We start from the raw sequence: 41,344 nt of genomic DNA on the forward strand, positions 1-41,344 counted from the left end.
GGTTTGGCAAGGTAGTCACTGGCTCCCGCCTCAAGACATTTTTGCTTATCTTCACTCATCGCCTTTGCCGTTAGTGCAATAATTGGCAGATTTTGTGAAATGTCTGCTCGAATATGTTTCATGGCTTCGAACCCATCCATCACGGGCATCATGATGTCCATCAGCACCAGGTCAAACAGCTCATTCTGCTGAAGCTTTTCAAGCGCCAGCTGACCGTTATCGGCCATAGTGACGGCAAGCCCTTGCTCCTTCAGCAACTTGGATAAGGCATAGGTATTGCGCAAATCATCATCAACCAAAAGCACATGAAAGCCAGACAGGTCAACGGGTTGACTACTCATATCATCACGTTTGGAAGCGACTACGCTAGGTGGTAAGCGCTGCTCCACCGAATGTAAAAAGAGCTCCACTTCATCCTGCAAACGCACCGGTGCATGGTCGGTTTTCAGTACAATTTTATCGGTAAAACGCAGCAATTGGTGATATTCATCCCGGCTTAGCTCCTGCGCGGTATAAACAATGATCGGCGGTAACGCCAGGCTCGCCTCTGCGTCCATTCTCTCAAGCAATTCAAAGCCCGATATGTCCGGCAGATTCAAATCAACAATACAGCAGTCTATCTGATGTTGTTTCAGAAGCCCCATGGCTGCGGCGCCATCGTTGGCAATATGCAACACTAATCCCTTTTGCTGTAAAACCTGTTTAATCACTTTACAGGCGTGGGTGTCATCTTCTACCAATAGCAAATGCTTAATGTGCTTTTGCAGCAAGACCTCAAACTTAGCGAAAACCTGCTCCATCTGCTCCAAGGACACGGGCTTAGTTAAAAAGTCGATAGCCCCTTTTTGTAGTGCTTTCGGGTCTTTGTTTTTTCCCGACACAATATGAACCGGGATCTGGCGTGTTTTAGGCTCCGACTTCAAGGTGTCCAGCAGTGTCATGCCGTCCATATCCGGCAGCCCTATATCCAGTATCACAGCACTGGGCTGCGCTTGCTGTATCATGTTTAATGCCTGCTCGGCCCGAGAGCACACCAGCGGGTCAAACTGATGTTTGCGGGCAATATCAGATAATATGCTGGCAAACTGGCTGTCGTCCTCCACAATCAGAACCGTACTATTTTGCTCGGTAGCCAAGTCTGATGACGCGTCTGTGGTAACCATTGCACTGCTGAGTGTTGTATCGGCTGGTTGCCGCTCGGCCAGTAAGGCATCGTCATGCACTTTGACAAAGTCGCTTTGCTGAATCGCCTGGTTTGTTGTGGGTACGTCTGGTTGTGGTTGCGGCTCGTCCTGCTGCTCGTTTTCCGGCTGTTTATCACGCGGAATATGCAAAGCAAAGGCACTGCCTTTATCCAGCTCACTGGTCAGCTGAATTTCTCCGCCCAACAAGTGGCTAAACTTTCGCGATATGGTCAACCCAAGGCCAGTCCCACCAAAAGCCCGACTGGTTGACCCGTCGGCTTGCTGGAAGGCTTCAAAAATCGCCTGCTGTTTATCTTGCGCTATACCAATGCCTGTATCTTTCACCACAAAGCTTAAACAACTCTCTGCGTTCAGCGCCGGGTTGTTAAACTTAACGCTCCCGTCAACCGGCTCGATACATAATTCTACGTAGCCCTGCTCAGTAAACTTAAAAGCATTGGAGAGTAGATTACGCAGCACTTGCTCCAGCCTGAGCTCGTCTGTTTCTATATCCTGAGGTGCTAATGGAGAAATCGTGATTTTAAACTCAAGGTTTTTTTCTTTTGCGATCGGATCAAACTGTTTCTTCAGCCGCGCTACAAAGCCGTGTAAATTTACCCGATCTGAGATCAGCTTAAGTTTGCCAGCCTCAACTTTCGACAAATCCAGAATTTCATTAATAAGCGTGAGTAAGGACTGGCCGCCATTGTAAATAACCTCAATATCTTCAAGCTGATCTTCCGTTAAATTGCCGTCAGCGTTGCGAGCCAAAGACTGCGACAATAACAGCAAGCTATTAAGCGGCGTTCTTAACTCGTGCGACATGTTGGCCAAAAACTCTGACTTATACTTGCTCGATACCGCCAATTGTTCAGCGCGATGTTGCAGCTCAATACGAGCATTTTCAATCTCGACTTTTTGCTTTTGTAACGTATCTGTGCGCTCAGTGAGCTGAGTATTGGTTTGAGTAAGCTGGCTTCTTTGCTCTCTTAACTCTTCCTCCGATCGTTTAAGCTCCTGCGTTTGCTGCTCCAGCTCTTCGTTAGCCGCTTTTAAATCCTGTTGCTGAGACTCAAGCTCCTCAGCCTGCTGTTGCGACTCATCCAGCAGCTCCTGTAACCTGCCCCGTGACAGCGCTGATGCCAGAGCCTGGGCAATACTATCAGCAGACAGCTCAAGCAGCTCCAAGCTGATGTCTGGGAACGTTTTAACACTCGCGATAACCAGTACCGCTAACACCGCTTCATTTTGCCGTTTGTCTTTAATCGGGACCGCGACCACATGCCTCGCGACAGATTGCCCCAAACCAGAATTCACCGACATCGACACATGCTCTTCTGACAAACCACTAAAGTACAATAGTTTACCTTCTAATGCTGCCTGACCAACCAGACCTTCACCTTGCTTAAACTCGGTATTTTCTGAGCTACGATACTTATAGGCATAGCTGGCTTTCAGCTTATAAAGATCCCCCTCCAACGCATATAAAGCACCGACCTCAGCCTCCAGATAGCTACTACAGAAATCACAGGAAATTTTATAGATTTGCTCGACAGACTGAGTCCCCGTCAAACGCTCTGCAATGTCCGCTTGCCCGGCTTTTAGCCAAGTCTGATGCTGTGAAAGCTGATGGGTATTTCGCAAGTTTTTTGTCATGGCATTCAACGCCATGCCTAACAAGTCTTGCTCACCTTTTGGCGTAAAGTCTTGTGTATAATCCCCTTTTTCTATCTCTTTGGCATGCTGAGTAATCGCCCGTAAAGTCTCTGTCATTTTCGCCAGCGACTGAGATAACTGCTTAATTTCTTTACTGCCCTGAAGCCGCACATTAGCACTAAAGTCACCATCCGCAACCTTATCAGTCACCGAAATAGCCTGTGATAACGACTGACCGACTTGCCGGTTAATTAAATAGGCGATACACCCCGTGAGCAATGCGGCGACGAGTATGGCGAGTGATGCCAGACGGGTTAAATCTGCAAGACTGCTCTGACTGGTTGTCAGGCTTTGGTCCGCAAGTTGTTGTTGCGCCAGTTCGATTTCTATTAGCTGGTTCTTAAGAGCCCTGGTTAGCGGCCCCAATAGCTCACGCCAGGTATTCTCAGCTTTATTCCAGCCATTACTTCTTCTGAGTTCAAAAATTTGTGGCAGAAGCTGCCAAAACTCCTGTCTTAATCGAGTCACTTTCTGGATCTGAATGGCTTGCTGAGCACTCAGTAATGCCTGCTGCTGTTGTATATTCAGCCAGGCATCTTCATGCCAAGAGCGATGACGTTCAAACTCCAGGAAGTAGGTTTCCTGATTACTGAGCAAAAATGCCTGAACCGATGCCAACGCACTGGTAAAGCCGCCACGAAAATCGGCCAGGTTTTTTAGTAGTTCTTTGCGTGACGGATCGGCCGCCAGTTCGTTCTCCCACTCTATGGTGAGCGTTACCGCATTGATAATTTGCTTCGCACGGGGCATGGCCTGATTAAAAAACACCTGCAAACCCGGAAAGTTTGCCTCCGACTGAGCGATTTCTTCAATTTGCTGCTGTATTAGCCTGGCTTCGTTGAGTTTATTTTCAAACATTGATAGCTGTGTCTGACTCAACGCAGACTGGGTCAATCGCTTAATTTTAAAGAGTGACTCGTCAATGCCTTGCCAGGCCTCACGTCGGCCTTGCAAGTGTTGCTGACCGCCCCCAGCCATCCAGGATTTCAGCTCGAGTTTGGAGTCCTCGAAGTTAGATCTCAGTGCCTGCATATGCTTAACACTGGCCAATTCATTGGTACTAAACTGAGTGCTACTTTGCTCCAGCTCAGCTAACTGAAAAAGCGCCGTAATGACAATTGCAGCGGGGATCAAAAAAGCCAGTACAAACCCTGCGCTGATGCGCGTGCTTAACGTATTTAACTCCATTATTCCTTCACTATGATAAAAAGCCAGTCCATTTATTCCGGAAATAATCACTCAGAGTATAGTCACGTCACATCAATGTGGGTAAAAAACTGGCTAAAAATCCACCTCCGCTGGCGATGTTGCAAATTCAGTTTTAAGCCACTCGAATAAAGCCATGAACTCAGCTCTTAGCCAATACTGCTCGGACGCAACCAGGTAATATGAAAAAGCCAGTTTGATAGGATCTGCACCAAATAACACCAACTCCGTTAAAACACAGGTGCTGGATCAACCGCAGTGATTATGAAAGTGAATGGTTTGTATAAATAGCGGGCCAGCATTACGCTGCTCCCGCCAGCCAAAACACGCACACACGCGCTCAATGATCCGGGTGCCTAATCCCTGACCATAGTGCACTTGCTTACCACACACACGATTGGTGAAGGTCATTTCTTTATCGCTCAACGTGACAGTAAGTGCTCCCTCACCATGTTGCAGCGCGTTTTTGGCCAGCTGCTCCAGAAGCAGTATTAGCAGGCGCAACTGCACTGGTTGGTTGACCGGCTGTGCAGGTAAGTTCAACTCAATAACCAAGCACTGCTGCTGCCAAGCCTGTTGCCAGCTTGTCAGACACACCCGCAGATCAGCCACATTCAGACGCGCCTGATCGGCTCGGCACAATAACAAAATAGCCTCGCTCAACGACCTAAGATCCTGACCCGATTGCTCCAGTTGCGCCAGCAGGGGGAGTGCATCCAGCGGCAGCTCATCCAGCTGCTCAAAGCGGGCAAGCGTACTTTGGATTTGTGCCAGCGGGGTATTGAGCTCATGACTTAAAAAAGCGGAATACAAGCGTTCTTGCTGCTGCGTATAATGTTGCGCATACGCATCAGTCGCAGCCAGGATAGACTGAGAAGAAAACTCTTCAAACTCTGCGCCTGACGAGTTTTCTGGGGCCCCTAACCTGGCTGTCAGGCGCTCGGACTCTCGCACAATACGCCGGTGAGCAGGCCACCAGCTCAGTGCTCCGAGCACAAACAAAGCCAGGGTCAAGGCAATAAACACCGCCAGCAGGCTGGGGGAATCTTGCTGTGCAATACGATGCACAATATAAAGTGGCTCAAAAGGTGCCTCTGCATAGCGCAAGATGTACACATAATCACCGCCCAGCATCAGCAACTGAGTAACTTCACGGGCTTGCTCGTCTGGCCCAAGCCCGTTGTGGTTAAAAACACGCTGATAGTCTGCGGGCAGGTCTTGCCAGTTGCCCATCAGCTTAGTGCTATCCTGATAAGGCGAGCTCAGCTGGCCCGACAGCGCCACCTCAAGGTCCTGATAAAGGTAATAGTCTGATGTCCCATCCCAGGCGTAGTGATACACCTGGCTGGCCACCCAGATCCAGATCAGAGAAAACACCCCAAACAACAAAAATAGCCGCCTGGCTAAATACCCTCTGAGCGTTTTTTGTCTCATCAACTGGATTCTCGCAATGCCACGCCCTGCCCCTTAAGTGTTTGTATCACAGAGGGCTCATTATCGCGGCTCAGATTATGCCGAAGCCTGGTTAACAAAGACTTATACATGTTGTTGTTCACCTCACTGTCGGGCCAGATGTGACGCAGGATCTGAGCCTTACTAACCGGCGCCGGTGCCTGCTCAGCCAACAGGGTAAGCAGCTGCCATTGCTGAGGGGATAACACGATAGTGCGGTTACCCCGTCTGACAATTTTTGCCGAAAAATCCACATGCAGACTACCCAGTTCAAACACCTGGTTGCACTTAGACACTTTACCCGCCAACAGCTTGACCCGTACGGCCAGCTCAGGCAGCGCAAAGGGCTTAGTGATATAATCCAGGGCACCGGCCGCAAAGGCGGCAAGTTTATCGTCAAGATCCGTTGTTGCAGTACAAAACAGCACAGGGGCATCAAACCCGGCCAGCGATTGCTGCAACAAGCTAAGCGCGTTGCCATCGGGCAAGCTCATATCCAAAATGATCGCATCATACTTGTCAAAGCTGGCGGTTTGTGCCGCAATCTCTCTAGCACGACCCAAAGTTGCGGCATAATCGACTTCAATGCCCTCTGCATTGAGAAAGTCTATCGTCTGGGCGGCCAACACCGCGTCGTCTTCAACCAATAAGATCAGCATTTAACCTCTATACTGTTACCTTGTGGTTACCATGCTACTGATAGTGTATCGGCATCAACGAGGAGTCAACAATGCGAGCAACAAAGATGATCACCAGCAGTTTTCTGATAGCCGGTTTAGCCCTCAGTGGCTGTAACTCTGACAATCAAACCAGCAGCCAAAGTACCAATCCAACCACTCCGGCATCCAGTATGCAGCAGCCCAGTGCAGCGCAAAGTGCCACTATGGTATTTACTCACGGCCGCATTTATACGGTAAACGCTGAGCAACCCTGGGCTCAAGCCGTGGTAGTTAAAGACAATAAGATTATTCTGGTCGGTAGCAATGAAGAAGCCCAGGACTATATTGGCGAAACAACCCAGCACATTAACCTGCAAGGTAAGATGATGCTGCCCGGGTTTCACGATGTACACATGCACCCGCTTGAATCTGCCTCCGAGGCCACCCAGTTTAGTGTGCCAGCCTTGGCTACTGCGGGAGAATACATAGACGAAGTGGCTTATGCTGCCAGCCAACACCCCACAGCCACCTGGCTCATTGGCTACGGCCATGAAATATCTACACTGCTGGAGATGGCAGACTCACCACTGGCGGTGCTGGATGAGGCAGTACCAGACAGGCCAGTGATCATCATGGAGCAAACCTCTCATTCGATGTGGGTCAATAGCAAAGCACTCGCATTAGCGGGTTTGTCGGCCAACAGTATCGATTCGATCGGCGGTGTGCTGGGTCGCGATGAGCAAGGTAAGCTCAATGGCATTTTGTACGACAATGTCGGAAATCAGGTGATGGAACTGGCGATGCAGTCTCTGCCCGACGCCGCTCAGAGCGATTACCTTGGCCTGATTGAATATACTATGCCCGAGTTGAACAAAGCCGGGATCACCTCCATCAGTGACGCCCGTACTTACTGGCAACGAGGCCACCTGGAAACCTGGCAACGGGTTGCAAATGAAGACAAACTGACATTGCGAGTTAGTCTGGGCCTGTGGGCTTATCCCCACATGAACGACAATACCCAGCTGGCTAAGCTCAAGTCTTTGTATCAAAACAACCCTGCCGAGCTATTACAGGTGAACCAGGTCAAGTTTTATATGGATGGTATTTTGGTCAATACCACCGCTGCGATGCATGAACCCTACCTGGAAAACTGGTTGGAGCTGGATGGCAACCGCGGGCTAAATTACTTTACCCAGGCACGGCTCGAGAAGTACCTTAAGGCGCTTGAACCAACGGGCTTTGACTTTAATATCCATGGCATTGGCGACCGTGGTATTCACGAAGCCCTGAATGCCATTGAAAATGCCTCCAATGGCCAGGCCCGTCACCGTATCACTCACCTGGAGGTTGTTGACCCGTTCGATCTGCCACGCTTTGCCAAACTGGGGGTTATTGCCGACGCTCAGGTCGCCGGAGACTTCACCGCTCCGAGCCACTGGCCGGAAACCATCCCCCTGATTGGTAGTGAACGTGCCCAAGATCTGGTCCCTATTCGTAGCCTGACGGATAACAAGGCCACGCTCACGCTCTCAAGTGACTGGAATGTCAGCCCGTTTAATCCGTTTATCGGATTAAGTAACGCGGTGTCGCGCCAACCACAGGCCATTTCGCTGGCACAAGCCATTGAGGCCTATACCCTCAACAGCGCCTATGCGATGCGCCAGGAACAGCGTGTTGGCAGTATTGAAGTAGGTAAACTGGCGGATCTGGTAGTGATTGACCGCGACTTATTTGAAGCCAGCGCCAGTGAGATCCGCGGCGCCCAGGTGGTGATGACACTGCTTGATGGCGAGATTGTTTACCAGCGTTAAATCAGGCAGAGGGCCGACTTGGCCCCCTGAGTTATCGGGTAAATTACTGGCTATCCTGCTCAACAGGGGCCGGTATAGGCAAAGCCCGCCCGGCACGTGTGTTATCCGGTAACACAGCGCGCACCGCATCCACCGAGTCAAAATCCAGCTTGGGATGATAACTAACCCAACGCCCGTTGATGTGTGCTTCTAATTCAAATCCGGGGATCTCACTAAACAACTTCAGTGTGCCATCCTCGCGACGGCTTGCGGCCACAGTCGGGATACGAAAAAAGCGCCCCTGACGGGTTAATTTGGGTAGCTCACGGTAGCCCAGCAAGGCGACAAATCGTTGCCAGTCCTGCTCACGCAGCTGCTGACTTTGAGCACTGAAGTAGCCGCTTTTATCATTGTAAATCCTGCCAGCCTGATACGGTACGGCCCAGTCTGGCTTATGCCAGGCGCGTTCTGCCAGTGCCAGCAAACGCGGATACAACATGTATTCGGCCTGCACGTCATCGGGGATCATTTCGCTCCACAGGTGCCCCTGCATACCGGTATAACCAACGCCCGGCTTAAGGCCGGAGTCTTTATCATCGGCACTGTAGTTGTGATGCAGCACGTCGCGCCAGAACTCCGCATGGACTGGCAAATTATCGGGCATAAACTCAAACACTTTGCGAGTGTCTAACGCCCGGCTGGCCCAGTGATTACCGCGCTCCTGTGGATGAGACTGATACGGAAAATCAAAGTAAGTCACATCCGGCAATGACAATACCACTTCCCAGCCCAGGTTAGCCTGCTGGTGCGCCACTTTGTGCCCTTGTTCACTGAGCGTACTCCAGACATTGGTTTGCACCTGTTTGGGCATTTTCTTCGGGTCTACATCGTTCAGGCCATCACTCCAGCCGGCCACCGTGATGCCTTTTTCTGCCACCATGGCCGCTATTTGCTCGATAAAATAACCGTTCATCGACGCAATGGTTTGCTTCTTATTCAGCGCCTGACAGGCAGGAGAATCCAGCCAGGCACCAGCGGTTTCGTCAGCCCCTATGTGATACGTTTTTAATGGTACACCTGCACGTTCATGCATACGTTGTAGCTCATTCAGCACCTTACCAACAAAACGATAGGTAGCGGGCAGACAGACATTTAAGGTGTTGTCATGGTAGTGCTGGATAGAGGAATAGCGGGTTTTGTCCGCTTCTTCTACCAAGCGATATTCATTGGCCGCCTCTTTTTTACCTTTCGCCATTAATGCCCGGTAACGCGCCTCCATAGCAACGATGGCCGCACGGGAGTGTCCCGGCATATCCAGTGACGGGATCACTTCGATATGGTGCGCTTTGGCAAAACGCAAAATGTCACTGTAATCCTGCTGTGAATAGTGCCCGTTGCGTGGTGCCCCAGTGCCCGTCCCAGCACCCAGTTGCGGCAACACACAGCTCGTTTCACTGAGGTCCAGACAACGCAGCCCACCAATTTTAGTCAGCTCTGGCAGACCTGCGATGGCAAGACGCCAGCCTTCATCATCGGCCAGGTGCAGATGCAGTTTATTCAATTTATATGCGCCCATTTGCGCAATGGTATCCAGTATAAACTGCTTGGAGCGGAAGTTACGGGCACTGTCGATATGCAGCCCTCGGAAGGTATAACGGGGCGCATCCGCCATGGCGACACTAGGAATACTGCGGGTTTTAAGGTCCATCAAACCCGCCAGTGTTTGTACGCCGTAGAAGGCACCGGCAGCATCCGACGCCTGAATAGCAATACGATTGGTGGAACTGTTAAACTGATATCCCTGCGCTTCAATCGGCAATGAAGGGTCCACCGTAACGCTAACTGGCAATCCCTTTTGGGTTTGTTGTACTCCCAGTTGTGCAAGGCGCTTGGCAGCCATTTCAATGTCGGCCAGATTGAGGCCCGTTAGCTCAAAATGCACGCCTTTATCCAGGTTGATCCGCCCCTGAGACACCACTTTGAATGATCTAGGTGTTGGGATCACGCCTTCAGGGGCATGGCTGAATACCGGCTCTGACTGATGCTGGGCCAGATAAGCCGTTCCCATCCAGGGAGTGTGGTCTTTATCGCTGACGCGTAACTGATGGTATGACTCGAATGGGGCCAGATAAGGCTGTTGCTCAAGTTGTGTTTGCTCATCGCGCACCGTGCGTGTACTGGCAATGACTCTGGGGAGCAGGCGCTGCGCCTGATCGGCCAGTATATAGTTAGGCATAAACTCTGAACGCGTGATCTGTGAGTTTTTGGTATAAAAACGAATGATATATTCATCATCGGCAGAAAAGCCACCAAACTGCTCTGTTGGGGTCAGTCGGTGCAAATCGCCATTAAGGTGCTCTATTTTGAAAAGCTCACCATCGACCTGATAAATTGGCATCAGCTGGCTGAAATAAATGGCCCAGTCAGCACCGTCATAAGGCACCGGGGAGCGCAAACGCAGTTCAGACAAATAGCACTGCTTAGCAGGTGGCGGACACGACTTTGGCATGGAGTCAATCAGGTGATAGCGTATCTCCAGGTTATCGGCCACCTCATTTAACTCGCCCTGTGTTAACGCGTGCGCCGTCTGAGCACCCACTAGTGCCAAAAACCCGCAAATAAACTTCTTCATATTCCCTCCGAAAACTGTTGCCGGAACAACTGATAAGCGCCTCGCAGCGCAGCATATTCCAGCTTACCTACTTCTATTTCAAGCCGCTTAAACAATGCCGGATGAGTTTGCCCTGCAAGAGTTTTCCACATCGTCCGCTTGAACAAGTCGTAGGACTTACTGACCGATCCCCCTAGCACAATTTTATCGGGGTCAAAGGCCAACAGAGTTTGTGCCAGGGCATACCCCAGATGACAGCCAAACTCATCAAACAGGGATTGCGCATAACTGTCTCCGCGTAATGCCAGCGCTGCCTGCTCGGCCCCGTTGGTGCCTCGATCCAAAAAAAACTGCCCACTGGTGTAGCGCTCCAAAATACCATCACGATAAGGAAAGCTGCCGAACTCACCCGCTGCACAGTGCCTGCCGCTGTACAGGCGCCCCTCAAAAATCAGCCCGGCGCCTAATCCGGTCCCCAGGCAGACCCCCAGCAGGTTAGACACAGGTTCGTAATGCGGTGCGCCTGGCAGGTAATGCTGACCATAACAATATTCACCCATAGTAAAACAGTTAACATCGTTGTTAACAACTACAGGCAAAGAAAAATAGCCATTTAATTGTGCAGCCAGAGGGACATCCTGCCAGGCCGGAATATTGACCGTCTCCAGCACAGTGCCGCTGCGCAGATCCACCATACCGGGCACGCCGATGGCAATACCACGACAGCTTGCACTCAGCTGCTGCGCAATGATGCCCCGGATAAACTCATCAACCTGGGTCTTGGTCGCCGAAGCTGGTACGCTGTAACGACGCGCGTCGTAGACCCCTTGTTCATCAACACGGGCAACCTGTGCTTTGGTACCACCCAGATCAACACACACTATTGTACTCATCGTCCTGCTGCTTCCTGTGTTTCTTCGCGTTGAACTTGCTTTTGCCAAAACGGACGTATGGTATGATTGCGCACCAGCGGTTGCGCCCACCAGGCTATCCAGGCGATGTAGCCAAGTGGTAAAAGCAGCGCCAGACAGGCCAGCTGCAATGAGCCGGTCAACTGCGTGAGAAGGCCTATTGCAGGAGAGGCCAATGCGCCACCAACAATACCGGTACATAGCACCCCGGATATTGCACCATGGCCGCTGGGCACAGAGTTAAGTGCCAACGAAAATAACACTGACCACATTACAGATAAGAAAAACCCTGCTAAGGGGAAAGCCAGCAAGGCAATGTCAGTACTGCCAATCAGCGCCGCAATCAGGCTCAGCGCGGCCCCCAGGCAAAACACCATCAGCACCTGTTTGGCGTCGAACAATTTAAGTAATAGCAGGCCCAGCAAACATCCCAGCGTGAGCATCATCCAGAATTGGCTAATAACCTGGGCACTATGCTGTGGTTCAATTTGATGATAATTTTGCAAAAACACCGCGATAGAATTGGCAATGCCCTGCTCCAGTGCCACATAGGCGACGATGGCAAAAAAGAAGCGGATCACCGTGGGATGGCGAAAGTAGCCCACACAGGCTTGCCAGCTTAGTGTTTCTTCCTCCTGTCGCTGTACAGTGGCGAACTTGCTCAGGCCGATCCAGAAAAGCATGAGTACACTCAAAAGTGCAAACAGCCAGTACATACTCAACCAGGGCATATTGGCAGGGATCCAGCTAAATTCAGCGGGCTGCGCCTGTACCAGGCCAGCCAGCTTTACATAGACCCAGGGCGACAAACTGGCTGCCGCACCAAACAATAACTGAGCAAGCACGGAGAACACAGCAAAGTGAGCGCTGCCACCGCTGCGCCGCAGTAACGGGTTAATGGCAACCTGTAACATGGCCATGGCCGTTCCAATCAAAAACAGCGCCAGCATGGCCACTATAAATACCGGCGCCAGAGCAAAAAGTAACGCCCCCAGCCCCGCAAGCGTAAACGCCCCAAGCATCACCCGTTTTTCACCAAAGCGCTGCACTAGCAGCCCGGCGGGGATCGACATCACCCCATAGGCGATGAAAAAAGCAAAAGGAAACAAGCCCGCCAGAGTCAGACCAATATCAAAACTAGTGATCAGCTCAGGAAACAATGGACCGAGGATATTGGTGAAAAAGGACACCATAAAGAAGGTTACCAGCACCAGGGCAACCAGGAGGTAGTTAGGTTTCATGTGTCTTACCTTGTTATCGACTGAGAGATAAAAAGGCGGTGGCGTAATTGGAGCCAGTTTGTGGGCAGACAAACTCAATGATCCAAGGGGATCCTGTTAGGGATAGCCACCGCCTTAACTCGTTGGTAAGACTAGTTTGCCGCCATTGTCAGCGCTTTAGCGGCACATTTCTAACAATTGCTAATACTTTTCTAGTTAGCTGAAGAAGCGTTTATCGCAGCAAAAACCGGATAACTATCAGTAAGCTTAGTCCTCTCACCCGACAATCGGTGTTCGCTTTGTATCATTGCAGATAAGACTAAAATATTATTCAACTTGCCATATGAAAAAGTTAATAAATTCGTGATTTTTGATACGCGTAGCTTGGGCTGATACACGGTTTATATAAACCCGATAAGCGAGCAATCACGCTTGTATTATCTTTATTTGCTTATTATTTATATAGCGTTAGATGTGGGTTGGAGTGAATGTTTACTTCCAGGAGCAATGCTAATTTCTAATGTCGTTAGTGCTTATCTTCTTTAAAAAGCCCTAATTGGCTTTGTTTCTTAATGAGAAAAAGTCATCGTTGCGGATAGATTGCAGGTTAACAAGAGTGGCCTGCATGGAAATACCCTCAGGCCACAATTCTAACCAGCTATGGTTCTTTATTTGGCTTGTCTAAACAGATCAACGCATCCAAAGTAGCGCCCACTTGGTTCCATTAGGCTCTCTGCCCGATTGACAAACAGCAGAGCCTGGCGATCCAGGTTTATAAGTACCTCGTGCAGCCCAGCAATAATGTCCATTTACATCTGCCTGCCATCCTATTCGGGATGTGTCATTTGCGAGACCAATATGACCATCAACAACACATCCCTCTACCCTAGTTTGCGGGTCATTCAGGCTAGTTTGACAACTAGGTACGTTTGACCAAGAAGGCATATGATCAACCCGATCTTGGTAACCCCATGAATAACGGACTAGTTCAAGCGCAGATGTTGACAAGCCCAGGCCATAGACAACCTTACCATCCGAACAGTTTTCCTTGGAGCAAGATATCTGTTCTCTGGCATCTGAGAACATTGATAACCCACCCTGATATAACCAAAGTCGAGTTGGATTATAAGGTGTTAAAGCCGGCTCAGTGCCATATTGGGAAATATACTGAACTCCGCCAGGCTTATCCTTGGGGTAACTTCCAACCAAAGTCCATCCACCACCATCGGACGTCATGTCACAATATACTTGCATCGGCAAACCTGCCTCGTCGATGACCTCATACAGTCCGTCACCAGTACTTTTACCTGCAAGCAAAATCTCTCGACAAGATTGTAATTGAGCAGGCTGACTGATTAATATCCGCCAGTCTCCACGCGCTCCCTTGTTAGCATGCCAGGTTCCACTATATGATTGACCATTAAACTGACCTGTAAAGTAAGTTAGCGTTCCATTATTTGAGTCAGACAATGTAAAGCGGATCAACTGCTCGTCACGACTCATAAAACCTGAAAGTGCCTCAGACTGATTTTGCGCTACGAAATTTTGGTTTTCACCATGAAAACTAAACTCCTTGGTTAACGTCGACACTAACTGTCCGTCCAGAACATTATCATATTCAATAATATGTAAACCGGATATCTGAACAGGCTGTGCATAGCTTATTGTGCTCAAAGCCAAAGCCGTAAGTGACGTGAAAACTCCCTTCATAAGAACTCCAAAAGCATGTGGTTATAATATTGAAGTCACATCGTACCTTTGATAGATAAACAGGCGCAAGAGTATAGAATAACAATGGTTATGCTCATTCGCGCAAACGATTGCTGTCATTGGTTGCAAAGAAGAGAAAAAGGCCTGAACCACATACTCAGGCCTGAGGGAGAATTACCAGCGGCCGCGGACACCCAGTGTCAGACGGCGCTCATAAACGTTCTGTGAAATACGATTATCTTTCCACTGTGCGTAGTTCGTTTCGTACTCTTCTGTCAGGTTACTGCCCGACATATAAACGGTGAAGTAATCCGTGACATCATAGCTGGCTGAAACATCAAGATAAGTGGTCGGTTCGGTCCAGATAGCCGTATCACCCATGCCGCCTGTGGTCGTAACCTGAGCCAGGCGCTTAGAACGGTGGTTTGCAGCCAAACGGAACTGGAAGCCATCTTTTTCATACCAAAGCACGGCGTTGGATGATTCCTTGGAGTTGTCAACCAATGGCAAGGCATCGCCATAGAAATCCACCCGACCACTTTCACTGTCTGAATAGGTGTAGTTAAATGCTGCACCAAATCCGCTCCAGAAGCCTGGCAGGAAGTCGAATGCCTGTTGATAGGTAAACTCAGCACCATTCATTGTGCCGCCCTGACCATTAACCTGACCGGTTACACTCACCTCACGGCGCACAACGCCATCGGCATCTGCCAGTGGCATTGTCCAGGTGCTGGTTTCAATGAAGGATTTCAGCTGAATGTTGAATACGCCAACACTGACCAAGGCACTGGGTGAGAAGTACCATTCCAGCGCCAGGTCGGTGTTGGTAGCACGCCATGGCTCCAGTTCAGGGTTACCCTGCATGTTAGCATTGGTGGCAATCAACAGATCCGGAGAAATACCTTCCCGGGCAGCCAGGTCGTCACCCGCACGTGAACGGCTCACCTGCAAACCACCGGCAATCGCGCCAAGATCCAGACGCGTCATGGTCTTACCCCAGGCTGAGCGGAAGATCAGGTCATCGCTCAGATTAACTGCGAGATTCAGTGAAGGCAGGAAGTCACTGAACGACTTGCTGGTATTGATGTCACCACCATCCGATGCCACTGAGCCCGGACAGTTCACACAAATAGAGTCACCAACGACATTTTGTAGTATCTCAAGATCAGTCTTGATGTACTGGAAACCGACATTTGCAGTGTACAAATCGCTGGAGAAGTCGCCACGCCAGTAAAGCGTTTGTGTTTCTTCTTCAACCTCATAAGTACTGCCCGGAACGCCGCCTTTTTTGTTGCCAGGATAAAGCTGATCCTGGAAGGCGAATGGGTCGTCAAGCTGGCGCGGGTCGATAAAGTAATAGCTCCCACCATTGACCGGGCCAAAGTCAGAAACCAGCTGGATCCAGCCTTGTGGCAGTTTATCGAACGTATAAGGGGTGTCATAGCCCATGGTCAGGTCACCGTCAGAAGCACTGGGTACACCACCACTGCCATCGGTATCAAATGCGGCCAGACCCTGATCTTTCCACATTACATCTACACTGCCCTCACCCACCGGGTTACTGAACGGTGCCAGTAAAACATACTGCTCACGCGACACATCGCGATTACCCAAACGCGCCCCAAAGCTCATCTTAGTCAGTGAGCCCATATCTTCAAACAGGTACTCTCCGTCAAGGCGCAAAATATCCAGACTGGCATCTTCATTAAAGTTGTTCTCTGAATAAGTCGACACCACAGAATAACGGTTCATGTTAGAACCAAATACTTCTCCCTGCATTTCGCTGGGCGGCAGTAACACCGGGTGGTCACCCTGGTAATTCAGCCTGACGGGTACCGTGCCCGGACCGTAGCCGCCGGGGTTTACGGCAATCGGACCATTGCCTTCATTACGGCGAAGGTTGTGTGCCAGACCACTGGTCATATAGCCCTGAGCAACGTTTTCTGTGTGCATACGTTCCGCATCAGCCGTGATCAGGCGCATCTTGCCAGAAAAATTGCCATCGCCTTTGTAGGTCAGCTCAAAGTTATAGTTGGTCGATTCACGCTCATTGGTATGGCTTTCTGAGTGCGCTACCACCCGGGGAGCGTGCAGGGTGATATCCTGAGCGGTATACAGGTTATATCCGCCAGCGGTTTTACCCCGATCGGTTGCATCATGCTGTTCCTGCCAGTCCCAGTGACCACCCCAGGCATTGTCTGCCATCAAACCACGCTGGCGATCGGCGTCATCCATTTTAGTGTAAAAAACATCAGCACTCAGTTCGAAATTATCGTTCAGCTGTGCCTGAAAGCTCAGACTTCCGCCGGTACGCTCACGCTCGGTAAATCGATTCACCATACCGTAGCTTACATAAGTGAATTCGGCATCATCAGTGTCGCCATCACCATTGATATCACCCGCAGGACAGTACCAGCATTCGCCGTCCTCTTGTGGTGCATAACCCCAGCCATGATTGGTTGAACCAAAGCGGTAGTTTGCCAGGTTCACTTCATCTTTGGTCAGCGTTGCCAGTACCGCAAAGCGCTCGGCGTTATAGCCTGCGGCAATCATCGCTTTTGGGTCAGTTTCTTTTGAATAAGAGCCACGAGATGCTTCTACCAATGCCGCCCCGCTAAACCCTTCTTCAAGATCAAAAGGTTTGCGGGTCTTCAAATCAACGGTACCCGAGATACCACCGGCCAACGTATCCGCCGTCGGCGATTTCATCACGTCCATGGCACCCACCAGGCTTGATGGAATATCGGTAAAGTCTGGCTGAACCGTGGTCAAGGAGCCTGCACTGAGAAATTGCTCGCCATTAAGTAACGTGGTTACCTGAGGCATGCCCCGTACGTTAATGGTTGAACCTTCACCGGCACTACGGCGAATTTGGATTCCCGGAACCCGCTGTAGTGAATCCGCAATCGTCACGTCCGGCAGCTTACCTATGTCTTCTGCGGTAATAGAGTCAACAACACCATCCGCAAAACGCTTGGTGTTAAGACTTTTTTCAGTCGAAGCGCGGATCCCTCGCACTTCGATGACTTCGACTGACTCTGCTTGCTCGGCCTGAGCCGGCACAACAAAGGCGGTGCTCGAGATCACGGCGGCAGTCACCGCAAATGAAATGCGAGACAATCTGAATGCTGCATTGCTGTGTTTCATCTTCTTCCTCTTATTCTGCATTATTTAAGATGGTCACCTGGCGAAATAATCATCAGGCACTTTCCCTATTTGAACAGGCTTGTAACTTATAAGTTTGCATTTTCAAACTCATATCGGTACAAACCTATCAGATAACAGCGCTGTCATTTTCAGATTCAAACTTTAATGACCAACTATGTGCAAGCATTATGCATGCTTTCCCGCCATTGATGTTAATGACTTGTACCTTTTTGTTTATATTGGATAGGATAGTATTACAAGATACGCGAAATACATCACTGTTAATAAATGAAGGCGCGAAGATAGCAAAACAGAACCAATTTGGCACAAAAAACGTGCAACAAGCCATCAGCTGACTAACGTTAAGGAGCGATCAATGAAAGCAATGTGTGAAAAAATCATTCCATCGCAAAATTGTTCATGGCGATACTGGCTTTACCAGCTCGAAGAAATTCCCTTTAACTGGCACTATCACCCTGAGTATGAAATTTGCCTGACACTCAATAGTCAGGGTATGTGTCATATTGGCGACTACATTGCTTCTTATGGTGATTACGACCTGGTACTACTTGGTCCGGAGCTCCCCCATACCTGGCAGTCTCACGATAACTCAGATGGCAGTAAGCACTTAGTGCATGTGGCACAGATCCCCGCGCAGTGGCTGCAACAACAGCTACAACAAAACCCCGAGTTACAGGGCCTTCATACCTTGTTGGAGCATGCCCGCTGTGGACTCAGCTTTAATCACAAAACAGCCAAAAAAAGCGAAAAACTATTCAAGAAGATGGAACGAGCCACACCGCTGGAGCGCTATATTTTATTGTTCCAGCTGCTCAACCTGATGGCGAACAGTCCTTACCAGACTCTTTCTTCCATGGAGTTTAGCTACGCGAAACAGTTGGACCCCGCGAAGGATAAGTTTGATCACGTGATCAATTATATCTACGACAACTACACTGAATCACTCAGCGCAGAGCTGCTCGCCAGGCAAGCTCACATGAGTACCAACCACTTTCACCGCTTCTTTAAAAAGCGTACAGAATGCACAGTCACTGAGTTTATCAACCAGCTCAGAATAGCCAAAGCCTGTAAATTGCTACTCAAAACCAAGGCCCCCATCACAGTGATAAGCGATCAGTGTGGCTTTAATAACCTGTCCAACTTTAATCGTCGGTTCCTGGCTATCAAACAGTGTACGCCCAGCCAGTTTCGCGCCCGGGTGCAACAAAAAGCCCTGATCTAAAATCTCAATTCAGGTTAGAGTAAGGGGGCGTTCATATGATAGGCACGACCTAACGATAATAACTAAGGACAAACCCATGCCACTGATGACCTCTCTTTCGTTAACCCCTTTGCTTGCTGCCAGTGTTCTTTCCACGCCCGCAACACAACCTGCCTGTCAGGATGGACAAGCCTGTACCATGGCCCTTTACAGCGAGCACACGCAACAATGGCAATTTATTAATCAGCCCAGAGCACAGCAAGCGTACACCCCATTCTCTACCTACAAAATTCCCAATACCCTGATCCTGCTGGATACCGACACCATCAAACCCGGGCAGGGTTATCAGATAGACTTGCAGACCTACCCGGCAAAAAGTTGGTGGTTTGACGCCTGGCGCGCCGACTCAATCACACCACATGCCGCATTTAAATATTCTGCTTTGCCGCTGTATCAAACCTGGACCAATCTGCTGGATAAACCCACCATGCAAAAGTACCTGGATGACTTTAACTATGGTAATCGCGATATCAGCGGACCACACGACAAATTCTGGCTAAACAGCAGCATTAAAATCAGTGCCGTTGAACAGGTAGAGTTTTTACGCCGTTTGCAGGCACAAGCTTTCAAGTTAAAACCTGCCACTTATCAGGCATTCAGCAAGATTTTCTTACAAGAACAAACGGCCAACAGCAAGCTGTATGCTAAAACGGGCACGGGCCCGGTAGCCAAAGGAAAGTACGTAGGCTGGTATGTTGGCATGGTCGAGAACCAACAAGGTCGTCATTATTTTGCTTTCAACATGGATGCCAAAAACTTTAAAGAAGTCGTTACAACCCGGGTAGAAATCGCCAAAGCAACGTTAAACAAGATGGGCATTATCTAAAGATTAAAAATATAAGCGGCTTGTGCCGGTAACAGCACAAGCCGCGATGCATCAATCGTGGTTATCAGGCTACCTTGCGCAATAATCCCTGAGTATTTTGTCGCATGGTATGGGCCACCATAAAGTAGCCGATAAAGGCCACAAACGCAGCACCCGAAGCCGGACCCAGCAGCCAGACATACGGATGTAACCGCCCGTCAACACCAAACAACTGCTGCTGGATAATAAACAGGGTGACATCGCTGACCAAAGCCGCCACAAATCCGGCCAGCGCCCCCAGCAACAAAAACTCATACAGGGTTGCCAGTTTAATCAACCTTCCCCTTGCTCCGAGAGTACGCAGGATAACCACTTCCTGCATGCGCTCTGCCAGACTCGCCTGGACCTGAGATATGAGCACCAGCGCTCCACTGATAAGTACAATGGACAGCACAAAGCCAATTGCCAAAGACACCTGAGCTATCATTGATTGCACCTGAGCAATGTTGTTCTTTATGTCTATCATACTGACAGTCGGGTACTGTAATAACTTACGGCTGATAGGGCGAACATGACTGTCTTCCAGTTTGGCTGCCGTAAAATAGGTCACTGGCAGACGCTGTGCCATCGCAGAGTTAAAGATCATCACAAAGTTAGGCTTGAGCGTGCCCCAGTCCACACTGCGAATACTGGTTACTTTCGCTTCAAAAGTCTGGGTATTGACCAAAAAGGTCAGGGTGTCGCCCAGCTCAATGCCAACCCGCTCGGCCGTGCCCTCAAACACCGACACCTGTAATTCATCCGTTTGTTCAAACCATTGCCCTTCAAGAATTTCGTTGCCATCTGGCAAAGTGTCTGTCCAGGTCAGATTGAGCTCACGGCCAACGCCACTGCGGGCATCCTCTTGTTGCTCTTCACCTTCCTGCCTGGATACCCGACGTGCAAACGCTTCTCCGTTTAAAGCATTAACTCGCCCCCGGAAGACCGGATAAAACGCCTCGTGATGGATGTTCTGCTCAGCAAAAAATTGTTTGAACTGGTCAACATCACGCTCGCCAATGTTGATCAAAAACGCATTGGGCGCATCCTCAGGTACCTGCATTTGCCAGTCAGAGATCATGTCGTTTTTAAGTACAAACAAAAACAACATCAGCTTGATGGCAAGCGCAAAGCTGATCAGCTGAACGGCATTAGCGTTGGCCCGCTTTTGCAAAGTTGCAATCGCCAGCGACCAGCTGTTGCCCGGGCTCAGACCCAGCTTACGCCCAGCGCTGAAAAACAGCCGGGATAACCCAAACAGTACGCCCATTAATGTCGCGGTACCTGCAAATAGCAGTAACGTGGTCTTAATGTCGCCACTGAATAGCCACATCAGCATAAAAATGGTACCCACCGACAGCGCCATATGCACCCGGCTTACGGCCAGCTTGTCACCCAGGCTTCTTCTGAGTACCCGCAAAGGTGGGATATCAAACAAGTCCAGCAAAGGCTTGAGTGAGAACATCAGAGCGCATACAACACCAATGGCAATCGACAGCAACCAGGGTCTTGGCCCAGCCGCGGGCAACTCATTGGCGACAAATTGGGTGAGATAATCAACGGCGACTTCCTGAAGCCCATAACCAATCGCCAGGCCAATCAACAACGAGCTGACCGTCACAAGCGACAAGTGCATCAGGAAAATGCGTTTGATGGTGCGACGACTGCCGCCCAGCGTTTTCATCATGGCGACCGGGTCGTACTGACGTTCACAATAGCGTTTTGCAGACACAGCCATAGCCACAGCAGCCAGCATAATGCCAAACAAACCGGCCAATAGTAAGAACCGCTCTGAGCGCTCCAGGTTTTCTCCCAAAGGAGACTGGCGGTCTTTGATCCCCTGCCAGCTTTGGTTTTCTCTCAGCTGAGGCTTTAGCCACACATAATAGTCTTTGAGCAGCTGCTCATCTCCTGCAAACAACAGCCGATAAAACACGTCACTGCCGGGTTGTACGGCTTGAGTCACAGGAATATCGGCAATGTTTAACAACACACGTTTGTTACCAGCCAAAGAGAAAAACGCGGCATCGGGCTCTTGCACCAGCACTTTAGTCACGCTGAACATGCCCGCACCAATTTCAACCTGATCACCAACTTTGAGGCCCAAAGTATAAAACAGTCCCTCACTAAGCCAGGCTTCCCCCTGAGCGGGCGCCGCTGCAACCTCGTATTGCTCACCCTCAAGTGCGTCTTTAAGGGTGATTTTACCGCGCAACGGATGGCTGTTGCTGACCGCTTTAATTGACCCTAAAACCAGCTCATCGCCTGCGAACAACATAGAATCGAAGTAGATGTTTTGCGCCGTTCTGAGACCAAAGTCCTGCGCCACTTTCAGGTAGTTTTCATCCAGTTCATGGTTACTGGACAGGCGGCGATCTGCCGCGATGAAGTCCGCAGACTTTTGTTCGATATTGAGTCGGATCCGCTCGGTCACTGAACTTAAACTAAATACCGTCAGTACCGCCAGTGAGATGGCTGCAAAAATGATGGTCAGCTCACCTCGACGCAGCTCGCGAAAAAATAACCTCAGCGCCAGTTTAGCCCACATGTACCGCTACTCCTTCTCCGTCACGGATCTTTGCCAGCTGACCGCCCTCAATGTGAATAATGCGGTCACACTGTTTCGCCAGGTCCTCATCATGGGTGACCAAAATGAGCGTGGTGCCATGTTGCTTGTTTAGATCAAACAACAAACTTTCAATTAAATGACCATTTTTAGAGTCCAGATTGGCCGACGGCTCATCGGCAAAGAGAATTTTTGGCGTACCAATAAATGCACGCGCAATGGCCACACGTTGCTGCTCGCCACCAGAAAGTTGTGAGGGGTAATGCCCAACCCGATGTGCCAAACCTACTTTTTCTAGCAGAGCCTGGGCCTGCTCTTTGGCATTTTTTTCACCAGCGAGTTCCGCAGGTAGCATCACATTTTCCAATGCAGTCAGGCTCTGAACCAACATAAATGACTGAAATACAAAGCCGACTTTCTCAGCTCTGAGGCGTGCGCGTTGTTCTTCATTGAGCTGATGAAGCGCTTCTCCATCGAGATAGACTTCCCCCTTGCTGGCAATGTCGAGGCCTGCCAGCAAGCTGAGTAAGGTTGATTTGCCCGAGCCAGAAGTGCCAACCACAGCCACCGACTCCCCTGACTTGACAGAAAAATTGATATCGCTAAGGATAGTGAGGTCACCCTCAAAGGTACTGACGGTTTTACCCAACTCCTTAACCTGAATAATATTTAACTGAGAAAGCACTGACATGATGCGATTTTTCCTACAACTGGTGGTATTGATCTTCGGCACACTTTTCGTATTAAAAGCAAGCGCCAACGATACCAAAATTATGATCATTGGTGATAGCTTAAGCGCCGGTTATGGTCTCAAACAAGCACCGTCCTGGGTTAATTTGTTACAAAATAAATACGAGACAGAGCAAAAAGCGATCACTCTGGTCAATACCAGTGTCTCGGGACAAACCACAGATAACGCGCTGCTGACTATCGACAAGCAACTTGAAAGCCACCAGCCCAGCCATGTACTCATAGAGCTGGGCGCCAACGATGGCCTGCGCGGGTTTCCGCCTAAGCTGATCCGCAAACATTTACGCGAGCTGGTCGAAAAAAGCCAGGCCAGTGGTGCCAAGGTCGCGCTAATGCAGATCCAGATCCCACCCAACTATGGAAAACGTTACAGCACTTTGTTTGCCGACAGCTATCCGCTGGTCGCAGAGCAGACTGAGGCTTACCTGATGGATTACTTTATGCTGCCAGTCGCGGCAGATCGCAGCCTGATGCAAAACGACAACCTGCACCCCAATGCCAAAGCGCAGCCCGTAATCCGCGACTTTATGTATGAGCGCATCGCCAGGTGGCTTGCACACACCGCACAATAATCGCTTTTTCTGCCTTGAAATTGATGAGCTTGATCTGCGTTATAGCAAAAAAGTAGGTCAAGCCTTTGTGCCATCAATGACTTTATCCAAATTACGACACTTTAAAGACAATCCAGCTTAGCAAATATTTCTTTCATTTTGCTTAATGCTCACGGCGTGACTTTGCCACTGAAATAGCAAAAACATTAACTTGGGAAGACACCTTCCACGCGCTTATTGCATACTTAAAACAAACTGTACAACAAGAACAAAACCATTTAAAAACAAGACTTTAAAACACTCAATAAAAATGACTATCATGAGCCATCGATTAAGAGCTAAAACTCTTTAATCTAAATAGTACTGTAATAGATAAGGATCATTGTATGAAATGCCTTGGCACTTTACTTGGCGCGGGTTCACTGCTGCTGAGCTGTACGCAGGCCTCAGCCACCATCGAATCACATCCGCTTCTGAATCAACAGCACCTGTGGGAGCAATTGCCAGCAACAAACTCAGTAAGCATTCAGGAAACGACAAACTCAGCGCGACATTCAAACACTGGGCTTATTTATCGACTGGAAAAAGTGGTCGGTGAACAGCCACAATACGAACACTATAGCGCCTATTTTCAGGGTAAACCGGTACTGGACAGCACTCTGGTGATTGCACGCAACGCCAAAGGCGACATCGTACAGAGCATGGGGAAATTACTGAGAGGTCATATAGAGCTGGCGAACAACGCGGCGACACTTCAGCAGGACCTTGTTGTACATATCTCAGCGCTGTATGAAGGGAAGCAACCACAAATTGAAAATTCAGCCCAGGCTTATGTCCTTAATCAAGGTAAGCTGTTGAGTGTCACTGTGTTACAGTTAAACCATGAAGGTCACCGGGAACAATTGGTGCTGGATAATGCCACTGGTGACCTAATGCAACGCCAGTCTTCTGTTTCGTTTTTCTCACCAACGCTCACGAACAATTACGTGGCAGGCGGCGCAATAGGCGGTAACGAAAAACTGGGTGCCATCTGCTACTCGCCACAGCCAGACAGCATGCAGGCATGTACTGAATATCGTTATGATGAATACGCCCCGATGGGTGCTCGGTTACATTTCTCAGACACAGATCCGAATGCTATTTTTGCTCAATTTAGCGGTTTTCCGCTTATCGTAAACAAAGATGGGAATACCTGTCGGCTGGAAAACCCCTACCTGAGCACTTTTGATGCCAGGGACCAAACCCAAACAGTTTCTTACGCTTGCGGTGCGAACAATGAAAACTTCGACTCTGCGGCGGTTACTCAAAACTTTAGCACCTGGTTTACCTACAGTCATGCCAGCGAGGCGCACTTTAATGCCGGACTGGTCATGCAATTTTTTCATCAACAGTTTGCCGAGCTGTATCCATCACAATCCTCAGCGTGTGACAGCAGTGGGTACTGCATAAAACCGCTCAAGCAAAAGGTCCATAGCAATACGATTTATGGTACCAACAGAGCATTCTGGGATGGCGAATACGTCAACTATGGCTCCGGTGATGGCTACAACTTTTATTCGCTCGCAACCCTGAGCATTGCGGCACATGAAATCGGCCATGCCATTAACAGCTGGAATGCCGGGATTGGTTCTGATGGCATTGATGGCGCGATCAATGAAGGTTTTTCAGATCTGGTGACTATCGCAGTCATGGATTATTTTGAACGCAACGCAAGCGGTGCATATACTCAAACAGAGGCCTTTATTAGGCAATTTCAGGACCAAGCCGGGCAATACAGTCAAAACCGCAAATGGTGGTTTGGCTGGGACGCCATTTATCAGGATAACGGCGCGCGTTTCTATGAGCTGCCTTCCTGGGATGGCACCAGTATTGACCATATTGCTGACTATTCACTGGCCAAAACAGAACATGCCAATGGCGGTGTGTTACGCAAAGCATTTTATGAGCTGGTAAAAACGAAACAATGGTCAATTCAAGACGCGTTTAAAGTCTTTTTACGCGCAAATACCGCAGGCTGCATGTTTCCCAACATGAGTATGGATGAATTTGGCTATTGCGTAGCCCAGCAGAGCGAACACATTGAGATCGCAGACAAGAGCGCCTCACAACGCAAAGAAGATGTCGTTGATGTCCTGCTGGGTGTCGGGATAGTCGCAGACACTAATCTATCCACCCTCGAAGCCAATACTCAGGTCAGCTATGATGAGCTAAGCTATGACATCAGCCACTTAACTGCCGATACGATTGAACAGATCAGTGCACAGTGGGGCGATGGTACAACGAGTGTTTGGCGCAACAGCGACAACCAACCTGTTTACCCTTTTTTGCAAAAGATACATAAGCTTCCCGCCGATACAATGGCCAGAGCCGCTATCAATGTCACGCTAACAGGGGGAGAAACGCGCTCGGCTTACCGCCACTTTTTCAGCCGCCCAGCCAATGTTAACTGTCCACCCTATTTGAATACACCTAAAGTACACACAAGTAGTCTGAAGATAGCTAACCATGAGATACCTTCTATATCGAACGATTACACCCCAGCCGTCGACACCCGTATTCCATTGGCCAAAAACCGCCTTTACAGCCTGACGTTCGATAAAGATTTAAGCGGAAAAAAGTTAACGGTGCTATATGATATAAATAAAAATGGCGAGTTTGCTTACACTGAACATTTACTCAACGACGTGACTATCTCTGGCAATACTGCATCTTTTGAGCTCAACAACAGCATTCCCTCCAGCATCGCGCTGATGCGGATTGCGATTGCAGATGTTGACTATTCTTTTCTCGACAGCTGTGGGGTTGTTGATGATGGCCAGGTCATTGATGTAATAATCGACGCAGACTCGCCTGACCTACCCATCGTTGCCGATTTCAGCTACCAAGTACTGGACGAAAATCGCGTGAAATTCACCAATAACAGCCCCGATCCTCAAGCCTGGCAGCCACACATCAGCGGGCACTTTAGCTTTAACAATCAACCTGGTAATGCAGAAAATCCAACGCTGCGATAACCTCCTTCTCTGACTTCGAAATGAAGAGCTTGATCTGCGCGTTGCTGCAACAGTAGATCAGGCTCTCCCCTGCGCCACTGTCTTTAACAGAATTATCGCACTATAAAGATTGCAAAATCAGGAATTTTTTATTTCAGGGTTCGCAATTCACAATTAACCACTTCTTACGCTGTAGAAACAAAAACAATGACATGGGAAGACGCTCCCCCCTGAACTATTGCACACTTCAAAACAAACCCAAAATAAACACAAATAGAACATAAAATAAACATTTGCAACAATTGATTTAATTCATATATTATCGATACTAGTATTAGAGTTTTCCTACTAATTAAGGCCATATAAGGCCATCTATTGACACTCATTAAGGACAAACTGCATGAAACATTTGGGGTACTTATTTGGTTTAGGTGTTGCTGCGCTGCCCATTTCCAGTGCACTCGCTGACATCAAATCTCAATCACTGCATAACAAGCAATTCTTGTGGGGTGACCTGAAGCAGGTTATTTCAGAAAATCACGCTGAACCACTTACAGCGTCAACACTTGAAACAGACAGGCTAACTACAGAAAACAAGGCACACAAAGTTCACTATAAATTAACAAAAAGAACAAATGCGCCCACTGTCTATGAACACTATCGAGCTTATGTCGGAGATTACCCCGTACTATCAAGTAACCTGGTGATTGTGCGCGACAACCAGGGAGAAATCCGCCAGGCGATGGGTAACCTGATCACAGGAGCGGCACTTCAGGAGCAGGCCCAATATCATACTATGACACCGAGTCAGCTAAGCCAGCGTATTGAAGCGCTGCCAACGTTAAGTGGTGTTGCCAAATATCATTTTGAAAAAGCATTTATTTTAAAAAGCGATACGTTGATTCCGGTCATTGAAGTACTGGCAACATTCAAAGATAAAAAAGAGAAAATACAGCTACACGCAAACGACCTGTCACTCATCTCTCAATCCCACAACATGTCATTTGCTTTTTCCCAGCAGTCGCTGAAAAACGCAGGTTACGTAGCAGGTGGAGGCATAGGTGGGAACGATAAGCTGGGCGCAATATGTTACTCCCCCAGTCCTGACAGTATGCAAAACTGTACCAATTACCAGTTTGATGAAATTGCGCCTAAAGGTGCCGAGCTCAGATTTGAAGAGCTAAGCCAACACGCTATTTTTTCTGAATTTAATGGCTACCCATTCATTGTTAAAAAAGAAAACAACAACTGTATTTTAGATAACCCTTATGTGGTGACGTACGATGCAGCGGTTTCTGAAACAACCCCAGTTTCTTATGTCTGTCAGACGAATAACGAAAACTTTGTTAAACGCGAGATTGACCAGACATTTGACGCCTACTACAGCTATAGCCCGGCAAACGAGGCCCACTTTAATGCCGGTCTGGTTATGCAGTACTTCCACACACAGCTAAAGGATTTATACCCACAACAAAGCCTTGACTGTGACAACAACGGTTACTGCATGAAATCACTTTCCCAGAAAGTAAACAGAAACACCATTTTTGGTACTAATTCCGCTTCCTGGGATGGTGAATTTGTTAACTATGGCTCGGGCAATGGCGGATATGAGTATTTTGCTCTGACCGGTATGAGTATAGCGGCTCATGAAATCGCCCATGCTATTACCGAGTGGAACTCAGGGCTGGGAAGAGAAGGCGTCGACAGTGCAATTAACGAAGGGCTATCCGATATCTCTGCGATTGCAATACTCGACTATTATCAGCATACCGCATCTGGCGCTTACACCCAGTCTCAGGCATTCGCCGATCAATTTACCGAGCAACCTGGGTTGTACACTAAAAACCGCAAGTGGTGGTATGGCTGGGATGTATTCCCACAAGATAGAGCGGCACGTTTCTTTGAATTACCTTCCTGGGATGGCAGAAGCATAGATCACGTCAAAGATTTTACCACCGCCAAAACCGGACATGACAACGGAGGCGTGCTGAGAAAAGCGTTTTATGAACTGGTTAAAGCGCAGGGCTGGACGATTCAACAAGCTTATCGATTATTTTTACGCGCCAACACATCTGGCTGCGTATTCTCGGGCATGTCTTTAAATGAATTCGGCTTTTGTCTGGTCGATCAGTCCGCCCACCTTCAGGTTGGCAACAAATCTCAGAACGAAATAGAGTCGGACATCTCAAACAGCCTGGCTGGAGTCGGCATTTCAACCGGCATTGGACTGTCCACCCTGGACGCCGATGTATGGCTTAACTACAACCAGGCCAGTTATGATATTAGCCATATTGACCATAACACCATCAGCAGCATATACGTAAACTGGGGAGATGGTCAGACTGACAGTTGGTACCGAGGTAGCAATAAACCTATCTACCCCTACCTAGAGCGCAGCAACCAGGTTGCTGAAGATACCTTGATCCGATTCGCCATCAAAATAGCCACCACAGAGCCAAACGGGGACATCGCAACTCAGTCGGCCTACAATCACTTCTATAGTCGCCCGGCGGCATTGCGTTGTGAGCCTTACATGAATAATGCGGTATTGCACACCAGCGCTATCTCCATCAGCAATACCACCTTCTCAGGGCTCAATGCCGGATATAAAGCTCAGCTTGACACTCCGCTTCCTATTGCCAAATCGCGTACGCACACGCTGAGCTTTGCACAAGATCTCAGTGGCAAGCTGATTTCTGTGTTCTTTGACGCCAATAAAAACGGGCTAATGGAAAGCAATGAAGCGTTGATTTCTAATCAGAACATCGCAGGTAACAGTGTTAACTTCACACTTGATCAAGCCACCAGCACCGGGCTTGGCCTGCTGCGCATTGCCATTGTCAGCAACGACACCGACTACTCTTTCCTGAATGCATGTGGTGTAGTAGACCATGGTCAGGTCGTTGACGTCATGCTGGACGTCGACTCTAAAAATCTGCCACTGCTCTCTGATTTTGAGATCCAGTATCTTGATGGCAACCGGGTCAAATTCACTAACACCTCTCAGGTCAATGACGCTAAAAGTCCGCAATTCTATTGGCAATTCGGTTTTGATAATCGTACCAGTACCGCAAAAGATCCCGGGATAATTGACTACCCCACCAACGGCGGTCAGTTTGATGTATCACTGCAAATACAGTATGCCGATCAGAGTGAGAGTGATACCAAGCAAACTCGCATCTCACTGGATCCCGTAGACGCTTGTCCAGCCAAAATCAGTGATGGCGCTAATGCCAATGCTATCTATATTGACGACATGAAACTGTTCAACTACTCAACACTGATTGCCAACGTACCTTCAGCAACAGGGTTCAACCGTGACGGTTACAGCCTGACAAAGCTCAGCAATACAGATATCAAAAGAAGAACCTATCTGAGTGCTGAAATCATGACCAACCTGATGCCACGCGCAACTGCCGAAAACTTGCTGCAAAGTGGTCACCGCGATGTGCGCTTTACCATTTGGCTGGATGCAGACGGCAACAATGAGTTTGCCCCGTCTGAGTCCGGATTAGACAACGATCCGAACTATAACTACTGGATAGACAACAGCCAGTGCACAACGGTTTCCGGTTCAGAATATTGCCGGATCAGCGCCACCAAATCACTTACCCTGCCAAATGTCAGTACCTGGGACTGGTCTAAGTGGTTTGTATTGCGTGCCAAATTAGAAGAAGGTCCAGCCAATGACTATAAGTCAGACGCTTGTAACAGATTTAATTACGGTGAAATTGAAGATCTCAAAATCAAAGTCACCCGATATTAACTAAAACCGCTCGCAGTCATGTAGGCAAAGGTCACTTTGCCTACGAGCTACCTCATAAAACCACTCAAAAAGGAAACTTTATGAAACTTGTTAGCCTAGCAGTCATCGCTGCTCTGGGAGGGGCTTCTCTTGCCAGTGTCGCGAGCCCTTTGTCCGAAAATAGCACCGCTCTACCTAAGTCTGCTTTAGAATTTCAGACATTGAGTAGTGCAGAAAAAGTACAACAACGACTGAGCAAGCATGGCCTTAATAAAAGCAATCGCCCGCATTTGTTCAACCTGCTGGAAAAACGTGAGCAGGCAAAGAAATTTGGGCTCAAAGCTGCTCAGACAGAGCAACTTAGCAGCCTGAACAATAGTATCAGCGCAAATTGTAACGCTGATAAAGTATGTTCGTTTTTCAAGCACATGGGTTTGAGAGCCGTGAAGGACGCGTCTGGCACTGAGTATGTGATGATCTCAGCCATCAACAGTGAAGTGGCATCAACCACTTATACCTTTATCGACATTGCGCTGATTGACGAAAATGGACAGGACATCACCATTCCTCGATTTGCTGAGTACTATGGCGAAGGGATTTCCAAAAAGCGTATGGACATAGCGTCGCTTGGAAAGCTCAGCGATATCATGCCAAGACTGCTCGCCGCAGAGCAAATTTTCGCTGATGCCTGGGTGACTGTGGTATATATCGATGAAAATGGCAATGAAGTTGCAGAAGACAAAAACACGGTTGTTGAATATTCTAAAGAAACGCTGTTGGCTGAATTGGGCTATCAGAGCGCGCTTTCAGCCAGCCAAAACCTAAAACACGCCACCGCATCAACGCAAGCATGGACTGAAGCACTTCCTTCGTCATCTATGCCAACGATCCAGCAAGGTGCGATCCTGGAAAGTGCCGTCACCAACCCGGTTGATTTAAAAGAGATCAACGCAGACTCAACACTGGATCGGATCAAAATCTGCCTGAACCGCAAATATGCTGACTGTGACTACGACGCCGTCTACCCTCACGGCACGCCGAATGATCAGTTAAAGGTACTTGTGCCGTTTTCTGGTTTCCGTGATGTCATGGGTAAAGTGACCAAAATCTATCGCCCTGACTGGAGCACCAAAGACGTCACTTATGACGCCAATGGTAACCCAAGCTATGCCATCAAGCCTGCTGGCACCCAACCGATGGGCCTGTACCATGGCACCGAAATTTTCATTCAGACGAAAGAAGGCGGTGGTGCGTCTAAGTTAGGCGGATACCAGGGCTCAGAGCACCTTTTCTCTGATCACATTTCACTGAAATATATGCAAAAGCAAGTCGGTGATAACGTCTACGACTACACCCGAATCTCATGGAATATCCCACGCTCAAAAGGGGTATTTGGCGATGCAACTCTCTACGGCCGTTATGCCGATGCGCACTGGATCATGAACCTGTCGGTTGAAGTTGAGCAAGAAATGCGTGGCAGAAAACGTCTGCGTAATTTTACCTACGTTGTGGGCAGCACAGACATGCCTGAAGAACAAACCTGGACTGATATTGATCACCCGCCTATGCAGATGGTTTACAGCTGCCTGGCAAAAGGCTCAATGATCATGCTGGCTAATGGCAAGCAACTGCCAATCGAGCAGTTACAGGTTGGCGACTTAGTACTTGGCGCAAGTCAATTTGCACCTAACTCACACATGCCGCTTGAAATCAAAGACGTATCAATTGGTGTTGAAGCCTTACCTATGATCAAGATCACCACAGATTCAGGCAAAGAGCTGCTGCTCACTGAATCACACCCTGTGGTCACTCAATCTGGCGTCTCGGCTTGGGCCAATAAAGTTCAACAAGGTGACCGTATTCACACCACCAATGGCCTGGAGCTGGTCACCAAAATAGAGCAAGTGAAATATGAGGACAATGTTTACAACCTCAAACTGGCCCGTACCTCGGACGATCCAAAGCACATTACCGGTGAGACTTTCTCAATGTTTGCAAATGGCCTGCAGGTGGGCGATCTGGCAATGCAAAGTGACAATGAATTTGAGGATGAAGTGGAAACAACACAAGACGTCCTGAATCGAATTCCTGAAGCTTGGCACAAAGATTACCTAAACAGCATTCAGTAAGCAGGAAACAAACCAGTGAGGCCTCTAAAGGGGGCCTCTTCACGGAGTGAACACAATGAATAAAAATCAATTCATTTGCCTTGCGCTGGCATTATCGACATCCCAGGCCTTCGCGCAGGCAACCAAAACGCCAGAGAAACTCAGCGAATTAGCCTCGCTTTCAGCAGAGGCAAAAAGCATAGATTTGGTGCCGCTTGGTACCGCACATCAAAGTAAAGGCGATGTCTTGCTGGGCATTCAGTCTGTACAAGGCATGGCCGTTGAGCATCTGGGCAATACCAATATCGACTTTCGCGTCGGCGTTGATCTCAGATATGAACAGGCGCTCAAACTTATCGACGGTAAGGTCGATGCCGGCTTTAAATTCCCGGCTGTGCGCGTTGACGCGGGCGCAAACTATGCCAAAGATATCAGCGCAGACCGTTACACAGGTACTTATACCGTGTATTCGTCAGTCAAACCTAAGTCTCGCATCTTAATGCCAAGTTCAGACCAAGGCTACCAGCCAACGCAGGCAGCCATTGAGCTGGCGCAAGCTTATCCAGGTAACAAAGCAGCAAACCTGGGTGATGGCTTTGTGCAGGGTTTTGCCTATGGCTCCAACGTCGTGATCAACATGAAAATTGATTATCGCAATGAGCAAGACAAACGGCAGATCGGTGGCTACCTCAGTGTTGACTGGATAGGTAAGGTCAAGGTTGATGGCCAGCTACAAAAGATTGATGAAGAGAAAAGACAGTCCGTTAAGATTTCCATCAGCGGCTATCAGAGCGGTGGCGATCCAAACCGGCTGTTGAACATCATCCCAAATGGCATTATGCGTTGCACGCTGCTGAACCCGGAGCCTTGCTTCAACCTGTTCGAAGCCGCTGTGAACTACTTGAAATCAGATTACATCAACCAGTTTAACTCTCTGGATGATTACAACATCACTGACAGCTATGTCACAAAATATCTGGATTCTGGCGCGGGTTTGCAACAGTTAATCCCGGACGCGGGCTATACCCAGGTCAACTACCTGACCAAGCTCGTTATTAAAGAGCTGACCTCCCGCTGGATTGAAGAGCGACTCACTTACCGCAGAGCGAAAAATCTACAGCGCTACTATGCTGCACAGTTTAACGCAGAGCAGCTGAATCAACTGCAAGAAATAGAAACATCCAGTCGCGCCAATGCCAACTTATTTGCAGATATGGTCGACTACTGTGAGCGCAATCCTGAAGGCAATTACTGCCTCGACTATGAGTCGGGTAACTTAGCTTACTATCGCGACTACAGTGCTATCAGCGACGTATTAAAGTAAGGATACCATTATGAAAAAGTTTTCTATAAGCACATCGATTGTGTCTGCCGCCCTGGCTTTACCCTTGCTGGGTGCCACAGCACAGGCACAGGATCTCAGCGATGCCCAATTGCAGGCCGCCCGTTATAGCGAGCTTGGCGACATGCTCACGGTGACAGAAGCTCAGGGCAGATTCGCCTGGATGCAAAAATGCTACGACGGGTTACTCGTTGAACTGTGGGAGCAAATGTTTGATACCCGCGACATTGTCAGCAAAGAAGAAAAACTACGCCAGCTCAAAGAACTGTGGCTGTCGGCAGATAAAATCGCTGCGGGCAAAGCACAGTATGTGACCTTTGCGAATGAAGATTTCAGCAATCCATATGATTGGATTGCAGGCACCAGTGATAATCAGGCATGTACACTTATGCCGCCAGAGTATCAGCCTGTGGCACTGAAAACGACGGTGCTGTCACATAGCTATTGTGACAATGCCAGCCTTGATAATGAATGGGAATGGATCTCCAAAGTCACCATTGAAGACTTCGAACATCAATCAGGCACCAAAGCACACACTATGGTATCAGGTAAAGTGGTTACCTTACCTGCAAACCGAAGCGTCAAGGTCTCTATCACGCCGGGCAATCTGGAACCTGATTTTCCTTCGTACGTCGTTGCGCGAGTCTGGGTTGACTGGGATCACAATGGTCAGCTGGACAACAGTGAAATGGTCTACAAATCTGCATCCGATGGGGTCTTCAAGTTTACCATGGACATTCCGGCAGATGTTCCCGAGGGCACAACATTGATGCGTATTGCAACCGATGCAGGTGGTGGCTCAGACAACGCTTGCTCCCGTATTCAATATGGTGAAGTCGAAGACTACCTTGTAACGGTTCGTTAAGGAAAGATGATATGAAACCTATTTATTTATCTGTTTTTGCACTGGCAATGACAGGACAAAGCCTTGCTGCGCAAGAAAAAGAGGCGAACATTTCAAGCGCCAACTTGTCAGGCTCTGTGATCTCGGGCCTGATCAACGATCATGTGGCCATGGGTACAGCGTATGACAGCCAAAAGAAACGCTTTCTCAATGTACAGCCTGTTGCGGGTGTCATTGATGAGACCTTTGGTAATACCGAACTCAAGTTCAAAACCGGCATTGATATGAGCTATGACGACATGCTTAATACCTTAAATGGTAGTGTGGATGTTGACGTCAACTTCCCGGTAGTAAGAGTATCGGCCGGTGCTTCTTTGGCCAAAGAAATGGCTTCCAGCACTTACTCTAGTTCATACACCTTTAGCGCCTCGAGCACGCCGAAAAAGCGCCTGTTCTTACCTAAAGACCAAAACCAGGGCTACACCCTGTCACAGGTCGGCAGTGATGTCGCCAACAACCATCAGACCAAGCTGCAAACCTTGGTTGGCGATGAGTTTGTAACCGGTGTTGAATACGGCGCAAACGTACTGGTCAACCTTAAGATCGATTACGGAAGCAACCAAGACAAATCAGACATCGGCGGTTATCTGGATGTTGATTTATATGGGGGTGTATTCAACGTGGGCGGTCAGCTGAGATACCTCAAGGACGAAACCAAATCGTCAGTGAAGATCACGGTACGTGCCATCCAGCAAGGGGGCGATCCTAAGCAGCTGCTAACCATTATCCCAAACAACATCATCACCTGTTCACTGGACAACCCAGAGCCATGCTTTGATATGTTCTATGAAGCCGTGAAGTATGCCAAGTCTGGTTTCAACTCGCAGCTCAACTCACTGAGCGACTACAATGTGGTGCGTTACTACACTACGCGTTACGAGAACTCCTCACTGGCGCTGCGCGCGTTAGTACCTGAGTATCAGATAGTCAGAAATGCAACAAAATGGCTGATCAGTGAACTTGAAGATGATTTCAAGCAGGCTATTTTGGATGAGCAACGTGCCGACAAGCTGCTCAATAGCTACTATGCCTACTTGCCCGTGTCACAACGCCTGGCTGTAGAGCAGATCAAAGACCTGGCCTATGACAATGCCTGGTTCTTCTTTAATGCTGCCCAGTTTTGCCGCGATAACCCGTTTGGTTACGCATGTGAAAATAAGGTCCAGGAAATGAAGAGTGCCTGTGTGCAACGCGGTAAAAACTGCCCGGCCACCTACAATGTGACTGACTTGCAACTGCCAAGTAATGATCAGCAGGACTGGAAACAGTGCGAACTGGCAAGGCAAGAAGCCGTGCGTGCCGGTATCGTTACTGAGGAGCAAAGCGCCCGCTTCAGAAACATGCGCTGGGCCCCGACTTTCATCGACGTCACAGCCCCGGCCCGTGGGATCCTGAACTGGCGTTTATGTGAAGGCGCTCTGACCACTTACGGTACAGCGTTTGCGCAATAACCTGCCATAATTAATCGCAATGTGCCTGAGCACATTGCGATTTCTTTTCAGGGAGCGGATATGAAAAAGTTTTTACCTTTACTGGCTCTGGGGTGCACTTTCGCAGCACATAGCCAAATCTATTACAGTGAAAAAGTCGGTGCTAATGACCTGGGCCGGGCTTTTGACCCAAACATGCATCAGCTCAATAATGCATGCCTGCAAGGCACATCGGTATTACATAATGAACTCAGCGGCAGTCTGGATTATTTCCAGCGCGTTGACGAGACCTTGATCAAACGCCGTACATTCGGTGAGGTACATGGCGGTGTTAATCTGTTTATTATCGCCGGCAGTGTGTCGACTTCTATGACACATCGTAATGCCACCGATCAGCGTACACTCACATCGCAGCTTCATCTTAAGTTTGATGAAGGCTATAGCACTTTGGAAGACCGTCAGGTAAAAGCGGGCGTGGATCTCAAAGACTGCGGCAGCCACTTTGTCTATCAGGTCAACTATGGTCGCGATCTGTTCGTCAACACCCGGCTGCACTTCAAAACCGAAGAAGATTACAAACGCTTTGTGATCAAAATAAAGATACGTTTACTGTTTTTCAAAAAGACCATCACTAAGGTCAAAGAAATCGAAAAGTATGCCGAAAATGCGGTATTCAGCGTCGATGTTAACTCAAATGGGCCATTACCAGCAAAACTGCAGCAACAGCTCAGCGAGCAACCCACCTATTGCCGTGGAGGTAACATTACCCCCTGCCTGCAAACACTGGAAAAGCTCGTGGCGTATAGTTTCGACCCCAATGGCCTGATGCTGGATTTGGCCGACTTAGACAAGGTGCCTCGTAGCTTTGTGGTCAAGAGCTTTCAGGATTCAGGCCACTATGGTGCCGCTGACTGGGCGTCTGTGATGAGTAATACCATGTATGAACCAACCTGGCGCTGGGCTGAGCATCAGTACGGTGAAGCGGTCAGGCACTTAGAGCGTGCCAAAGCGTTCTTAGCGGTGGCAAGTGAAGCTGAAAAACCGGCACTGGAGGCTCAATATGAAGCCGCTCAGATTGCCCTCAGTGATGCCGAAACGCTGCGCCAAACCTGCCTGACGTCTCCCTGGTCAAGTCAATGTGGGTCGTAAATAGGCATGTATTTTTCTCACCGAAATGGCTGGTTGTTTTATGCTATTTTGGTGAGTTTTCCACCTCTAATTGAATAAAATTCATATTCTACTTTGGTCCAATCCGATTGCACTCAAATTTGATTTATGTCAACGTCTGCTCAATAAACAAAAAATAATGACATAACATCAACAGAGTAGTAGAAGTGATGACAACAACTATTAAACTTTCGCCAGTTGCACTGGCACTCTTTGCGTGCTCCGCCGCGATGGCAGAACAATCTAACGAACAAAACATAGAAACGATCTCGGTACTGGGCTCTAAGGTATCCAACCGGACTGCAACCGAGTCGACTTCTCCGATAGACATACTAGATACAGATCAGCTCAACAAAGGTGGCTTTACTGAATTAGGCCAGAGCCTGCAATCCATCGCCCCTTCGTTTAACTTTAGCCGAACTCAGGTTTCAGATGGTTCTGATCTGTTCCGCCCGGCAACATTACGAGGGCTGCAGCCAGACCAAACGCTGGTCCTGATCAACGGTAAACGCCGTCATACTCAGGCCATATTTGGCCTGTCAGGCACAGTAGGAGCTGGCGCTGCCGGCACAGATATGAACTCCATTCCCATGATGGCGCTGAAAAATGTTGAGATCCTCAGAGACGGTGCCGCGGCCCGTTATGGCTCAGACGCCATAGCGGGCGTTATTAACCTCTCTTTGAACGACAGCACCGGCGTCACCACCGGCTTTGTGCAGGCAGGGTCGACTGGCGAGGGCGACGGTGATACCTATTCTCTGGGCCTGAACCGAGGTTTTGATTTGGGCACTCAGGGCGGCTTTATTAATGTCTCTGTGGAATATCGCGACGCTGACGGCACCAACCGGGCCGAGCGTGATACCGGTGGCTCATCGACCATTGCCCCGGGTAGCCTATCTGATGAAGTACGCTGGCGTCAGGGTAACTCAGAAAGCGAATTTATGTCGGTGTTTTATAACGCCGCATTGCCGGTCGGTGACAAAGAGCTCTATTCATTCGCGGGTTTTTCGAACCGAACGGCACTGGGCAATGGCTTTTACCGGGATTTTAACCGTGCAGAGCGAAACATTCCTCAGGTATACCCCGATGGCTTTTTACCTAGGATCGACAACGAAGCTGAAGATCTGTCCTTCGCAATCGGCCTCAAAGGTGATATCAACCCAGACTGGGCGTTCGATGTATCCAGTGTGTACGGCGAAAACCAGTACGACTATTCGTCATCCAATACCATTAATGCCTCTTATGCTGCTGAATACCTGGCGAATAACCCCAACGCATCGGCCCAGGACATTGCCAACAATGCCGGACCCAGAGGCGGCTACTCAGGGGGGTTCAGATTCGATCAGTGGACGACCAACCTGGATATCAGCGGCATTATTGACATAGACGGTGGTGAGCCGATTTATCTGTCTGTGGGGGCCGAGTACCGTAAGGAAAATTATCAGATAGTCCCAGGTGAAGTGGCCTCTTATGCATGTGGTTTATCTAACTCCGACCGCTCTTTCCCGTCTGTGATTGACGCGGAAGTGTTTGCCGACTGTGGTTTTCAGGCTTATCAGGGGCTCAGACCGGATGCAGCCAACAAAGCAGAGCGCTCCAGCCATGCTTTATATGTAGAAGCTGAAACCTTGCTTAGTGAAGACTGGCTGGTCAGCGCGGCGCTGCGCTACGAAGATGTGTCTGACTCAAACGATGACACTATCTGGAAGCTGGCAACCCGCTATGAACTGAGCGAAGATTTGGCAGTGCGTGCCGCGGCTTCGACGGGTTTTCGGGCGCCGTCCTTACAGCAGTCTGGTTACACTGCCTTTACCACCACACTGGGTGGCGATGGCTCGCTGGCAACCTCTTATACCGCAACCGCAGGCTCACCATTCCCGGCAGCACTGGGGGTAGATGGCCTGAAGCTGGAATCCTCTGACAACTACAACCTGGGTCTGGCCTGGGATGTTAGCAGCGACCTCTCTGTTACGCTGGACTTCTATCAAATCAAGATTTACGACCGGATCAACCTGGGCAGCTTCATTGGCGTCAACAGTGATGAACTAGACGCTTTCCCGGCGGCTAACACTGCGCTGACTGCCACCGGCGCGGTACAGGGTAACTTTTTCTCCAACTCGCTGGATTCAACTACCCGTGGGGTGGATTTCATCGCGTCTTATTCGACGGCCGTTGCCAGTGGTGAACTGGACATTACCTTTGCCGCCAATAAAAATAAGACAGAAATCGATAAAGTTAACGCACCTGAGGGGATCCCTGAGGGTATAGTTCTGGATCAACAAAGACGCTCATTCCTGACCCATGGCCAACCAAGAGAGCGGGCAACGCTGACCTTTGATTATCAGCAAGACGACTGGAATGCGCTGCTACGCTTTAACTACTTCGGTAAAACCGAGGTCAGTTACTTTGCAGGCGGGCACATTGTACTGCCAGACTTCCTGTCTCCCACCAACAGCTGGCAACAAACCAGTGTGGTTGAATCTGCCGTTCTGGTTGATGTAAATATGGGTTACCAGCTGACCGACAACATTAACCTGTCTGCCGGTATTGATAACCTGTTTGATGAAACGCCGGATGAGTTGGGCGATGATGAAGTACTCAACTTCATTACCAATGGTGCTATGCGCTACCCGCTGCGCGCTTTACCCTATGGCTTTGATGGCATGACGTACTACGCAAAAGTGAGTTTTAGTTTCTAATCTCCCTCAGGGTGTTGTGCATGGTCACAGCACCCTCACCCTTTACTCGCATTGCACCGTTGCTCAGCGTAAAACCTGCCCTTGCTTATTTATCTTTATGCTACAGCATTCATTGAACTGGATATATAATAAATTAGAATAAGCACATAAATTTATCCTTTATTTATGCACAAACCATTAAGCAGTTAATCAAGATAATAAAACAAACTATTCTTCATCGGTTATTATTCACTTAAAAAACAACTGTCGCAGAAATATAAATCCCACTACCTTCAACAAAAAACCATCCCAACTTTCGAAACAAAAATCCAATGAAACAAAACAGAAACTCAACATTAATAAAAATACAATTGACTATTTACCAATGTAAATATCAAATATAGCTCGATTCAAATCAACTTACTTAAATTAAAATTTGAAAGGATACTAAAGATGAAAGTTAGTTCTATTGGAAAAATTACGACCCTGTTTTTATCTTTTACTACGCTGTGCACGTTCGCTGCCCAAGACGCTGCAAACTATATGGAATATAACCTGGGAGACACCACCTACAGAATTCCGGCATCACAGGCTAAAAATGTAGATGAGATTATCGAACTTATCGATAGCCAAAACGACGTTTCTGATTATGGTGTTATCATGTTGAAATCAGAGCGCGTTCAGGTTGCAGCGTCAGACATAACACCGCTATCCGGGGGGGTTCTTCGCCTGCACAGCTCATTCAGAACGGCTTATGTCAATGAATTCGATGCAGCTTTCAGCTACACTTGTCCTCGCAATATGTTTATTAAAGGCATTTCTAGCTATCATCAAAATGACCAAGAAGATCGCCGCTTTAAAATCGAATGTGGTAAATATACAACTGATTCTGCGCGTATGTACCGCCTGAACAGTAGCTGGACAAGCTATGTGAATTCATACGACCAAACTTTCAACTTCACGTGTCCAAGCGAAAAATTTATAGTCGGTATTGCCAGCGTGCACAGCAATAGCAATGAAGATCGTATATTTAAATTTGCATGTGCAGCAATGGCTGAATCAGCTAGCGGCGCTCCATTACCTGCTGATGTTTGCTCTACTGTAGGGCCAACTAACTTTGACCAGCCTTGGGACTTGAGCTCTCATGGCGCCTTGATAGGTATGTCTAGCCGACATAGCAATTCGCATGAAGACCGCTCAACAACCGTTTCGTATTGTAACTCTGTTTCTGACTCCGACTGGTAATATACGTCATTTTCGCAGGCATTAAGCAGTCGCCTGCTATGAGAAATTCAAACGGCGAGATCGCACTTTGTAAAAAGGCATTAAAACCGGCCCCCTCTCTAATCTAATAAAGCCCATATTATCACTACCGACT

Annotated in this window: 23 protein-coding genes (1 of these 23 running past the window's edge); 13 read left to right on the top strand and 10 right to left on the bottom strand. The window is 48.7% G+C overall.

Going from position 1 to position 41,344, the window contains the following annotated elements; genetic code table 11:
• The 3 genes from L1285_RS20510 to L1285_RS20520 all read right to left on the bottom strand — a co-directional run.
• Positions 1 to 4,088: the 5' portion of a response regulator gene (locus L1285_RS20510; protein WP_235414083.1), read on the bottom strand. It extends 79 nt beyond the left edge of the window; 4,088 of the gene's 4,167 nt are visible here — the first part of the coding sequence; it begins with the start codon at positions 4,086 to 4,088; the stop codon falls past the left edge of the window.
• A 267-nt stretch (positions 4,089 to 4,355) separates the two neighbouring features.
• On the bottom strand, positions 4,356 to 5,540 hold the full coding sequence (locus tag L1285_RS20515; protein WP_235414085.1) for a sensor histidine kinase: 1,185 nt from the start codon (positions 5,538 to 5,540) through the stop codon (positions 4,356 to 4,358).
• Positions 5,540 to 6,217 (bottom strand): response regulator transcription factor, encoded by a 678-nt coding sequence (locus L1285_RS20520; protein ID WP_235414087.1) that lies wholly within the window; start codon positions 6,215 to 6,217, stop codon positions 5,540 to 5,542. The genes L1285_RS20515 and L1285_RS20520 overlap by 1 nt, the downstream gene beginning before the upstream one ends.
• 71 nt (positions 6,218 to 6,288) lie before the next feature.
• Here L1285_RS20520 and L1285_RS20525 point away from each other — a divergent pair, with 71 nt between their 5' ends.
• On the top strand, positions 6,289 to 8,028 hold the full coding sequence (locus L1285_RS20525; protein ID WP_235414089.1) for an amidohydrolase: 1,740 nt from the start codon (positions 6,289 to 6,291) through the stop codon (positions 8,026 to 8,028).
• A 43-nt stretch (positions 8,029 to 8,071) separates the two neighbouring features.
• Here the strand turns inward: L1285_RS20525 and L1285_RS20530 are convergent, their stop codons facing one another.
• From L1285_RS20530 to L1285_RS20550, 5 genes are all read right to left on the bottom strand, one after another.
• A complete protein-coding gene (locus tag L1285_RS20530; protein WP_235414090.1) occupies positions 8,072 to 10,639 on the bottom strand; it encodes a family 20 glycosylhydrolase in 2,568 nt (855 codons plus the stop codon).
• Positions 10,636 to 11,511 carry an ROK family protein gene (locus tag L1285_RS20535; protein ID WP_235414091.1) on the bottom strand — a complete coding sequence of 292 codons (876 nt, stop codon included), beginning with the start codon at positions 11,509 to 11,511 and terminating at the stop codon, positions 10,636 to 10,638. The genes L1285_RS20530 and L1285_RS20535 overlap by 4 nt, the downstream gene beginning before the upstream one ends.
• Positions 11,508 to 12,770: an MFS transporter gene (locus L1285_RS20540; protein ID WP_235414092.1), complete on the bottom strand. Its 1,263-nt coding sequence runs from the start codon at positions 12,768 to 12,770 to the stop codon at positions 11,508 to 11,510. The genes L1285_RS20535 and L1285_RS20540 overlap by 4 nt, the downstream gene beginning before the upstream one ends.
• Positions 12,771 to 13,439: 669 nt before the next feature.
• Positions 13,440 to 14,459, bottom strand: coding sequence for a fibrinogen-like YCDxxxxGGGW domain-containing protein (locus L1285_RS20545; protein ID WP_235414093.1), 1,020 nt, complete (start codon positions 14,457 to 14,459; stop codon positions 13,440 to 13,442).
• 174 nt (positions 14,460 to 14,633) lie between these two features.
• Complete coding sequence (locus tag L1285_RS20550) at positions 14,634 to 17,606, bottom strand: TonB-dependent receptor (protein WP_235414094.1); 2,973 nt, start codon at positions 17,604 to 17,606, stop codon at positions 14,634 to 14,636.
• A 376-nt stretch (positions 17,607 to 17,982) separates the two neighbouring features.
• On the opposite strand from L1285_RS20550, the gene L1285_RS20555 reads away from it, so the two are divergent.
• The gene (locus L1285_RS20555; RefSeq protein WP_235414096.1) at positions 17,983 to 18,849 is read left to right on the top strand and encodes an AraC family transcriptional regulator; all 867 of its coding nucleotides are present in this window, start codon (positions 17,983 to 17,985) and stop codon (positions 18,847 to 18,849) included.
• A gap of 76 nt (positions 18,850 to 18,925) precedes the next feature.
• On the top strand, positions 18,926 to 19,714 hold the full coding sequence (locus tag L1285_RS20560; RefSeq protein ID WP_235414097.1) for a penicillin-binding transpeptidase domain-containing protein: 789 nt from the start codon (positions 18,926 to 18,928) through the stop codon (positions 19,712 to 19,714).
• Positions 19,715 to 19,778: 64 nt separating this feature from the next.
• Here the strand turns inward: L1285_RS20560 and L1285_RS20565 are convergent, their stop codons facing one another.
• A complete protein-coding gene (locus tag L1285_RS20565; protein WP_235414099.1) occupies positions 19,779 to 22,280 on the bottom strand; it encodes an ABC transporter permease in 2,502 nt (833 codons plus the stop codon).
• Positions 22,270 to 22,989 (bottom strand): ABC transporter ATP-binding protein, encoded by a 720-nt coding sequence (locus L1285_RS20570; RefSeq protein ID WP_235414101.1) that lies wholly within the window; start codon positions 22,987 to 22,989, stop codon positions 22,270 to 22,272. Before L1285_RS20570 ends, L1285_RS20565 begins: the two co-directional genes overlap by 11 nt.
• Here L1285_RS20570 and L1285_RS20575 point away from each other — a divergent pair.
• From L1285_RS20575 to L1285_RS20620, 10 genes are all read left to right on the top strand, one after another.
• Entirely contained in the window at positions 22,988 to 23,620 is a 633-nt protein-coding gene (locus tag L1285_RS20575; RefSeq protein WP_046004017.1) for an arylesterase, read from the top strand. The two genes, L1285_RS20570 and L1285_RS20575, sit on opposite strands and share 2 nt — an antisense overlap.
• A gap of 365 nt (positions 23,621 to 23,985) precedes the next feature.
• Positions 23,986 to 26,613 (top strand): M4 family metallopeptidase, encoded by a 2,628-nt coding sequence (locus tag L1285_RS20580; protein WP_235414102.1) that lies wholly within the window; start codon positions 23,986 to 23,988, stop codon positions 26,611 to 26,613.
• A gap of 379 nt (positions 26,614 to 26,992) precedes the next feature.
• Positions 26,993 to 30,358: a M4 family metallopeptidase gene (locus tag L1285_RS20585; protein ID WP_235414103.1), complete on the top strand. Its 3,366-nt coding sequence runs from the start codon at positions 26,993 to 26,995 to the stop codon at positions 30,356 to 30,358.
• 80 nt (positions 30,359 to 30,438) lie between these two features.
• Positions 30,439 to 32,466 (top strand): Hint domain-containing protein, encoded by a 2,028-nt coding sequence (locus L1285_RS20590; RefSeq protein ID WP_235414104.1) that lies wholly within the window; start codon positions 30,439 to 30,441, stop codon positions 32,464 to 32,466.
• A gap of 55 nt (positions 32,467 to 32,521) precedes the next feature.
• Positions 32,522 to 33,769, top strand: a complete 1,248-nt coding sequence (locus L1285_RS20595; protein WP_046004021.1) for a hypothetical protein — start codon at positions 32,522 to 32,524, stop codon at positions 33,767 to 33,769.
• Between the two features lie 10 nt (positions 33,770 to 33,779).
• Entirely contained in the window at positions 33,780 to 34,652 is an 873-nt protein-coding gene (locus L1285_RS20600; protein WP_235414105.1) for a GEVED domain-containing protein, read from the top strand.
• 11 nt (positions 34,653 to 34,663) lie between these two features.
• A complete protein-coding gene (locus tag L1285_RS20605; protein ID WP_046004022.1) occupies positions 34,664 to 36,142 on the top strand; it encodes a hypothetical protein in 1,479 nt (492 codons plus the stop codon).
• Between the two features lie 60 nt (positions 36,143 to 36,202).
• Positions 36,203 to 37,270, top strand: a complete 1,068-nt coding sequence (locus L1285_RS20610) for a hypothetical protein (protein ID WP_235414106.1) — start codon at positions 36,203 to 36,205, stop codon at positions 37,268 to 37,270.
• A gap of 188 nt (positions 37,271 to 37,458) precedes the next feature.
• Entirely contained in the window at positions 37,459 to 39,987 is a 2,529-nt protein-coding gene (locus L1285_RS20615; protein WP_235414107.1) for a TonB-dependent receptor plug domain-containing protein, read from the top strand.
• 432 nt (positions 39,988 to 40,419) lie between these two features.
• Positions 40,420 to 41,211, top strand: a complete 792-nt coding sequence (locus L1285_RS20620) for a dermatopontin-like protein (protein WP_235414108.1) — start codon at positions 40,420 to 40,422, stop codon at positions 41,209 to 41,211.
• Positions 41,212 to 41,344 lie beyond the last annotated feature (133 nt).

The sequence above is a fragment of the Pseudoalteromonas sp. DL2-H2.2 genome, assembly GCF_021532535.1.
Lineage (GTDB): Bacteria > Pseudomonadota > Gammaproteobacteria > Enterobacterales > Alteromonadaceae > Pseudoalteromonas > Pseudoalteromonas rubra_A.

Bases quoted from the DNA above. Each gene is read 5' to 3' on its own strand.
- L1285_RS20530 (WP_235414090.1), bottom strand. From the start codon at position 10,639: ATGAAGAAGTTTATTTGCGGGTTTTTGGCACTAGTGGGTGCTCAGACG.
- L1285_RS20570 (WP_235414101.1), bottom strand. From the start codon at position 22,989: ATGTCAGTGCTTTCTCAGTTAAATATTATTCAGGTTAAGGAGTTGGGT.
- L1285_RS20520 (WP_235414087.1), bottom strand. From the start codon at position 6,217: ATGCTGATCTTATTGGTTGAAGACGACGCGGTGTTGGCCGCCCAGACG.
- L1285_RS20605 (WP_046004022.1), top strand. From the start codon at position 34,664: ATGAAACCTATTTATTTATCTGTTTTTGCACTGGCAATGACAGGACAA.
- L1285_RS20595 (WP_046004021.1), top strand. From the start codon at position 32,522: ATGAATAAAAATCAATTCATTTGCCTTGCGCTGGCATTATCGACATCC.
- L1285_RS20555 (WP_235414096.1), top strand. From the start codon at position 17,983: ATGAAAGCAATGTGTGAAAAAATCATTCCATCGCAAAATTGTTCATGG.
- L1285_RS20575 (WP_046004017.1), top strand. From the start codon at position 22,988: ATGATGCGATTTTTCCTACAACTGGTGGTATTGATCTTCGGCACACTT.
- L1285_RS20580 (WP_235414102.1), top strand. From the start codon at position 23,986: ATGAAATGCCTTGGCACTTTACTTGGCGCGGGTTCACTGCTGCTGAGC.
- L1285_RS20600 (WP_235414105.1), top strand. From the start codon at position 33,780: ATGAAAAAGTTTTCTATAAGCACATCGATTGTGTCTGCCGCCCTGGCT.
- L1285_RS20540 (WP_235414092.1), bottom strand. From the start codon at position 12,770: ATGAAACCTAACTACCTCCTGGTTGCCCTGGTGCTGGTAACCTTCTTT.
- L1285_RS20585 (WP_235414103.1), top strand. From the start codon at position 26,993: ATGAAACATTTGGGGTACTTATTTGGTTTAGGTGTTGCTGCGCTGCCC.
- L1285_RS20620 (WP_235414108.1), top strand. From the start codon at position 40,420: ATGAAAGTTAGTTCTATTGGAAAAATTACGACCCTGTTTTTATCTTTT.
- L1285_RS20545 (WP_235414093.1), bottom strand. From the start codon at position 14,459: ATGAAGGGAGTTTTCACGTCACTTACGGCTTTGGCTTTGAGCACAATA.
- L1285_RS20515 (WP_235414085.1), bottom strand. From the start codon at position 5,540: ATGAGACAAAAAACGCTCAGAGGGTATTTAGCCAGGCGGCTATTTTTG.
- L1285_RS20590 (WP_235414104.1), top strand. From the start codon at position 30,439: ATGAAACTTGTTAGCCTAGCAGTCATCGCTGCTCTGGGAGGGGCTTCT.
- L1285_RS20610 (WP_235414106.1), top strand. From the start codon at position 36,203: ATGAAAAAGTTTTTACCTTTACTGGCTCTGGGGTGCACTTTCGCAGCA.
- L1285_RS20565 (WP_235414099.1), bottom strand. From the start codon at position 22,280: ATGTGGGCTAAACTGGCGCTGAGGTTATTTTTTCGCGAGCTGCGTCGA.
- L1285_RS20560 (WP_235414097.1), top strand. From the start codon at position 18,926: ATGCCACTGATGACCTCTCTTTCGTTAACCCCTTTGCTTGCTGCCAGT.
- L1285_RS20535 (WP_235414091.1), bottom strand. From the start codon at position 11,511: ATGAGTACAATAGTGTGTGTTGATCTGGGTGGTACCAAAGCACAGGTT.
- L1285_RS20525 (WP_235414089.1), top strand. From the start codon at position 6,289: ATGCGAGCAACAAAGATGATCACCAGCAGTTTTCTGATAGCCGGTTTA.
- L1285_RS20550 (WP_235414094.1), bottom strand. From the start codon at position 17,606: ATGAAACACAGCAATGCAGCATTCAGATTGTCTCGCATTTCATTTGCG.
- L1285_RS20615 (WP_235414107.1), top strand. From the start codon at position 37,459: ATGACAACAACTATTAAACTTTCGCCAGTTGCACTGGCACTCTTTGCG.